The sequence below is a fragment of the Roseateles sp. GW821-FHT09H10 genome, from assembly GCF_059415865.1.
The window spans coordinates 227,860-284,352 of record NZ_JBWKOB010000001.1 but is presented as its reverse complement, the minus strand read 5'-3'; the positions used below and the strand labels follow the sequence as shown (position 1 = coordinate 284,352).

50 protein-coding genes and 1 other RNA gene (2 of these 51 cut by a window edge) are annotated in these 56,493 nt (G+C 68.5%); 17 read left to right on the top strand and 34 right to left on the bottom strand.

The genetic code is table 11. The features are described 5' to 3' along the window. On the bottom strand, positions 1 to 1,495 hold the 5' portion of the coding sequence (locus tag AC07OY_RS01170; RefSeq protein WP_495040698.1) for a sensor histidine kinase. 467 nt of this gene lie to the left of the window's left edge; the window shows 1,495 of its 1,962 coding nt (coding positions 1-1,495); its start codon is at positions 1,493 to 1,495; the stop codon falls past the left edge of the window. A gap of 101 nt (positions 1,496 to 1,596) precedes the next feature. Next, a complete protein-coding gene (locus AC07OY_RS01165; RefSeq protein WP_495040697.1) occupies positions 1,597 to 2,160 on the bottom strand; it encodes a TetR/AcrR family transcriptional regulator in 564 nt (187 codons plus the stop codon). Positions 2,161 to 2,270: 110 nt separating this feature from the next. Between AC07OY_RS01165 and AC07OY_RS01160 the strand changes: the two genes are divergently transcribed. Genes AC07OY_RS01160 through AC07OY_RS01150 form a run of 3 tightly spaced genes read left to right on the top strand, consistent with a single transcriptional unit; the run spans position 2,271 to position 4,995 of the window. Then, entirely contained in the window at positions 2,271 to 2,966 is a 696-nt protein-coding gene (locus tag AC07OY_RS01160; protein WP_495040696.1) for an SDR family oxidoreductase, read from the top strand. A 20-nt stretch (positions 2,967 to 2,986) separates the two neighbouring features. Continuing rightward, a complete protein-coding gene (locus AC07OY_RS01155) occupies positions 2,987 to 3,811 on the top strand; it encodes an alpha/beta hydrolase (protein ID WP_495040695.1) in 825 nt (274 codons plus the stop codon). Further along, entirely contained in the window at positions 3,808 to 4,995 is a 1,188-nt protein-coding gene (locus AC07OY_RS01150) for a Bcr/CflA family efflux MFS transporter (protein ID WP_495040694.1), read from the top strand. The genes AC07OY_RS01155 and AC07OY_RS01150 overlap by 4 nt, the downstream gene beginning before the upstream one ends. 54 nt (positions 4,996 to 5,049) lie before the next feature. Here AC07OY_RS01150 and ftsZ read toward each other — a convergent pair whose 3' ends face one another. From ftsZ to mraZ, 15 genes are all read right to left on the bottom strand, one after another. Further along, positions 5,050 to 6,294, bottom strand: a complete 1,245-nt coding sequence (gene ftsZ, locus AC07OY_RS01145; RefSeq protein WP_495040693.1) for a cell division protein FtsZ — start codon at positions 6,292 to 6,294, stop codon at positions 5,050 to 5,052. 92 nt (positions 6,295 to 6,386) lie between these two features. Beyond that, positions 6,387 to 7,616 carry a cell division protein FtsA gene (gene ftsA / locus AC07OY_RS01140; RefSeq protein WP_132570473.1) on the bottom strand — a complete coding sequence of 410 codons (1,230 nt, stop codon included), beginning with the start codon at positions 7,614 to 7,616 and terminating at the stop codon, positions 6,387 to 6,389. 8 nt (positions 7,617 to 7,624) lie between these two features. Then, positions 7,625 to 8,452: a cell division protein FtsQ/DivIB gene (locus AC07OY_RS01135; protein ID WP_495040692.1), complete on the bottom strand. Its 828-nt coding sequence runs from the start codon at positions 8,450 to 8,452 to the stop codon at positions 7,625 to 7,627. 4 nt (positions 8,453 to 8,456) lie between these two features. Next, a complete protein-coding gene (locus AC07OY_RS01130) occupies positions 8,457 to 9,431 on the bottom strand; it encodes a D-alanine--D-alanine ligase (RefSeq protein WP_495040691.1) in 975 nt (324 codons plus the stop codon). Beyond that, positions 9,428 to 10,819, bottom strand: coding sequence for a UDP-N-acetylmuramate--L-alanine ligase (gene murC, locus AC07OY_RS01125; protein WP_495040690.1), 1,392 nt, complete (start codon positions 10,817 to 10,819; stop codon positions 9,428 to 9,430). Before murC ends, AC07OY_RS01130 begins: the two co-directional genes overlap by 4 nt. A 106-nt stretch (positions 10,820 to 10,925) precedes the next feature. Continuing rightward, the gene (murG, locus tag AC07OY_RS01120; protein WP_495040689.1) at positions 10,926 to 12,002 is read right to left on the bottom strand and encodes an undecaprenyldiphospho-muramoylpentapeptide beta-N-acetylglucosaminyltransferase; all 1,077 of its coding nucleotides are present in this window, start codon (positions 12,000 to 12,002) and stop codon (positions 10,926 to 10,928) included. Next, complete coding sequence (ftsW, locus tag AC07OY_RS01115) at positions 11,999 to 13,213, bottom strand: putative lipid II flippase FtsW (protein WP_495041953.1); 1,215 nt, start codon at positions 13,211 to 13,213, stop codon at positions 11,999 to 12,001. The genes murG and ftsW overlap by 4 nt, the downstream gene beginning before the upstream one ends. Positions 13,214 to 13,251: 38 nt before the next feature. Beyond that, entirely contained in the window at positions 13,252 to 14,946 is a 1,695-nt protein-coding gene (gene murD / locus AC07OY_RS01110; protein WP_495040688.1) for a UDP-N-acetylmuramoyl-L-alanine--D-glutamate ligase, read from the bottom strand. 7 nt (positions 14,947 to 14,953) lie between these two features. Continuing rightward, positions 14,954 to 16,132: a phospho-N-acetylmuramoyl-pentapeptide-transferase gene (gene mraY / locus AC07OY_RS01105; RefSeq protein WP_495040687.1), complete on the bottom strand. Its 1,179-nt coding sequence runs from the start codon at positions 16,130 to 16,132 to the stop codon at positions 14,954 to 14,956. Further along, entirely contained in the window at positions 16,122 to 17,513 is a 1,392-nt protein-coding gene (locus tag AC07OY_RS01100; RefSeq protein WP_495040686.1) for a UDP-N-acetylmuramoyl-tripeptide--D-alanyl-D-alanine ligase, read from the bottom strand. The genes mraY and AC07OY_RS01100 overlap by 11 nt, the downstream gene beginning before the upstream one ends. Then, a complete protein-coding gene (locus AC07OY_RS01095) occupies positions 17,510 to 18,976 on the bottom strand; it encodes a UDP-N-acetylmuramoyl-L-alanyl-D-glutamate--2,6-diaminopimelate ligase (RefSeq protein ID WP_495040685.1) in 1,467 nt (488 codons plus the stop codon). Before AC07OY_RS01095 ends, AC07OY_RS01100 begins: the two co-directional genes overlap by 4 nt. 2 nt (positions 18,977 to 18,978) lie before the next feature. After that, positions 18,979 to 20,766: a peptidoglycan D,D-transpeptidase FtsI family protein gene (locus AC07OY_RS01090; protein ID WP_495040684.1), complete on the bottom strand. Its 1,788-nt coding sequence runs from the start codon at positions 20,764 to 20,766 to the stop codon at positions 18,979 to 18,981. Next, entirely contained in the window at positions 20,763 to 21,026 is a 264-nt protein-coding gene (gene ftsL / locus AC07OY_RS01085) for a cell division protein FtsL (protein ID WP_495040683.1), read from the bottom strand. The genes AC07OY_RS01090 and ftsL overlap by 4 nt, the downstream gene beginning before the upstream one ends. A 4-nt stretch (positions 21,027 to 21,030) precedes the next feature. Next, entirely contained in the window at positions 21,031 to 21,972 is a 942-nt protein-coding gene (gene rsmH, locus AC07OY_RS01080; RefSeq protein WP_495040682.1) for a 16S rRNA (cytosine(1402)-N(4))-methyltransferase RsmH, read from the bottom strand. A gap of 11 nt (positions 21,973 to 21,983) precedes the next feature. Next, a complete protein-coding gene (gene mraZ, locus AC07OY_RS01075; RefSeq protein WP_495041952.1) occupies positions 21,984 to 22,415 on the bottom strand; it encodes a division/cell wall cluster transcriptional repressor MraZ in 432 nt (143 codons plus the stop codon). Between the two features lie 433 nt (positions 22,416 to 22,848). Here mraZ and AC07OY_RS01070 point away from each other — a divergent pair, with 433 nt between their 5' ends. The 3 genes from AC07OY_RS01070 to AC07OY_RS01060 all read left to right on the top strand — a co-directional run bounded on the left by AC07OY_RS01070 (position 22,849) and on the right by AC07OY_RS01060 (position 27,466). Next, a complete protein-coding gene (locus tag AC07OY_RS01070) occupies positions 22,849 to 24,405 on the top strand; it encodes a methyl-accepting chemotaxis protein (protein WP_495040681.1) in 1,557 nt (518 codons plus the stop codon). A gap of 30 nt (positions 24,406 to 24,435) precedes the next feature. Then, positions 24,436 to 25,023 (top strand): chalcone isomerase family protein, encoded by a 588-nt coding sequence (locus tag AC07OY_RS01065; protein WP_495040680.1) that lies wholly within the window; start codon positions 24,436 to 24,438, stop codon positions 25,021 to 25,023. 91 nt (positions 25,024 to 25,114) lie between these two features. Next, a complete protein-coding gene (locus AC07OY_RS01060; RefSeq protein WP_495040679.1) occupies positions 25,115 to 27,466 on the top strand; it encodes an ATP-binding protein in 2,352 nt (783 codons plus the stop codon). On the opposite strand, the gene AC07OY_RS01055 is transcribed toward AC07OY_RS01060, so the two are convergent. The 4 genes from AC07OY_RS01055 to rnpB all read right to left on the bottom strand — a co-directional run bounded on the left by AC07OY_RS01055 (position 27,432) and on the right by rnpB (position 32,028). Next, entirely contained in the window at positions 27,432 to 28,325 is an 894-nt protein-coding gene (locus tag AC07OY_RS01055) for a carbonic anhydrase (RefSeq protein WP_495040678.1), read from the bottom strand. The two genes, AC07OY_RS01060 and AC07OY_RS01055, sit on opposite strands and share 35 nt — an antisense overlap. Positions 28,326 to 28,355: 30 nt before the next feature. Then, positions 28,356 to 29,564 carry a multidrug effflux MFS transporter gene (locus AC07OY_RS01050; protein WP_495040677.1) on the bottom strand — a complete coding sequence of 403 codons (1,209 nt, stop codon included), beginning with the start codon at positions 29,562 to 29,564 and terminating at the stop codon, positions 28,356 to 28,358. A 93-nt stretch (positions 29,565 to 29,657) separates the two neighbouring features. Next, on the bottom strand, positions 29,658 to 31,238 hold the full coding sequence (locus AC07OY_RS01045; protein ID WP_495040676.1) for a methyl-accepting chemotaxis protein: 1,581 nt from the start codon (positions 31,236 to 31,238) through the stop codon (positions 29,658 to 29,660). A gap of 342 nt (positions 31,239 to 31,580) precedes the next feature. Beyond that, positions 31,581 to 32,028: RNase P RNA component class A (gene rnpB / locus AC07OY_RS01040), an RNA gene on the bottom strand. 279 nt (positions 32,029 to 32,307) lie between these two features. On the opposite strand from rnpB, the gene cysK reads away from it, so the two are divergent. Beyond that, entirely contained in the window at positions 32,308 to 33,225 is a 918-nt protein-coding gene (cysK, locus tag AC07OY_RS01035) for a cysteine synthase A (protein WP_495040675.1), read from the top strand. Between the two features lie 13 nt (positions 33,226 to 33,238). Here the strand turns inward: cysK and AC07OY_RS01030 are convergent, their stop codons facing one another. From AC07OY_RS01030 to pyrC, 5 genes are read right to left on the bottom strand one after another with little or no spacing between them, the layout of a single operon-like run. Further along, positions 33,239 to 34,249, bottom strand: a complete 1,011-nt coding sequence (locus tag AC07OY_RS01030; protein ID WP_495040674.1) for an FHA domain-containing protein — start codon at positions 34,247 to 34,249, stop codon at positions 33,239 to 33,241. Next, on the bottom strand, positions 34,246 to 35,595 hold the full coding sequence (locus AC07OY_RS01025; RefSeq protein WP_495040673.1) for a S1 family peptidase: 1,350 nt from the start codon (positions 35,593 to 35,595) through the stop codon (positions 34,246 to 34,248). Before AC07OY_RS01025 ends, AC07OY_RS01030 begins: the two co-directional genes overlap by 4 nt. Positions 35,596 to 35,603: 8 nt before the next feature. Continuing rightward, the gene (locus AC07OY_RS01020) at positions 35,604 to 36,305 is read right to left on the bottom strand and encodes a DUF3025 domain-containing protein (protein WP_495040672.1); all 702 of its coding nucleotides are present in this window, start codon (positions 36,303 to 36,305) and stop codon (positions 35,604 to 35,606) included. Continuing rightward, the gene (locus AC07OY_RS01015) at positions 36,302 to 37,159 is read right to left on the bottom strand and encodes an NYN domain-containing protein (RefSeq protein WP_495040671.1); all 858 of its coding nucleotides are present in this window, start codon (positions 37,157 to 37,159) and stop codon (positions 36,302 to 36,304) included. Before AC07OY_RS01015 ends, AC07OY_RS01020 begins: the two co-directional genes overlap by 4 nt. Then, positions 37,156 to 38,199: a dihydroorotase gene (gene pyrC, locus AC07OY_RS01010; RefSeq protein ID WP_495040670.1), complete on the bottom strand. Its 1,044-nt coding sequence runs from the start codon at positions 38,197 to 38,199 to the stop codon at positions 37,156 to 37,158. The genes AC07OY_RS01015 and pyrC overlap by 4 nt, the downstream gene beginning before the upstream one ends. Positions 38,200 to 38,282: 83 nt before the next feature. Here pyrC and AC07OY_RS01005 point away from each other — a divergent pair, with 83 nt between their 5' ends. Genes AC07OY_RS01005 through AC07OY_RS00990 form a run of 4 tightly spaced genes read left to right on the top strand, consistent with a single transcriptional unit; the run spans position 38,283 to position 42,917 of the window. Beyond that, a complete protein-coding gene (locus AC07OY_RS01005; RefSeq protein ID WP_495040669.1) occupies positions 38,283 to 39,407 on the top strand; it encodes a hypothetical protein in 1,125 nt (374 codons plus the stop codon). Further along, entirely contained in the window at positions 39,407 to 41,068 is a 1,662-nt protein-coding gene (locus AC07OY_RS01000; RefSeq protein WP_495040668.1) for a vWA domain-containing protein, read from the top strand. The genes AC07OY_RS01005 and AC07OY_RS01000 overlap by 1 nt, the downstream gene beginning before the upstream one ends. Then, positions 41,065 to 41,718: a hypothetical protein gene (locus AC07OY_RS00995; protein ID WP_495040667.1), complete on the top strand. Its 654-nt coding sequence runs from the start codon at positions 41,065 to 41,067 to the stop codon at positions 41,716 to 41,718. Before AC07OY_RS01000 ends, AC07OY_RS00995 begins: the two co-directional genes overlap by 4 nt. Continuing rightward, complete coding sequence (locus AC07OY_RS00990; protein ID WP_495040666.1) at positions 41,715 to 42,917, top strand: toxic anion resistance protein; 1,203 nt, start codon at positions 41,715 to 41,717, stop codon at positions 42,915 to 42,917. The genes AC07OY_RS00995 and AC07OY_RS00990 overlap by 4 nt, the downstream gene beginning before the upstream one ends. A 1-nt stretch (position 42,918) precedes the next feature. Here the strand turns inward: AC07OY_RS00990 and AC07OY_RS00985 are convergent, their stop codons facing one another. Continuing rightward, positions 42,919 to 43,851, bottom strand: coding sequence for a LysR family transcriptional regulator (locus AC07OY_RS00985; protein WP_495040665.1), 933 nt, complete (start codon positions 43,849 to 43,851; stop codon positions 42,919 to 42,921). Between the two features lie 77 nt (positions 43,852 to 43,928). Between AC07OY_RS00985 and AC07OY_RS00980 the strand changes: the two genes are divergently transcribed. Both AC07OY_RS00980 and AC07OY_RS00975 read left to right on the top strand, forming a co-directional pair. Next, positions 43,929 to 44,681, top strand: coding sequence for an SDR family NAD(P)-dependent oxidoreductase (locus tag AC07OY_RS00980; RefSeq protein ID WP_495040664.1), 753 nt, complete (start codon positions 43,929 to 43,931; stop codon positions 44,679 to 44,681). A 101-nt stretch (positions 44,682 to 44,782) separates the two neighbouring features. Then, positions 44,783 to 45,658: a DUF4394 domain-containing protein gene (locus tag AC07OY_RS00975; RefSeq protein ID WP_495040663.1), complete on the top strand. Its 876-nt coding sequence runs from the start codon at positions 44,783 to 44,785 to the stop codon at positions 45,656 to 45,658. A gap of 43 nt (positions 45,659 to 45,701) precedes the next feature. Here AC07OY_RS00975 and AC07OY_RS00970 read toward each other — a convergent pair whose 3' ends face one another. From AC07OY_RS00970 to AC07OY_RS00945, 6 genes are all read right to left on the bottom strand, one after another. After that, positions 45,702 to 46,679: a catalase family protein gene (locus AC07OY_RS00970; RefSeq protein ID WP_495040662.1), complete on the bottom strand. Its 978-nt coding sequence runs from the start codon at positions 46,677 to 46,679 to the stop codon at positions 45,702 to 45,704. 15 nt (positions 46,680 to 46,694) lie between these two features. Continuing rightward, entirely contained in the window at positions 46,695 to 47,429 is a 735-nt protein-coding gene (locus AC07OY_RS00965) for an amino acid ABC transporter ATP-binding protein (protein ID WP_495040661.1), read from the bottom strand. Between the two features lie 12 nt (positions 47,430 to 47,441). Further along, complete coding sequence (locus tag AC07OY_RS00960) at positions 47,442 to 48,107, bottom strand: amino acid ABC transporter permease (protein ID WP_495040660.1); 666 nt, start codon at positions 48,105 to 48,107, stop codon at positions 47,442 to 47,444. Further along, positions 48,107 to 48,844, bottom strand: coding sequence for an amino acid ABC transporter permease (locus AC07OY_RS00955; RefSeq protein WP_495040659.1), 738 nt, complete (start codon positions 48,842 to 48,844; stop codon positions 48,107 to 48,109). The genes AC07OY_RS00960 and AC07OY_RS00955 overlap by 1 nt, the downstream gene beginning before the upstream one ends. Positions 48,845 to 48,923: 79 nt before the next feature. Next, on the bottom strand, positions 48,924 to 49,814 hold the full coding sequence (locus tag AC07OY_RS00950) for an amino acid ABC transporter substrate-binding protein (protein WP_495040658.1): 891 nt from the start codon (positions 49,812 to 49,814) through the stop codon (positions 48,924 to 48,926). 108 nt (positions 49,815 to 49,922) lie between these two features. Next, positions 49,923 to 50,840, bottom strand: coding sequence for a LysR substrate-binding domain-containing protein (locus AC07OY_RS00945; protein ID WP_495040657.1), 918 nt, complete (start codon positions 50,838 to 50,840; stop codon positions 49,923 to 49,925). A 214-nt stretch (positions 50,841 to 51,054) separates the two neighbouring features. Here AC07OY_RS00945 and AC07OY_RS00940 point away from each other — a divergent pair, with 214 nt between their 5' ends. From AC07OY_RS00940 to groL, 3 genes are all read left to right on the top strand, one after another. Continuing rightward, on the top strand, positions 51,055 to 51,705 hold the full coding sequence (locus tag AC07OY_RS00940; RefSeq protein ID WP_495040656.1) for a hypothetical protein: 651 nt from the start codon (positions 51,055 to 51,057) through the stop codon (positions 51,703 to 51,705). Between the two features lie 282 nt (positions 51,706 to 51,987). Continuing rightward, complete coding sequence (locus AC07OY_RS00935) at positions 51,988 to 52,278, top strand: co-chaperone GroES (protein WP_056202831.1); 291 nt, start codon at positions 51,988 to 51,990, stop codon at positions 52,276 to 52,278. 98 nt (positions 52,279 to 52,376) lie between these two features. Next, the gene (groL, locus tag AC07OY_RS00930; RefSeq protein ID WP_495040655.1) at positions 52,377 to 54,026 is read left to right on the top strand and encodes a chaperonin GroEL; all 1,650 of its coding nucleotides are present in this window, start codon (positions 52,377 to 52,379) and stop codon (positions 54,024 to 54,026) included. Between the two features lie 174 nt (positions 54,027 to 54,200). Here groL and AC07OY_RS00925 read toward each other — a convergent pair whose 3' ends face one another. Then, on the bottom strand, positions 54,201 to 55,028 hold the full coding sequence (locus AC07OY_RS00925) for a MipA/OmpV family protein (RefSeq protein WP_495040654.1): 828 nt from the start codon (positions 55,026 to 55,028) through the stop codon (positions 54,201 to 54,203). Between the two features lie 263 nt (positions 55,029 to 55,291). Between AC07OY_RS00925 and AC07OY_RS00920 the strand changes: the two genes are divergently transcribed. After that, positions 55,292 to 56,493, top strand: partial view of a DUF1631 family protein gene (locus AC07OY_RS00920; RefSeq protein WP_495040653.1) — the 5' portion only. The gene runs 850 nt beyond the window's last position; the window shows 1,202 of its 2,052 coding nt (coding positions 1-1,202); it begins with the start codon at positions 55,292 to 55,294; its stop codon lies off the right edge, out of view.

The following is a 56,493-nucleotide window of genomic DNA, read 5'->3' as shown; positions in this document are numbered from 1 at the left end:
GCAGCACCTCCACGCATTGCTCATGCGACATGCTGCCCTGCTCCATGGCCACCAGGGCCGACAGCAGCGAGGAGCCCAGGCCGTCGTGCATGTCGGCCATGATGCGCTGGCGCTCCAGCAGCAGGGCCTGCTGGCGCTCGGCCTCGCGCAGCTGGGCGTTCTGCGCCTGCAGCACCGAGACCTGCTCGTCCAGGTCTTCCTGCAGCTGGCTGTTCTCGGCCTGCACCTGCTCGACGGCACCGACATAGCGGCGCTGCACGGCGTGCAGGAAGCTGAGCATGACGGCCAGCGTCGCGAAGGGCATCAGGAAGAAATGCTCGGGCCAGGCCCAGCCGGCCAGCACGGCGAGATCGTGGCCGCCGATGACGACACCGATGATCAGGGCCACGGCCATGATGCGCAGTTCGGTGCGCTCCTCGCGCCAGGCCAGGAAGGCCACCCAGGCCGTGCCGATGGCGGCCACGGCCGCCGTCACCGTGTACTGCATGACGACCATGTCGAGCTGGCGCAGCCACAGCGGCATGCTGAGCAGGCTGACCAGGACCACGCTGGCGGTCAGCGCCCACTCCAGCCACGGGATGCGCCGGCTCGCGAAACGCAGTGCAAACAGCAGGGCTGTCAACATGACCCAGCCCATGGACGCATGCGTGGCCCACCAGAACCAGTCCTGGCCCGCGGGCGAGGCCGGCAGGCTGACGTAGTAGTGCAGATTGCGCACCATCCAGGCGGCGGCGCCCAGGGCGAAGAGGCCATAGATGGCTTCGGGGCGGCGTATCCACAGCGTCAGCGCGAACAGGCCGAGCACGGCCAGCGTCAGGCTGACGGCCTGGGGCAGGCCGGTCTGGGCACGCACCCGCCACAGCCAGCGCTTCTCGAGCTGGTCGCGCGGACCTATCCAGATGCGCGACACCGAGTGATAGCTGCCCGCCGGCACGGGCAGGGCGACGACCACATCCAGGCCTTGGGCACCGACGCCGGGCAGGGGCAGCCAGATGGGCTGCACCCATTGCTCGCGCTCGGCATGCTGGTTGTCCAGCAGGGCCTGCCAGCCCTTGTCGGTGCGGGCCAGCACGGCGGCCGACAGCGTGACCAGGCGCGGCAGGTACAGGGCCATGGCTTCGTCGTGCCCGGCTGGTATATGCAGCCGGTACCAGCGCATTTCATAACCCCGCGTGTCGCTGACCATGGCCGCACCTGGCCGGGCCTGAACATCCGGCATGGCCACGGGCTTCCAGGCCGCCGCGTTGTCGGGCGGGAGCAAGTCCGGGGGCAGCTCGAGGTGGTCGCCGCCGGCCACGGTGTGGCGGCGCAAGGCTGCCCACCAGGCGTCGAGCTGGTCGCGCGTCCAGGCCGTGGTGGCGAGTTCGGCGGGCGCCGCATCATCACCCGCGATGCGAGTGCTGGGCTGCGGCAAACGTTGTGCCTGCGCTGGCAGGCAGGCCAGCAGGGCGATCAGCAGCAGGCCGCGGCGCAGCAGGAGGCCCAACTCAAGCATCCCTGCGATTTCTTCTAGGCGTTGACATGGGGCGGGAGCATGCCACATGGGGTGGCGCGGTCCCACTGCGCCAGCGCCGCCCGGCGGCTCGCGACGACCGTTCAGCCGCCAGCGGGCAGGCTCTTGCGCGCCGCCTCGCGCAACTCGCGCGACAGCGGCACGTCGCCCCCGACCGCCCGCGACAGCAGCAAGGCCCCCACCAGCGTGGACAGCATGGCCAGGGCCTGCTCGCGCTGGCCGGCCGCATCGTCGGCGGGCATCTGCGTCTGCAGCGTCGCGATGAGGCTGGCGACGCCTTCAGCGAAGACCTCCTTCACGGCCGGCCCGCCGCGCGCCGCGTCACCCGCGAGAGCGACCAGGCCGCAACCGGCGCCGATGTGGTCACGGTGGGCGTCGGACAGATAGGTCCTGACCCAGGCCTGCAGGCTGCGATCGGTCTGCTTCTTCCATTGCTCGCGGTTGTCCTGCAGCGCCCGCCGCGTGGCCTGGGCGGCGAGGTCGTCCTTGGATTCGAAATGGCCGTAGAAGCCGCCGCGCGTCAGGCCGGCGGCCTGCATCAGGTCGTTCAGCCCGATGCCATCGAAGCCGCGCTCGCGGAACAGCTGGGCGGCGTTGTCGAGGATGCGTTCGCGGTTCTCTTCGGCCTGGGCGCGGCTGACCTTCATGGCGTCTCCTGAGGGCTTTCTGGATGGGGCTTGACGGATTTTATATGTTGAACGACATTTATATCAATCATGTCAGTCGACATGAATAAACAGGTTGCGAAGGAATTGCCATGAAGCTCAAGAACGCCGTCGTCTTCATCACCGGTGCCAACCGCGGCCTGGGCCGTGCCTTTGCCGAGGCCGCCCTGGCCGCCGGCGCCGCCAAGGTCTATGCCGCCGCGCGCGACCCCGCCACCATCGATCTGCCCGGCGCCATTCCCGTGGCGCTGGATGTGACCGACGCCGCCCAGGTGGCCGCCGCCGCCGCGCAATGCCAGGACGTGACGCTGCTGATCAACAACGCCGGCATCTCCCAGGGCTCGGGCGTTCTCGCTGACGACGCCATCGCCACAGCGCGCCGTCATCTGGACACCAACTTCTTCGGCGTCTGGGCCCTGACCCAGGCCTTTGCGCCGGTGCTGCAGACCAATGGCGGCGGCGCGGTGCTGAATGTGCTGTCGGTGCTGAGCTGGGTGACCCTGCCGGGCCTCACGCCCTACAGCGCCAGCAAGGCCGCCGCCTGGGCGCTGACCAACGGCCTGCGCCAGGAACTCAAGGCCCAGGGCACGCAGCTCACCAGCCTGCACGTCGGCTATATGGACACCGACATGACGCGCGGCCTCGAGGCGCCCAAGTCTGCTCCCGCCGACGTCGCCCGCCTGGCCCTGGCCGAACTGGAAGCCGGCGCCTTCGAGGTGCTGGCCGACGACATCAGCCGCCACGTCAAGCAAAGCCTGTCGACACCCACGCCCGCCTACGCCGGCTGACGCCCATCGAGGAGAACGCCATGCTTGCCTCCCCTGCCCTGGCAACGCCGTTCGCGGCCCATGACGACGGCCATCTCGCCGCCGCCCGCCACGCCTTCTCGGCACCCGAACGCGTGCCGCTGACGGCCGATGAGAGCGCCGCCCTGGCCGGCCATGCCGAGCCCCCGCTGCGCCATGAAGGCCACAAGCTGGCGCGCTGGACGCTCGGGGCCGGCCCGCGCGTGGTCCTCGTGCATGGCTGGAACAGCCGCGGCGCCCATCTGCTCGGCTTCGCCAGGGGCCTGGTCGACGCCGGCTTCTCGGTCACGCTGTTCGACCTGCCCGCCCATGGCGACTCGAGCGGCCATGCGGCCAGCGTCGTGCACGCCGGCCGGGCCCTGCGCGCCGTCATCGCCGACATCGGCGCAGAGGTGCATGGCGTCATCGGCCACTCGATGGGATCGGCGGCGGCCCTGCTGGCCTTTGCGCACGGCTGGCAGGTCAGGCGCAGCGTGCACCTGGCCGGCCCGTCTTCACTGACGCCCATGGTCAAGGGCCTGGCCACGGCCCATGGCCTGGGTCCGGCGGACGCTGCCGCCTTTGCCGGCTGGGTGGAGCGCTTCATCGGCACCCGCATCACCTATGTGGACCTGGAGCGGCTGCAGCATGGGCTGCGCCACCCCGGGCTGATCGTCCACGACCCCGCGGACCGCACCGTGCCCTTTGCCGCCTCCGAGGCCCTGCATGCGGCCTGGGCCGGCTCGCGCTTAGCGCCCGTCCAGGGCCTGGGCCATCGCCGCCTGCTGGTCGACGCCGACGTCATCGCGAGCAGCATTGCCTTCATCGCCGAAGGCCGCGTCTCATGAGCGCCGTGCCCCTGCGCTGGCTGTTGACGCTGGCTGCGCTGTCGGCGCTGGCGACGCTGTCCACCAACATCCTGCTGCCTTCGCTGCCGGTGATGGCGCAGGCCCTGGGCGGCGACGAGGCAGCGCTGACGGCGGCGGTGCTCGGCGTCTTCCTCGCCGTGTTCGCATTGGCCCAGCTCATCGTCGGGCCGCTGTCGGATCGCACCGGGCGTCGGCCGGTCGTGCTCGGCGGCCTGGCCGTCTTCGTGATCGGCAGCGCCGTTTGCGGCCTGGCGGGCACATTGCCGTGGCTGCTGGCGGGCCGAGCCTTGCAGGCCATCGGTGTCGCAGCCGCTTCGGTGCTGGCGCGGGCCGCCGCGCGCGATCGCTTCGAGGGCCCGCAGCTCGCCGCCCTGCTCGGCCGCATCATGGTCGTCATGGCCGCAGCGCCGGGTTTCTCGCCGCTGCTGGGTGGCCTCGTGCAGGCGGCCTGGGGCTGGCGGGCCCTGTTCGTCGTGCTGGTCCTGTCGGGGCTGACGCTGGCCGCGGCCTATGTCGTCATCGTCGGCGAGACCTTGCCCGTCGAGCGCCGCCGGCACCAGCCCGTCAGCGCGCTGGCGCGGGGCTATGTGCTGCTTCTCGGCGACGCACGCTTCGTGCGACCGGCACTGGCAACCGCCGCCATCCTTGGCGCGCTGTTCGCCTTCTTCGGCACCGCACCGCTGGTGCTGGCGCGCGACTTCGGCTTCAGCGCCCTGCAGGTCGGCCTGTTCTTCGCGACGTCGGTCTTTGTCGTCTTCGCCGCCGGGCAGACCGCACCACGCTGGGCGGCGCGCTGGGGCGGTGCTGCCGTGCTGCGTCTCGGCGCGGCGCTCGCCGCACTGGGCGGACTGACGATGCTGGTCGGCGGTGCAGCAGGTCTCGTCGGCTTTGCCGTCGCGGTGGGCATCTTCCTGTTCGGCATGGGCCTGGTGTCACCCACGGGAACCGCCCTGGCCTTGACGCCGTTTGCGTCCCAGGCCGGCCAGGCCTCCGCCTTGCTCGGCTTCCTACAGATGGCGGCTGCGGCCTGCCTGACGACGGCTGCGGCGACGTTGCCGGGTGCGCGCATCAGCTCGTTAGCTCTGGTGCTGGCGGGTGGTGGCTTGCTGGCACTTGTCGCGGGCGCAGCAAAACCATCCGCGGCGATAGCGTCCGCATCCTGACAAAGCAAAAGGGCGAGCCTCACGGCTCGCCCTTCTCAACAGAATGCTCTTCTCTCAGTCAGCTTGCTTGCGCAGGAAGGCCGGGATCTCGATCTCGTCCATGCCGTTGGACGACAGGGCCTCGACCTTGGCCGCGGCGCTGCCCGAACGGCCATGGCGCCAGACGCTGGGCACATTGGCGTTGGCGAAATCACCCAGGCCCAGCCCGACATTGGCCTGCTGCGCGGTCGGCGTGGTGGACTGCCCCATCGCCACGGCCTGCGTCAGCACGGGCATGCCGTCGGTGCCGTTGCGCACGACCTGCTGGGTCTGCACGACCTGCAGCGGGGCCTGCTGGCGGGCGCGGCCGGCCGTCAGGCCCGTCGCGATGACGGTCACGCGCAGTTGGTCGCCCAGGCTTTCGTCGTAGGCGGTGCCGTAGATGATGTGGGCTTCTTCCGACGCGTAACGCTTGATGGCGTTCATCGCATTGCGCGACTCGCTCAGCTTGAAGTTGGCGCGGCTCGCGGCGATCAGCACCAGCACGCCACGCGCGCCGGACAGATCGATGCCTTCGAGCAGCGGGCAGGCGACGGCGGCTTCCGCAGCCTTGGTGGCGCGGTCGGGGCCGCCGGCCTGGGCCGTACCCATCATGGCCTTGCCGGGCTCGCTCATCACCGTCTTGACGTCTTCGAAGTCGACGTTGACCAGGCCGGGGATGTGGATGATGTCCGAAATGCCGCCAACGGCGTTCTTCAGCACGTCATTGGCGTGCGCGAAGGCCTGATCCTGCGTGACGTCGTCGCCCAGCACGTCGAGCAGCTTGTCGTTCAGCACGACGATCAGCGAGTCGACATTGGCTTCGAGTTCCGCCAGACCGGAGTCGGCTGCCTTGGCGCGTCGGCCGCCTTCGAATTCGAAGGGTTTGGTGACGACGCCCACCGTCAGGATGCCCATTTCCTTGGCGACGCGGGCAATCACCGGCGCGGCACCCGTGCCGGTACCACCACCCATGCCGGCGGTGATGAACAGCATATTGGCGCCGGCGATGGATTCGCGAATGCGGTTTTCAGCCTCTTCGGCGGCGGCCTTGCCCATTTCGGGTTTGGCGCCAGCGCCGAGGCCGGAGGTGCCGAGTTGCAGCAACTGATCGGCCTTGGAGCGGTTCAGCGCCTGCGCGTCGGTATTCGCGCAGATGAATTCCACGCCTTGAACGCCCTGGGCGATCATGTGGTCCACGGCGTTGCCGCCGCCACCACCGACCCCGATCACCTTGATTTGGGTGCCTTGGTCAAACTCTTCGATCATCTCGATGGGCATATCAAACCTCCTACTGCAATTGTGCCTCGGGCACATGAATGTTGACTAGTTGCTGAAACACTTTTTTAGTGTTTCACCGTGGTTTTGGGGGGTCAAAAATTCCCCATGAACCAATCCTTGACCCGGCCGAGCAGGGTTTGCACCGAGCCGGCCTGCTGTGCGGCCTTGAAACCCCGGCTGCGCGACAGCCGCGCTTCTTCCAGAAGACCCATGACGGTGGCCGAACGGGGGTTGGCCACCATGTCGTAGAGAGCCCCCGAATAGGTGGGCAGGCCACGTCTGACGGGTTTCAGGAAAATGTCCTCGGCGAGTTCCACCATGCCCGGCATGACGGCCGACCCACCGGTCAGCACGATGCCGCTGGACAACAATTCCTCATACCCGCTCTCGCGAATGACCTGGTGCACCAGGGAAAAGATTTCCTCGACGCGCGGCTCGATGACGCCGGCCAGGGCCTGCTTGGACAGCATGCGGGGGCTGCGGTCGCCCAGGCCGGGCACTTCCACCTGGTCGGACGGGTCGGCGAGCAGCTGCTTGGCGACGCCATATTCGACCTTGATTTCCTCGGCATCCTTGGTCGGGGTGCGCAGGGCCATCGCGATATCGCTGGTGATCAGGTCGCCGGCTATTGGGATGACGGCGGTATGGCGGATGGAACCGCCGGTGAATATCGCGACATCGGTCGTGCCGGCGCCGATATCCACCAGCGCAACCCCCAGGTCGCGCTCGTCGGCGGTCAGGGCGGCATGGCTGGAGGCGCTCGGGTTCAAAACCAGCTGGTCGACTTCCAAACCGCAGCGACGCACGCACTTGACGATGTTTTCTGCCGCGCTCTGCGCGCCCGTGACGATATGGACCTTGACCTCGAGCCGGCCGCCGCTCATGCCGATGGGTTCCTTGACCTCATGGCCGTCGATGACGAATTCCTGCGGTTCGACCAGCAGCAGGCGCTGGTCATTTGGGATATTGATGGCCTTGGCGGTTTCGACAACGCGGGTCACATCGACCGGCGTGACCTCCTTGTCGCGCACGATGACCATGCCGGTGGAGTTCTGGCCGCGGATATGGCTGCCCGTGATCCCGGTATAAACCCGCGATATTTTGCAGTCGGCCATCATTTCGGCCTCTTTCAAGGCCTGCTGGATGGACTGCACGGTGGCGTCGATATTGACGACGACGCCGCGCTTCAGGCCATGCGAGGGCGCCACACCGAGGCCGGCAATGCGCAATTCGCCGCCCGGCAAAACCTCGGCCACGACGGCCATGATCTTGGCGGTCCCAATATCCAGCCCGACGACCAAATCCTTGTATTCCTTGGCCATGTCCGTCCTCAACGTTTTCTATTTGCGGGTTTACCCGGAGATTGGATCGTCACGCCGCGCAGCTTGACCGCGTAGCCGTCGGCGTGGCGCAGGTCGGCGGACAGCAGCGGGCTGCGGTAGGTGGCCGTGACCTGCGTGATGGAGTGGGCGAAGCGGCCGAAACGCTCGACGACGTCGGCCTCGCTGCCCCGGCCCAGTTCGATGACGGCGCCGCTGCCCAGCGTCGCACGCCAGGAGCCGCGGCCTGACAGATCCAGGCGGTCGATGCCTTCACCGAGCTTCTCGGCGGCGGGCGACAGCGCCCGCCACATCTGCAGCATGGCGCTCGCCGAAGCGGCCGGGCCGGCCAGCACCGGCAGGGCTTCGTCCTCGACATCGCCGAGATTGGCCTGGAAGACTTCGCCGAAGCTGTTGACGAGGGCGCGCTCGGCCGTCGCCTCGGTGGCCGAGTCGGCGCCCTCGGCGCGCGCTTCCCAGTAGGCCGCGGCGCGGTGCTCCTCGAGGTTGACCTTGAGGCGCATGGGCCAGATGCGCGTCAGCTGTGCATGCCTGACCCAAGGCACGGACTCGAAGGCGGCGCGGCCGTCCTTCAGGTTCATGCTGAGGAAGGAGCCGTGCAGACGCGGCAGTGCGTTGGCGCGCAGCGAGGCGACGCTGTTGCGGCTGACATCGCCCTCGACCTGGATGGCGCGGAAGTTGAACGCCGGCAGGCGCACCACCCAACGCAGCGCCGCCCACGCGGCCGTCACCACCAGCGCGGCGACGAGCAGCGCCGACACCGCATTCATCAGGCGGACGTCGGACGGCAGCGCAGCAGTGGCGGCGGCGGAATTCATGAAGTCAAGCGCGGTCAAGGCGTGCCTGCGACAGCAGCCAAAGGCAGAGGTGCGGGTAGTCGACCCCCACGGCCTGGGCCGCCTTGGGCACCAGCGAGTGCGAAGTCATGCCGGGGCTGGTGTTCATCTCCAGCAGGAAAGGCTTCATGTCGGACCTGCGCAGCATCAGGTCGGCGCGGCCCCAGCCGCGGCAGCCGAGCAGGCGATAGGCCTTGAGCACCATCTGCTGCACCTCGGCTTCGAGCTGGGCGGGCAGGGTGCCGAACAGATACTTGGTGTCGTTGGACACGTATTTGTTCTCGTAGCTGTAGTCGCCACCCTCGGCGCGGATCTCGACGACCGGCAGCGCGACGGCGTCGGCGCCCTGGCCCAGCACGGCGCAGGTGATCTCGGGGCCTTCGATGCACTGTTCAAACAGCAGTTCGTCGTCGAAGCCCAGGGCCAGCTCGACGGCGCCCTGCATGTCCGAGTAGCCCATGGCCTTGGTGATGCCGATGCTGGAGCCTTCGTGCGGCGGCTTGACGACGACGGGCAGGCCAAGCTCGTCGGGAATGGTGCGGATGCGTTCGCGCGTCAGCTCGGCGCGGCCGAGTGCCAGGTATTGCGGCGTCACCAGGCCCTCGGCGGACCAGACGCGCTTGGTCATGGTCTTGTCCATCGCCACGCCGGAGGCGGTCACGCCCGAGCCGGTGTAGGGGATGCCCAGCCATTCGAGGGCGCCCTGCAGCGTGCCGTCCTCGCCACCGCGGCCATGCAGGGCGATGAAGGCGCGCTCGAACCCTTCGTCCTTCAGCGCCTGCAGCGGACGCTCGGCCGGATCGAAAGCGTGGGCGTCAACACCGATGGACCGCAGGGCCGCCATCACGCCGTTGCCGCTCATCAGCGACACCGGCCTCTCGGCGCTGATGCCGCCGAACAGCACGGCCACCTTGCCGAGCGACTTGGCGTCGATGTTCAGATCGATAGGCGTCTTCGTCATGCCGACGCTCCTTCAGAGAAATGCCGGGCGACGAGACGCGGCAGCGCGCTCATCGAACCAGCGCCCATGCCGATGACGACATCGCCGTCGCGGGTCAGCTGCGCCAGCGCCGCGGGCATGTCGGTCACGCCGGCCACGAAGTTCGAGGTGCCGACGGCCTGCGCCAAGGCCATGCCGGTCGCCCCCTCGATGGGCGCTTCGCCGGCCGAATAGACCTCGGTCAGCAGCACCACGTCGGCGCCCTGCATGACCTTCACGAATTCGGCGAAGCAGTCCCGCGTACGCGTGTAGCGATGCGGCTGGAAGGCCAGCACCAGGCGATGCCCGGGATAGGCGCCGCGCGCGGCGGCGAGCACCGCCGCCATCTCGACGGGGTGATGGCCGTAGTCATCGACGAGGGCAAAGCGGCCGCCGTCGGCCGCCGGCCATTCGCCGTGCTTTTCGAAGCGGCGGCCGACGCCGGAGAAGTTGGCAAGGGCTTTCTGGATGGCCTCGTCCGGGCAGTCCAGCTCCATCGCGATGGCAATGGCCGCCAGCGCATTGCGCACGTTGTGCTCGCCGGCCAGGTTGAGCAGCACGTCCAGGTCGGCCGCTTCTTCGCGCTGGCAGGTGAAGCGCATCTGCGCGCCGGCTCCGGGCCGCACGTTGACGGCCCGCACGCTGACGCCTTCGGAGAGACCGTAGCTGACGACCGGCCTCTCGATGCGGCCGAGGATGGACTGCACGCCAGCGTCGTCCGCGCACACCACCGCGGCGCCGTAGAAGGGCATGCGGTGCAGGAACTCGACAAAGGCCGCGTGCAGCTTCTCGACCGAGTGGCCATAGGTGTCCATGTGGTCCTCGTCGATATTGGTGACGACGGACAGCACGGGGCTGAGCTTGAGGAAGGAGGCGTCGCTCTCGTCGGCTTCGACGACGATGAACTCGCCGCGGCCCAGGCGCGAGTTGGCGCCGGCGGCATTGAGCTTGCCGCCGATGACGAAGGTCGGGTCCAGGCCAGCCTCGACGAGGATGGCGGTGACGAGGGAGGTCGTCGTCGTCTTGCCATGCGTGCCGGCGATCGCGATGCCGCGGCGCAGCCGCATCAGCTCGGCCAGCATGACGGCGCGCGGCACCACCGGGATCTGGCGGCCGCGCGCGGCCTGCACCTCGGGGTTGTCGGCGGCAACGGCGGTGCTCGTGACCAGGGCCTGCGCGTCGCCGATATGCGGCGCGGAATGGCCGATCTCGACGCGCAGGCCGAGGGAGCGCAGGCGCTCCGTCGTCGCGCTCTCGGCCGCGTCCGAGCCGCTGACCGTGAATCCCAGGTTGTGCAGGATCTCGGCGATGCCGCTCATGCCGGCGCCGCCGATGCCCACGAAATGCAGTCGTTGAACCGCGTGTCTCATGTCAGCCTCTCGTCCGACGGGTACGTCGGCCGATCCCCCGAGGGGACGCGGGCCGGCTTGGGAGCGGCCCAGCGCTCGGCCCGCCATGCACTACGGCCATCACGGCTCATCTCAGCATCCCCTCAATCTCGTCGGCCACGCGCGCGGCGGCACGGGGCCGGGCCAGCGAGCGGGCCTTCTCGCCCATCGCGAGCAGCGCACCGCGGTCCATGCTGCCCAGCAGCTCGTGCAGCTTCGCGGGCGTCAGCTCGCTTTGCGGCAGGTGGATGGCCGCGCCGTGCTGGGCCATGAAGACGGCGTTGTCGCGCTGGTGCGAGGTCGTGCTGACGACCAGCGGCACCAGCACCGCGGCGCAACCGGCGGCGCAGAGTTCGCTGACCGTGATGGCGCCGGCTCGGCAGACCACGATGTCGGCCCAGCCGAGCGCTGCGGCCATGTCGTCGATGAAGGGCCGCACCTCGGCGGACAGGCCGGCGTCGGCGTAGGCCTGCCAGACGGCGCCGAGATGGTCCTGGCCCGACTGGTGCAGCACCTGGGGGCGCTGTTCCTCGGACCACAGCGCCAATGCCTGCGGCATGGCCTGGTTGATCGCGCGCGCGCCAAGCGAGCCGCCCAGCACCAGCACGCGCAGCGGCCCGATGCGTTCGGCCATGCGCTCGGCCGGCAGCGGCAGCGCCTCGATCTCGGCGCGCACCGGATTGCCACTGACGACGGCACCCGACGTGGAAGCCGCCGCCGCGCCGTCGAAACCAAAGGCGATGCGGCGTGCGAACGGCTTCAACGCGAGGTTGCTCTTCAGCATCGCCGCGTCGGCATTGACCAGCATCAGCGGCCGGCCCGTGAACGCAGCCGTCAGGCCGCCGGGCAGGCAGACATAGCCGCCCATGCCGAGCACGGCCGTCGCGCGGCGCTGGGCGTAGACCCGGCGCGCCTGGCCCAGCGACTTGAAGAAACCGGCGATGCCGCGCAGCGCATGCTTGAAGCCCTTGCCGCGCAGGCCGGCGAAGGGCAGCGTATCCAGCTCGATGCCGCGCGCCGGCACCAGGCGGTTCTCCATGCCGGTCGGCGTGCCTATCCACGACACCGTCCAGCCGCGACGCTGCATTTCCTCAGCGACCGCGAGGCCGGGAATGATGTGGCCGCCCGTGCCGGCGGCCATCACGACGAGGTGACGTCCACTCATGAACGCCCTCCTCTCATCATCTGGCGATTTTCCAAGTCGATCCGAAGAACGACCGCGAGAGCCACACAGTTCATCAGGATGGCCGAGCCGCCGAAGCTCAGCAGCGGCAGCGTCAGCCCCTTGGTCGGCAATGCGCCCAGGTTGACACCCATGTTGATGAAAGCCTGGCCGCCCATCCAGATGCCGATGCCTTGCGCATACAAGCCGGCGAACACGCGGTCCAGCGCGATGGCCTGGCGGCCGATCAGGAAGCAGCGGCGGGTCAGCCAGAAGAAGGCGAGGATCACCACGGCGACGCCGGCGAAGCCCAGTTCCTCGCCGATGACGGCCAACAGGAAGTCGGTGTGGGCCTCGGGCAGGTAGTGCAGCTTCTCGACGCTGCCGCCCAGGCCCTGGCCGAACCACTCGCCGCGGCCGAAGGCGATCAGGCTGTGGGTCAGCTGGTAGGCCTTGCCCTGGGCGTACTTCTCGTCCCAGGGATTCAGGTAGGCAAAGATGCGCTCCCGGCGGAACTCGCTGAAGGTGATCATCAGCGTGAAGGCGCCCACCAGCACCAGCGTGATCAGCAGGAACATGCGGCCGTTGACGCCGCCCAGGAAGAGGATGCCCATCGCGATGGCCGCGATGACCATGAAGGCGCCCATGTCGGGCTCGGCCAGCAGCAGCAGGCCGACAAAGGCCAGCGAGATGGCCATGGGCGTGACGGCCTGGAAGAAGTTCTCCCGGGCGTCCATCTTGCGCATCATGTAGTTGGCCGCGTAGAGCGCGATGCCGAACTTGGCCAGCTCCGACGGCTGGAAGTTCATGACGCCCAGCGGGATCCAGCGGCGCGCGCCGTAGACGACCTTGCCGATGCCCGGAATCAGCACCGCGACCAGCAGTACCAGCGAGACGACGAAAACCCAGGGCGCATAGCGTTCCCACAGCGCCACCGGGATCTGCACGGTGACAAGGCCGGCAATCAGCGCGAAGCCGATGGCCACCATGTGGCGGGTCAGGAAGTGGGTCGGCAGGTATTTGGCGAAGCGCGGGTTGTCCGGCAGCGCGATGGAGGCCGAATAGACCATCAGCAGGCCGAAGGCCATCAGCGCGAGCACGACCCAGACCATGGTGATGTCGAAGCCCTGCAGCTGGGTCGGACGGCCGGCCGAGGTCGAGACCCAGTCGCGCACCGGCACGCTGGCGTCCTCGGCGCCATCGCGCTTCCACAGCGATTGCAGCTTGGCGGTGAATCCTCCCAACACGGCGTTCACAGCGTGACACCTCGCTCATCGGCCAACTGCTGCACCTTGGCAACGAAGACCTCGGCGCGGTGGGCGTAGTTCTTGAACATGTCGAGGCTGGCGCAGGCCGGGCTCAGCAGCACGCTGTCACCGCTTTGCGCTTGCTCCAGGCACCAGGCGGTGGCGGCTTCGAGCGTGTCGTGGCGCTGCATCAGCACGCCGGTATTCAGCAGCACCGCCTCGATCTGCGGCGCATCGCGGCCGATCAGCGCGACGGCGCGCGCGTGGCGCGCCACGCCTTCGGCCAGCGGCGCGAAGTCCTGGCCCTTGCCATCGCCGCCGAGGATGAGGACCAGCTTCGCGGGCGCACGGTCGGCGCCCAGGCCCGAGATGGCGGCAACGGTGGCGCCGACATTGGTGCCCTTGCTGTCGTCGTAGAACTCGACGCCATCGATGCTGCCGACCGGCTCGACGCGATGCGGCTCGCCGCGGTACTCGCGCAGGCCGTGCAGCATGGGCGCCAGCTCGCAACCGGCCGCCGTCGCCAACGCCAGCGCGGCCAGCGCATTGGCCGCGTTGTGGCGGCCGCGCACGCGCAGCGCGTCGGCGGGCATCAGGCGCTGGATGAGCAGCGGCTCCTCTTCATCGCCCTTGCGCCTCTTGATCGTCGGGTCCAGCTCGCGGGCGCGCACCAGCCAGGCCAGACCGCCCTCTTCCGTCAGCCCGAAGTCGCCCGGGGCGCGCGGCGGGTTCAGGCCGAAGCGCACGACATGGCGCGACACCGTGCGGCCGGGCTTGCCGCGGCTGCCCTTCACGAACACGGGCGCGGGCACCAGGCCCTCGACCTCCGCGTCGTCGCGGTTGGCGACGATGACGGACTCGCGGCCGAAGATGCGTGCCTTGGCACGGCCGTAACCGGCCATGTCGCCATGCCAGTCGAGGTGATCCTGGGTCAGGTTCAGCACCGCGCCGGCGGTGGGCTCGAAGCCCGTCACGCCTTCGAGCTGGAAGCTGGACAGCTCCAGCACCCAGACCTCGGGCAGGGTCTCGAAGACCGGGCCTCGCGGCAGCGGCGGATCGATAGGCAGCGGCGTGTCTTCGTCGGGCAGCACCGAAGCGGCTTCTTCAGCAGCCGCATCTTGTTCGACCGGCACGTCCTCCATGGCTTCGGCGATCGCCTCGGCCGGCGTCGCTTCGATGACCGGCGCCGGATCAGGTTCCTTGGCCAGGGCCTCGGTCAGCGTGTCCAGCAGCGTCGGGCCGATATTGCCGGCGATGGCAACGCGCTTGCCGGCGCGCTCGACGAGCAGGCCGGTCATGCAGGTCGTCGTCGTCTTGCCATTGGTGCCGGTGATGGCCAGCACGGCCGGCGCATAGCCATGCTGGGCCTTCAGTGCCGCCAGCGCGTCGGCGAACAGGTCCAGCTCGCCGCGCACGGCCGGGCCGTGTTCGTAGACCGCCTTCAGGCGTGCATCCAGCGGCGACAGGCCGGGGCTCTTCAGCACCGCGTTGAAGCCGGCCGAGATCTCGGGCGTCAGCTCGCCGGTGATGAAGGCGGCCGTGTCGCCCAGGGCGCCCAGCTGCGGCGGCTGCGCGCGCGAATCCCACACCGTCACCTGCGCACCGAAGCGCGCACACCAGCGGGCCATCGCGAGACCGGAGTCCCCGAGGCCCAGCACGAGCACGCGCTGGTCTTGCAGTTGCGGCAGGTCGAGCTTCATCGTCGGCTTACCGCAGCTTCAGGCTGGCCAGGCCGACCAGGCACAGCAGCATGGTGATGATCCAGAAGCGGATGACGACTTGCGTCTCGTTCCAGCCGCTCTTCTCGAAGTGGTGGTGCAGCGGCGCCATCTTGAAGATGCGCCGGCCTTCGCCGAACTTCTTCTTCGTGAACTTGAACCAGCTGACCTGCAGCATCACGCTCAGCACTTCGGCCACGAAGATGCCGCCCATGATGCCGAGCACGATCTCCTGGCGCGTGATGACGGCCAGCGTGCCCAGGCCACCGCCCAGCGCCAGCGCGCCAACGTCGCCCATGAAGACCTGGGCCGGGTGCGCGTTGAACCACAGAAAGGCCAGGCCGGCCCCGGCCAGCGCGGCGCAGAAGATCAGCAGTTCGCCGGCGCCCGGGATGTAGGGCAGCAGCAGGTACTTGGAAAACACCGATGAACCGGTCAGGTAGGCGAACAGGCCCAGGGCCGAGCCGACCAGCACGACCGGCATGATGGCCAGGCCGTCCAGGCCGTCGGTGAAGTTGACGGCGTTGCTGGTGCCGACGATGACGAAATAGGCCAGGGCCACGAAGCCCCAGACGCCCAGCGGCATGCTGATGGTCTTGAAGAAGGGGATCAGCAGGTCGGCCTTGGGCGGCAGCTCGGTCGAGAAGCCGCTGGACACCCAGCGGAAGAACAGCTGCACGACGCCGAGGAAGCTCGTCTCCGACACGCTGAACGCGAGGTAGAGCGCGGCGAACAGACCGATCAGGCTTTGCCAGAAGAACTTCTCGCGGCTCCTCATGCCCTCGGGGTTCTTGTCGACGACCTTGCGCCAGTCGTCCACCCAGCCCACGGCGCCAAAGCCCATGGTGACCAGCATGACGACCCAGACGAAGCGGTTGCTCCAGTCGAACCACAGCAGCGTCGAGATGCCGATGCCGATCAGCACGAGGACGCCGCCCATGGTCGGCGTGCCGGCCTTGGCCAGGTGGGCCTGCACGCCATAGGCGCGCACGGGCTGGCCAATCTTCATCTCGGTCAGGCGGCGGATGACCCAGGGGCCGAAAGCCAGGCCGATCAGCAGGGCCGTCATGGCGGCCATCACGGCGCGGAAGGTGATGTACTGGAAGAGGCGCAGGAAGCCCAGGTCGGGGTAGATACCCTGCAGCCACTGGGCGAGGCTAAGCAGCATGCGGGTCTCCGGTGGTGGTGTCTTGCAGTGCAGCGACCACTTGTTCCATCTTCATGAAGCGCGAGCCCTTGACCAGGGTCTGGGCCGCGTCGGGTGGTTCGTTCAGGGCCGCGATCAGCGCGGCGGTGGTGTCGAAGGCACGGGCCTTCGGGCCATAGGCCGCGGCGGCGTCGCGGGCGGCACTGCCGGCCGTCCAGAAGTGGGCGATGCCGCGCTCGGCCGCATAGGCACCGACTTCGCGGTGGAAGGCCGGGCCTTCGTTGCCCACCTCGCCCATGTCGCCGAGGATGAGCCAGCTCTCGCCGGGCATGCCGGCCAGCACGTCGATGGCGGCGCGCACGCTGTCGGGGTTGGCGTTGTAGCTGTCGTCGATCAGCGTCCTGCCGCGCGCGTCGAGCTTGAGTTCGGAGCGGCCCTTGACGGCGCGGAAGGTCTCCAGGCCCTGGGCAATCGAGGCCAGCGGCGCACCGGCAGCCAGCGCACAGGCGGCGGCGGCGAGCGCGTTGCGCACGTTGTGTTCGCCGGCCATGTGCAGGGCGACGGGGGCGGTGCCGGCGGGCGTGTGCAGTTCCAGCGCCCAGTGCGTGCCCATCCAGGCGGCGTCGCCGGTCACATCGGCCTCGCCGCGCAGCGCAAAGCTCAGGTGGGGGCGCGAGCCGGCCAGCTCCAGCCAGATCGGCGCGCAGGCATCCTCGGCCGGGAAGACGGCGCAGCCGCTGCCCGACAAAGCCTCGATGACGGCGCCGTTCTCGCGCGCCACAGCCTCGACGGTGGCCATGAACTCCTGGTGCTCGCGCTGGGCGTTGTTGACCAGGGCGACCGTCGGCTGCGTCATCGCGGCCAGCGGTGCGATCTCGCCGGGGTGGTTCATGCCCAGCTCGACGACGGCGGCGCGGTGGCTCAGCTCGTCGTCATGGCGCAGGCGCAAGAGCGTCAGCGGCACGCCGATGTCGTTGTTGTAGTTGCCCTGCGTGGCCAGCGCGTCGTCGCCCACCCAGGCGCGCAGGATGCTGGCGATCATCTGGGTCGTCGTCGTCTTGCCGTTGCTGCCGGTGACGGCGATCACGGGGATCGCATGCTGGCGGCGCCAGGCAGCGGCCAGCTGGCCGAGGGCAGCCTTGGCATCGGGCACCAGCAAGCCAGGCAGACCGGCATCGGCAAGGCCGCGCTCGGCCAGCGCGGCGACGGCGCCCGAGGCCTGGGCTTCGCTGAGGAAGTCGTTGGCATCGAAGCGCTCGCCGCGCAGCGCGACAAAGAAGTCGCCGGCCTGCAGCGTGCGGGTGTCGCTGTGCACGCGGGCAAAACCGGTCGCGCCGTCGCCGACCAGCGTCGATCCCGGCAGCAGCGCCTGCGCTTCGGCCAGGGTGAGGAACAAGCTCACAGACCCGCCCTTTCCAGCAGCGCCGCACGCGCCTCGCCGACGTCCGAGAAGGGCCGACGCACGCCGTTCACTTCCTGGTAGTCCTCATGCCCCTTGCCGGCGACAAGCACGATGTCGCGTGCACCGGCGTTCATGACGGCCGCGCGGATGGCTTCCTCGCGCGCCTCGATGGCGATGGCCTCGGGCGCGGCCACGGCGATGTCGGCCATGATCTGCGCCGGGGCTTCCGTGCGCGGGTTGTCCGTCGTGACGACGACATGGCGCGCCAGGCGCGCCGCGATGGCGCCCATCTGCGGACGCTTGCCGCGGTCGCGGTCGCCGCCGCAGCCGAACACGCAGACCAGCTCGCCGCCGCGCGCCTGGGCGAGACCCTGCAGGGCCGACAGCGCCTTGTCCAGCGCATCCGGCGTGTGGGCATAGTCGACGACGACCTGGGGCAGCTCGCGGCCGTTGCCGACACGCTGCATGCGGCCGGGCACCGGCGTCACGCGGGCCAGCACGCGGGCCACGTCGGCCAGCGCATGGCCTTGAGCGCGCAGAGCGCCGGCCACGCCGAGCAGGTTGGCGGCGTTGTAGTCGCCGATCAGGCTGGTCTGCACGTCCGCCGACTCAGTGCCCTCGTGCAGCGTGAAGGCCAGGCCTTCGCCGGTGTAGTTCAGGCCGCGGGCCGTCAGGCGCGCGTCGGCGCGCTCGACGCCGGTGGTCCAGACGTCCAGCGCGGCCAGCTCGGCGGCCAGCGGTGCGCCTTGCGGATCGTCGAGATTGATGACGGCGGCGCGCAGGCCGGGGAAGCCGAACAGCGCCCGCTTGGCCGCCCAGTAGGCGTCCATGGTGCGGTGGTAGTCCAGGTGGTCCTGGGTGAAATTGGTGAACACGGCCACGCGCACGCTGCTGCCGGCCAGGCGGCCTTCGACGATGCCGATGCTGCTGGCCTCGATGGCGCAGGCCGAGAAGGCGTCGTCGCGCATGCGGGCGAAGGCGGCCTGCAGCAGCACCGGGTCGGGCGTGGTCAGGCCGTTGTAGTCCAGCTTGGGCGGCTCGCCGATGCCCAGGGTGCCGACGACGCCGCAGCGCTTGCCGAGCTGGGCCGAGGCCTGGGCGATCCACCAGGCCGACGAGGTCTTGCCATTGGTGCCGGTGACGGCGATGACGTCCAGCGTATCGGTCGGCTTGCCGAAGAAGGTGGCAGCGATCTCGCCGGTACGCGCCTTCAGGCCGGGCAGCGAGGCCACGCGGGCATCGACGAAGCCGAAGCGCTCGACATCGGCCTCCTCGACCAGGCAGGTCGAGGCGCCGGCTTCCAGGGCCGCGGCGACGAACTCGCGGCCGTCGCGCGCATAGCCGGGCCAGGCGATGAAGGCATCGCCGGGGCGGACCTGGCGGCTGTCGGTGCGCAGCGTGCCGGTGCACCATTCGGACAGCCAGCGGGCGGCGGCGTCGGGGGATTTGAGGCGAGTCAACATGATCAGAAGCTTTCTTCGACCGCGACGGCCTTCTGGTTGGCGACGATCTGGCTCTTCACGTCCAGGTCGGGCGGCACACCCAGCAAACGCAGCGTCTGGGCCGTGACCTGGCTGAACACCGGGCCGGCGACCTTGCCGCCGTAATAGACGCCGGCGGTCGGCTCGTCGACCATGACGGCGACGACGATGCGCGGGTTGCTGATGGGCGCCACGCCGACGAACCACGAGCGGTATTTGTGGGCCGCGTAGCCGCGCCCTTCCTGCTTGTGGGCCGTGCCGCTCTTGCCGCCGATGCTGTAGCCGGGCACCTGGGCATCGGGCGCCGTGCCGCCGGGGCCGGCGGCGGCCTGCAGCATGCTGCGCAGCTCGCGCGCGACCTCGGGGCTGAAGACGCGGATGCCGGCGACCGCATGGTCATGCGGCTGGCGCAGCATGCTGACGGGGATGATCTCGCCGTCGCGCGCAAACACCGTGTAGGCCCGCGCCAGCTGGAACAGCGAGGCCGACAGGCCGTAGCCATAGCTCATCGTCGCCTGCTCGATGGGCCGCCAGCTCTTGTAGGGCCGCAGCTTGCCGGTCACGGCGCCGGGGAAGCTGATCTGCGGCCGCTGGCCCAGGCCGATGGCCGTGAACATCTCGTGCATCTCGCGCGGCTGCATCTGCATGGCCAGCTTGGTCGTGCCGATGTTGCTGGACATCTGGATGACCTGGCGCACGCTGATGACGCCATGCGGCTTGGTGTCGCTGATGACGGCGCCCTGGAAGGGGTATTTGCCATTGCCGGTGTCCACCAGGCTCTCGGGCGACACGCGGTGGGTCTCCATGGCCAGGCCGGCGATGAAGGGCTTCATCGTCGAGCCGGGTTCGAAGACGTCGGTCAGCGCACGGTTGCGCAGCTGCTCGCCGGACAGGTTCTGGCGCTTGCCGGGGTCATAGCTCGGGAAGTTGGCCAGGGCCAGCACCTCGCCGCTCTGCACGTCCAGCACGACGACGGAGCCGGCCTTGGCCTTGTTCTCGGCCACCGCGTCGCGGATGCGCTGGTAGGCGAAGAACTGCACCTTGGAGTCGACAGCCAGGTCCACGTCGCGGCCATTGGCGGCGGGCACGATGTCGCCGATGTCCTCGACGACACGGCCCAGGCGGTCGCGCACGACGGAGCGCGAGCCGTCGCGCCCCTGCAGCTCCTTCTGGAAGGCCAGCTCGATGCCTTCCTGACCCTTGTCCTCGACATTGGTGAAGCCGACCACATGGGCCGCCGCCTCGCCCTCGGGGTATTTGCGGCGGTATTCGCGGTCCTGGAACACGCCCTTGAGGCCGATGGCCTTCACGCGCGCGGCGGTCTCGTCGTCGGCCAGGCGCTTCAGCCAGACGAAGCGGGTCTCGGGATTGAGCTTGGCCTCCAGCTCCTTGTTCGACAGCCCCAGCGCCTGGGCCAGCGCGCGGCGCTTGGTCGCATCGGCGTCGACTTCCTTGGGGATGGCCCAGATCGACGGCACGGCGACGCTGGCGGCCAGCACCTGGCCGCTGCGGTCGTTGATGCGGCCACGGCTGGCCGGCAGCTCCAGCGTGTGGGCGTAGCGGGCCTCGCCCTGCTTCTGGAAGAAGTCGGTGTTCAGCACCTGCACATAGACGGCGCGCGCCAGCAGGCCGAGAAAGGCCAGGCCGACCAGGGCGACCAGGAAGCGCGAACGCCACGGCGGCGTCTTGGACGCGAGCAGCGGGCTGGTGGAATAGCTGACCGAGCGGGCGCCGGCCTGGTTGGCCTTGTTCACCTTGCTGGCTTTGCTCATGGCGTCACCCCCGAGGCGACGACGGCCGGGCTGATGACGCGCATGCCCAGGCGCTCGCGGGCGACCTGCTCGACGCGCAGGTTGGTGGCCTGCGCATGGCGCTCGGCGGCCAGGCGCTCGGCATCGGCAGCCAGACGCTGGCCCTCGGCCTTGGCCTTGTCGCGCTCGGCGAACAGGCGGCGCGACTCGTAGGCGCTGTGCACGAGGACAAGGCCGCTGGCGAGCACGGCGACGATGAGGAGGAAGTTGAGCTTGGCCATGCGCCTAGTCCCGCAGCGGCGCATCGGTGCGCTCGGCGACGCGCAGCACGGCGGAGCGGGCGCGGGGGTTGGCGGCCACCTCTTCAGCGCTGGGCTTGATGCGGCCCAGCGAGTTCAGGATCAGCGGCGCCGGCTCGGCAAAGGGCGCGCGGCGGTCGAACACGGCCTTGCTGTAGTCGGCGATGAAGGTCTTGACGCGGCGGTCTTCCAGCGAGTGGAAGCTGATGATGGACAGCCGGCCACCCGGCGCCAACAGCCGCAGCGCGGCCTTCAGCCCCTGCTCAAGCTCTTCAAGCTCGCCATTGACATGAATCCGAAGGGCTTGAAAGGTGCGGGTTGCCGGGTCCTGGCCGGGCTCACGGGTCTTGACCGTGCGAGCCACGAGTTCGCGCAGCTCGTCGGTGCGCGTGAGCGGCGCACCGGTTTCTCGGCGAGCAACAACCGCCTTTGCAATCTGGCCAGCAAACCGTTCTTCGCCATAGTCTCGGATCACTCTTGCAATCTCGCGCTCTTCGGCCCGAGCGAGGAAGTCGGCCACGCTCTCGCCGCGCGTGGTGTCCATGCGCATGTCCAGCGGCCCGTCGAAGCGAAAGCTGAAGCCGCGCTCGGGGTTGTCGATCTGCGGGCTGGACACACCCAGGTCCAGCAGCACACCATCCACCTGATGAACACCCAGCGCTGCCAGTTGATCGGCCATGTCCGCAAAGGCGCTGTGGACGATGGAAAAGCGCGGGTCGGTGATGGCGGCTGCCGCAGCGACGGCCTCGGGATCGCGGTCGATGCCGATCAGGCGGCCTTGGGACCCCAGCTTGCTCAGCAGCAGGCGCGAATGGCCGCCACGGCCGAAGGTGCCATCCACATAGACGCCGTCCGGCCGCGCAAGCACACCTTCCACCGCCTCGTTCAGCAGCACGGTGGTGTGGCGGAACGTGGCGCTCTCACTCATCTCGGCGCCCATCAGAAGCTGAAGTCCTTGAGGGCGTCGGGCAGCGGGCCGGCCATCACTTCGGCCTCGTGGGCGGCATGGGCTTCGGCATCCCAGAGCTCGAAGTGGCTGCCCATGCCCAGCAGCATCACGTCGTTCTTGAGCCCGGCACTCTTGCGCAGCTCGGGCGAGATCAGCACGCGCGCCGCCGAATCGATGTCGACGTCCATCGCGTTACCGAGAAAAACACGCTTCCAGCCGGCTGCCGACATCGGCAGGGCGGCGACCTTGTCGCGGAAGGCCTCCCAGGTCGGGCGCGGGAACAGCATCAGGCAGCCGTCCGGGTGCTTGGTGACGGTCAGGCGGCCCTGGCAGATCAGCTGCAGCACCTCACGGTGTCGGCTGGGCACGCTCAGGCGTCCCTTGGCATCTAAAGCCAAGTTGGAGGCACCCTGAAAGACGATTTCCGACACTTTTCACCACGAAACGACACTTCCTCCCACTTTAAGGGCCGCACCCCCTCGGGTCAAGTTTCGGCACAAGTTTTTTCAATGAAATCAAGCACTTAGCCACAGCTGTCAATTTATACAGTTGGCAGACAAAATACCTTTAATAAATAAGGACTTGCCAGGATATTGCGAAGTGGTGCTTGAAGTTCTGTCCACATCGGCATCGCGTTTGCCCCCATGCTTGAAGGCGTTCAGCCACAGGCGTCGCCAACGTGACACCACGTCTGAAAGGGTTTTGCCGCACAAATCACGGCAAGCCTTGCCGGCCAGCCACTCAGAATGCATGGGCCCCCATGATTTCTGCTGAAATTTCGTGCTGTTTCAGCCCCCTCCGCCAAGAACTCCAACCGGGGGCTCCCATCGAATATCAAAAGCGAGGCAGCCCCCCATGAATTTCTTGTCCCATATGCGCATCGGACAACGCCTCACGGCCGGCTTTGCGGTCGTGATCGCCTGCCTGATGGCCATGGCCGGTCTGGGCTATTTCGGCATCCAGACCCTGAGCGGCGAGATCACCCAGCTGCTCAGCAGCGACTACAAGGCCGTGGCGCTGGCCAACAAGGCCAAGGCCGAACTGGGCGACGCCTCGCGCAGCATGATGACCACCCTCATCATGACGGGGGAGGAACAGATCAAGAAGGAGCTGGACACCGTCGCCAGCCTGATGGCGGCCCATGAGAAGACCATGGCCGAGCTCAAGCCCATGCTGACCGACGAGGCCAGCCAGGAGCAGCTCAAGGCGGTGGAGGAAGCGCGCGCCAAGTTCATGACCGGCCAGGCGGCCTTCGTGAAGACCGTGGCCTCCGGCGACACCGAAGGCGCCCCGCTGAAGTACCAGTTCTCGGTGCGCGCCGCCCAGGGCAAGTACATGGCGGCCCTGGACAAGCTGGTCCAGACCCGCAACGCCGCCATGGAGGAAGCCGGCCTGAAGTCCAACGGCGTGGCCCGCAAGACGGCCCTGCTGCTGCTGGGCCTGGCCGTGGCCGCCATCCTCGCCAGCGTGCTGACCGGCGTGCTGATCACGCGCGGCATCGTCAATCCGCTGCGCGGCGCCGTCGCCGTGGCACGCAAGGTCGCTTCGGGCAACCTGACCAGCGAGATCGAGGTGCGCAGCCGCGACGAGACCGGCGAGCTGCTGCAGGCCCTGCATGACATGAACGAGAGCCTGAAGGGCATCGTCGGCCGCGTGCGCGAAGGCACGGAGTCCATCTCGTCGGCCTCCAGCGAGATCGCCAGCGGCAACCTGGACCTGTCGGTGCGCACCGAGGCCCAGGCGGCATCGCTGGAGCAGACCCTGTCGGCCATGAAGACCCTGACCGACGCCGTGCAGCAGAACGCCCAGAACGCCCAGCAGGCCAACCAGCTGGCCCAGGCCGCCTCCCAGGTGGCCGGCGAAGGCGGCGCGGTGGTGGCCAAGGTCGTGACGACCATGGGCAGCATCGACGCCTCCAGCAAGAAGATCGTCGACATCATCAGCGTCATCGACGGCATCGCCTTCCAGACCAACATCCTGGCCCTGAACGCCGCGGTGGAAGCCGCGCGCGCCGGCGAGCAGGGCCGCGGCTTCGCGGTCGTGGCCGGCGAAGTGCGCTCCCTCGCCGGCCGCAGCGCCGACGCCGCCAAGGAGATCAAGCGCCTCATCAGCGACTCGGTCGAGAAGGTCGCCCTGGGCAGCCAACTCGTCAACCAGGCCGGCAACACCATGCAGGGCGTGGTGGCGAGCGTGCAACGCATGACCGACATCATGGGGGAGATCACCCACGCCAGCGCCGAACAGAGCTCCGGCATCGAGCGCGTCACGCATACCATCCATGACATGGACAAGAGCACGCAACAGAACGCCGCGCTGGTGGAAGAAGCCGCCGCCGCCGCCGACTCGCTGCGCGCCCAGGCCCATGGTCTCGAAGAAGTCGTCAGCCTCTTCAAGCTCGAAGCGGCGCACTGATCCCCTCCCCCCAAAGATCCAGGAGACTCCATGAAGACGCACAAAGCCATCCGCTGGATTGCAGGCCTCGGTCTGGCTCTCGGCATGGCCAGCACGGCAATGGCCATCGAAGTCGGTGGCATCAAGTTCGACGACACCGTCAAGGTCGCCGGCAAGGAACTGAAGGTCAACGGTGCCGGCGTGCGCGTGCGCATCGTCGTCAAGGTCTATTCCCTGGTGCTCTATCTGCCCGAGAAGAAGGACACCACGGCCGGCGTGCTGGAAAGCACCGGCCCGCGCCGCTTCAGCCTCGGCCTGCTGCGCGAGGTGACCGGTGACGAGCTGGGCCAGGCCTTCATGGCCGGCATCACGGCCAACACCGACAAGGCCGAGCGCTCCAAGTTCGTCAACCAGCTCGCCCAGTTCGGCGAGACCTTCGTCAACATCCCCCAGGGCAAGAAGGGCGACGTCATCACGGTGGACTGGGTGCCGGACACCGGCACGGTCATGTTCCTGAACGGCAAGCCCATCGGCGAGCCCATGAAGGACATCGCCTTCTACAACGCGGTGCTGAAGATCTGGCTGGGCGACAAGCCCGTCGACTCTTCGCTGAAGCCGCAACTGCTGGGCAAGGGCTGACGCTCATGAGCCACGAAACACGCCACGCCGCCACCGCGACGTGGCGTGTTTCGCTTTCAGCAGGCCGAACTCATGGCAGCATGACCCTACTTTGAGCCGCAAGCCCTCGTCCTCGCTCTTCGCCGCCCTGGCCCTCGGCGCCAGCATCGGCCTGCTGCTCCCGGCCCTGATCGTCGGCGGCCTCTTCATTGGCCTGCGCGAATCCAAGGTCGCCGAGCAGGCCCTGCAGCGCGACCTCGACGCCAAGCTCGACGTGCTGGCCAGCAGCCTGCCCGAGCTGCTGTGGAACCTGGATGCCGTGGCGGCGCGCGAGGTCGTGTCGGCCATCGTCAAGTCGCCCGAGGTCGTGCGCGTCAGCGTCAGCGACGCCTCGCAAGGCCTGCCCTTCATCGAGAACCACCTGCCCGAGCGCCGCCTGGGCCAGACCCTGACCGGCGAGCGCGACATCCTGCGCGGCGCCACGCGCATCGGCCACATCCAGATCGAGATCGACGACCACCTCAGCACGACGGCAGTGCTGCGCCAGCGCTGGCTGTATGGCGCAACGGTGGGCGGCCAGCTGCTGGCCTCGCTGGCCCTGGTGCTGTGGCTGCTCAATTCCCGCCTGTTCCGGCCGCTGCGCGAGCTCGGCGACTTCGCCAACGACCTCGCCGAGGGCCGCTTCAACGCCAAGCTGGAGCACACCCGCCAGGACGAGATCGGCCTGCTCGGCGGCCACCTCGAGCACATGCGCGACGCGCTGCAGCAGCAGTTCGATGCCCAGCGCAATCTCATCGAGCGCCTGCGCGGCATGGCCGAGACAGTGCCCGGCGTCGTCTACCAGCTGCGCCTGGCCGTCAACGGCGAGTTCTCCTTCGCCTATGTCAGCGAGGCGGTGCGCGAATACTTCCTGCTCGGCAGCGCCGAGCTCGGCCGCAGCGCGGCGCCCTGGTTCGAGCGCGTCCACCCCGACGACCGCGCCGCCGTGCGCGAGAGCCTGCTGGCCTCGGCCCGCAACCTCAGCCCCTGGCAGCAGGAGTTCCGCACGCCCCAGGCCGATGGCAGCGAGCGCTGGATCTACGGCAATGCCATCGCCCAGCGCGAGGCCGACGGCAGCGTGCTGTGGCACGGCTTCCTGACCGACATCTCGCGCCAGCGCCGCGACGCGCTGGAGCTGGAGCGCTACCGCCACCATCTCGAGGAGCTGGTCGAGGCCCGCACCGCCGAGCTGGCCGAGGCCACCCAGGCCGCCCAGGCCGCCAGCCTGGCCAAGAGCGCTTTCCTGGCCAATATGAGCCACGAGATCCGCACGCCGATGAATGCCATCATCGGCCTGACCTATCTGGCCCAGAGCGACACCATCGAGCCCGAGCAGCAGCAGCGCCTGCAGAAGGTGGCCAATGCCGCCGAGCACCTGCTCAGCGTCATCAACAACGTGCTGGACTTCTCCAAGATCGAGGCCGGCAAGGTCAGGCTGGAGCAGCGCGAGTTCAGCGTCGGCGAGGTGCTGGACAACATCGCCAACATGACGACGCAGACCGCCGCCGCCAAGCGCCTGCGCGTCGAGACCGATGTCGCGCCGGCCCTGCGCAGCCGCGTGCTGGTCGGCGACCCGCAGCGCATCTCCGAGGTGCTGCTCAACTTTGCCGGCAATGCGGTCAAGTTCACCGAGCGGGGCTTCGTGCGCCTGGCCGCGCGCCTGGACGAAACTCCGGCCGGCCTGAGCCTGCGCTTCGAGGTGCAGGACAGCGGCATCGGCATCGCGCCCGACGCGCAGGCGCGCCTGTTCCGCGACTTCGAACAGGCCGACAGCTCCACCACCCGGCGCTATGGCGGCACCGGCCTGGGCCTGGCCATCTGCCGGCGCCTCGCCGAGCTGATGGGCGGCCATGTCGGCGTCGACAGCGCCCTGGGCCGCGGCAGCAGCTTCTGGTTCACGCTGCCCGTCGAGGCCGCCGCCCAGGCGCCGGCGGCTCCCGTCGCGGCACCGCGGCCGCATTCGGCACGCGAACGCCTGGCCGAGCTGGCCCGGGCCCAGCCGCGCCGCATCCTGCTGGCCGAGGACAACCCGGTCAACCAGGAGGTTGCCGTGGCCCTGATCGGCAGCGCCGGCCTGACGGTGGATGTCGCCGCCGACGGCCAGCAGGCCGTCGACATGGTCAAGGCCGGCGACTACGCCCTGGTGCTGATGGACGTGCAGATGCCGGTCATGGACGGCCTGGATGCGACGCGCGCCATCCGCGACCTGCCCCAGGGCGCCGAACTGCCCATCCTCGCGATGACGGCCAATGCCTTCGACGACGAGCGCCAGCGCTGCCTGGACGCCGGCATGGACGACCACGTCGCCAAGCCCGTCGTCGCCGAGCAGCTGTTCGCGACGCTGCACGACTGGCTGTCGGGCGTGCGCACGACCAGCAAGGGCAGCACGCTCAGGGGCCGGTTGACGGGCTCAGCGACTCTTTGATGAGCCGCCCCGAGCCGGCCTGCAGCGGCCGCGCATTCATCGGGTAGAGCTTGCCGAAGATGCCGATCTGCTGGGCCGAGGCCGCGACTGGCTGGCGCATGACCATCCACAGCACGCCCTCGCTGCAGGGCGGCGTCGTGAGAGACCCCATATAGGTGTAGTAGCCGCGCTCCACGGGCAGCAGCTGGTTCAGGTCGAGCTGCACCTGGGCCGCCAGGGGCTCGCCCTTTTCCAGCGGCAGATTGGCCCAGACGGTCTGGATCAGCGGCTGGGGCTTGTTGTCAGGCCCGCGTTCCAGCAGCACGGCGACGACGGCGAGCCGGCCCTGGGCGTCCTTGTGCACCAGGTGAGCCACCATGTCGAACTGCTTGCCGTTGACGCGCTCCTCGCTGGGCCGGTGGAAGTGGAACTGCACGAGCTCGTAGCGCCGGCCCATGATGGTCAGGCCGTTGCCCGCCGCGACATTGACCTGGATGGTGTGGCCGTTGTCCTGCACCGAGAAGTTGCTGGCGCGGTAGTCGAAGGCGATCTTCTCCTGGTCGACGGCGATGCCCTCGCGGATGTCGATGGGGCTCTGGCGCGTGCCGACGGCGCAGAGCTTGTTGTCCGGCGACAGCTCGGCCCAACGGTCCGGCCCGATGTCGCCGGCATAGCCCCAGTGCACCGGCTTGTGCGCCTCGGCCTTGCCTGGCCTGGCCGGCTTGGCCGCTGACTTGGCCGTCGCCGTGCCTTCAGCCTTGGTGGACAGACGGTCCGCCAGGCGCTGGCGCAGCACCTCCACGGCCTCCTTGGGTTCCTCGGCCTGCACGGCCGCGCAGGCGGCCAGCAGCGCAGTGATCAGCCAGCGCTTTTTCATCATGTCGGTGATTTCGGCAGACCGCCGCCCGGCTTAAGCGGGGATGGAACGGCGCACGCCGTACCAGGCCACCAGGCCGATCAGCATCAGGCCGGCCGACGTGAGGGCCAGGGCCACGGTCGAGTGCATGACCAAGGGCACCAGGAGACCCGCCACCAGGCCATTGGCCGCCGAGCCGATGCTGGCCTGCAGCGACGAGGCCATGCCGCGGCGCTCGGGCACCTGGTCCAGCACCAGCAGCGTGACGACCGGCACCATCAGGGCCCAGCCGAAAGCGAACAGCCCGACCATGGGCAAGGCCCAGAAGGCACTCAGCGGGACGAACAGGTTGAGCAGCACATTGCTGATCGACACGGCCACCATGATGCGGAAGCCCCGCATGATCTGGCGCTTGGCGCTCATCTTGCCGGCCAGCCGGCCGCTGATCGCCGCGCCGGCCATGATGCCGCCAATGGAGCACAGGAAGAGCCAGAAGAACTCCGTCTCCTCAAAATGCAGGTGCTGCCCAAGGAAGGCGGGTGACGCCAGCACATAGAGAAACATGCCGTTGAACGGAATGCCGCTGGCCAGCACCAGCATCATGAACTTGCGGCTGCTGCACAAGCGCCGGTACTCGCGCATCAACGTGCCGACATGGAAGGGCTGCCTCATGCTCGCGTGCAGCGTCTCGGGCAGCAGGCGCCAGTTGGAGACCAGCAGGGCCGCACCGACGGCGGCCAGGAACCAGAAGATGGAATGCCAGTCGGCATGCTTGAAGAGGAAGCCGCCGACCATCGGCGCGATGGCCGGCGCCACGCCAAAGAAGAGGGTCACCTGGGACATCACGCGCTGCGCGTCCGCCGGCGGGAACATGTCGCGGATGATGGCCCGCGACACGACGATGCCGGCTCCGGCGGACATGCCCTGCACGGTGCGCCAGAACACCAGCTGGCCGATGGAGCCCGCCACCGCACAGCCGATGCTGGACACCGTGAACGCCGCCAGGCCGATCAGCACGACGGGCCGCCGGCCAAAGCAGTCCGACAGCGCACCGTGGAACAGGTTCATGAAGGCGAACCCGAACAGGTAGGCGGACAGCGTCTGCTGCATCTCCACCGGGGTCGCGTTCAGCGCAGCCCCAATGCCCTTGAAGGCCGGCAGATAGGTGTCGATGGAGAAGGGGCCGACCATGGCCAAACAGGCCAACAGCACGGACAGGGCCCAGCGGGGCGCGCGCCAGAGGCGGCTGGCGTCAGGATTCATCGGGGGGTGCTTGGATGAAGTCGGCAGCCGCGGGTTGCGGCTGCCGGCCAGTGTATCGACCCCTCTTCACCCGCGCCGTCGCGGGGATGACGCTCAGGCGAAGCCGGAGCGCTTCTGAGCGGTCTTGAACTGGGAGATCACTTCCAGCAGGCCGGCCGCCTGCTGCTGCAGGCTTTCGGCCGCGGCGGCGCTCTGCTCGACAAGGGCGGCGTTCTGCTGGGTGCCCTGGTCGATGGAGGCGACCGACTGGTTGACCTGGCCGATGCCGCTGCTCTGCTCGGTGGCCGAGGCATTGATCTCGGCCATCAGGTCCGTCATGCGGCGCACCTGGCTGACGATGTCGCCCATGGTCGTGCCGGCCTCGCCGACCAGCTGGCTGCCGGCCTCGACCTTCTCGACGCTGGCCCCGATCAGGCCCTTGATCTCGCGTGCCGCCTGGGCGCTGCGCTGGGCCAGGGCCCGCACCTCGCCGGCCACGACGGCAAAGCCCCGGCCCTGCTCGCCGGCGCGCGCGGCTTCCACCGCGGCGTTCAGCGCCAGGATATTGGTCTGGAAGGCGATGCCGTCGATGGTGCCGATGATGTCGGCGATCTTGCGGCTGGAGTCGCTGATCTCGCCCATGGTCATGACGACGCGCTGCACGACGTCGCCACCGCGCCCAGCCACCTCCGTCGCGGCGCTGGCCAGCTGGCTGGCCTGGCGCGAGCTCTCGGCCGTCTGCTGCACGGTGGAGGTCATCTGCTGCATGGACGCCGCCGTCTGCTGCAGGGCGCTGGCCTGCTGCTCGGTGCGGCTGGAAAGGTCATGGTTGCCGCTGGCGATCTCCTGCGAGGCCGTGGCGATGCTGTCGGCCGACTGGCGCACCCGGCCGACCATGTCGACCAGGCCGTCGTTCATGCGCTTGAGCGCGGCCAGCAGCTGGCCGGTTTCATCGTGGCGGTCGACGACGATGTCGGAGCTCAGATCGCCCGAAGCCACCGCTTCGGCCAGACGTACCGCGCGCTCCAGCGGCCGCGTGACGGCATTGCTCAGCGCCCAGCCCAGCACCACCGCGGCGGCCACCGCGGCCAGGCTGACGCCCACCATCAGCAGGCGGTCATTGCCATAGGAGCCTTCGGCCTGCTGCACCCGCACGACCGACTGCTGGCTCTCGTAGGCCAAGTAGTCGTCGGTCGCCTTCAGCAGGGCCGCCAGCAGCGGCCGGCATTCGGCATTCATCTTGGTGACGGCTTCGTCGCGCTTGCCGTCCAGGGCCATGCCGACGATGGACAGCGCCACCGGGCCGTATTGCGCCTCGACGCGCTCCATCTCGGCCACCAGGGCCTTGTCGCGCTCGCCCAGGTCGCTGGCCTTGGCCAGGGCCTGCTTGAGCCGGGCCATGGCTTGCTGCATGTCCTCATGCGCTTTGGTGACGCCGGCCTTCTCGACATCGCGATCGGCCGGCACCGTCACCAGCACCAGGTTGCGCGCCGTGATGGCCCGCCGCGACGCGGCGTCGCGCACGTCGTTGACGAGGCGCTCGCGCTCGCCCACGCCCTCCAGATAGCCGGTGAACCGGCCGTTGGAACGGCTCAATGAATTCAGCGCCAGGCCCGACACCAGCAGCACGACGGCCGCCAGCAGGGCAAACCCAAGCATCAGCTTGGAGCGCAGACGCAGATGGTTCAGCTTCATTTCAGTACCCCCTGTGGTCACGGAATGACCGTTGGCGGCACACCGACAGTTGTGCCGCGATTCGAAACAGAAATGGCTGGAGGCCGCGAATGGGGAGTATTTGTGGGCGCGACCACCGCGCGGGCAGGAGGTCGCTCGGCACCGTCGTTGGCACCGGCCCTGACCTGAGCCCGGACTTCGATCCTCATCGGGATCATGTTTTCTCCCCGTCGGGGCTGGCGCCCGCGACTCACCTGAGTGTTCGGCACAAAGGCCTCGCGCTGGAGGACCTAACGCCGAGACAACGTGAAATCTAGCCGTTGCCGCAGGCCTTGGCGAGGGGGAAGAAAGCTTGGTGAAAAAGAGTGAAGCAAGCCGATAGGCCGGATTCTGTGCACCGCCCTCCCCTTGCGGTTCGGACGGCGTGACCGCCATTCCTCTGGGCCGGACATCACTGCCCGGCTCGGTGCCACCTACCCGCCAGCTCTGCGAGCCGCATCAACGCTGGCCTACTTGGTGTTGCTGCGCGTAGAGATTGCCCGTTTCACCCAAGGCGGGCCCTGGCCCGCCTTGGGTGCTACGCGGTTCGCGCTTGCGCGCGATGGTGCGAGGCTTGCGCCTCACCCCAAGCCAGCTTGCGCCGGCTCCGCATAGACCACCTCCTGACGGGGGCCTGCCTTGACTCGTCTCTGTTGCTCTGATCCTCGGCTTTCGCCGGGCAGCCGTTAGCTGCTACGCCGCTCTATGCAGTCCGGACCTTCCTCCAGGGCCTCGTTTCCGAGATTGCCCCAGCGGCGGTCTGGCTTGCTTCACACTAGCGATTATCCTGAATTCGGTAGTTGGGCGCGCCCGAGGGGCTGGCGAGGCGGGTCGCAGGCAAGGCGCAAACCTATGGCGGGCTCAATGCCCGCCTTAGGTTTGCAACGCAGCATGCGGCCCGAAGCGCCAGACCAGCGGGGGTGCAGCGCTCCCCAACGGAGTGATGCTCGTCGACAGCCAATCAGGACATCGACGACCCGGTGTTGGCACACTGGCAAGCGGCCAACTGCCGGATTCAGGATCAACCCCGCACCTTCACCCAGGACACCGCATGAAGGCCCAAAGCATCCTCGACACCATCGGCAACACCCCTCACATCCGGCTGCAGCGCCTGTTCAGCGGCGCCGAGGTCTGGGTCAAGTCCGAGCGCAGCAACCCGGGTGGCTCCATCAAGGACCGCATCGCGCTGTCCATGATCGAGGACGCCGAGGCGCAGGGCCTGCTGAAGCCGGGCGGCACCATCATCGAGCCGACCTCGGGCAACACCGGCGTCGGCCTGGCCATGGTGGCGGCCGTCAAGGGCTACAAGCTCATCCTCGTCATGCCCGACAGCATGAGCATCGAGCGCCGCCGCCTGATGCTGGCCTACGGCGCCAGCTTTGACCTGACGCCGCGCGAAAAGGGCATGAAGGGCGCCATCGCCCGCGCCCGCGAGCTGCTGGAACAGCACCCGGGCTCCTGGATGCCGCAGCAGTTCGAGAACGCCGCCAACCCCGCCATCCATGTGAAGGCGACGGCCCAGGAGATCCTGAAGGATTTCCCCGACGGCCTGGACGCGCTGATCACCGGCGTCGGCACCGGCGGCCACATCACCGGCTGTGCCCAGGTGCTGAAGGCGGCCTGGCCGCGGCTCTTGGTCTATGCCGTCGAGCCCAGCGCCTCGCCCGTCATCAGCGGCGGCCAGCCCAGCCCCCATCCCATCCAGGGCATCGGCGCGGGCTTCATCCCGGCGGTGCTGGACACGGCCCTGCTGGACGGCGTCATCCAGGTCGAGGCCGAGGCCGCGCGCGAATACGCCCGCCGCTGCGCCCGCGAGGAAGGCCTGCTGGTCGGCATCTCCAGCGGCGCCACGCTGGCCGCCATCGCCCAGAAGCTGCCCGAGCTGCCCGCGGGAGCGCGGGTGCTGGGCTTCAACTACGACACCGGCGAGCGCTATCTGTCGGTCGACGGCTTCCTGCCCCAGACCTGAGCGCGGCGGCGCGTCACTCGCCGCCGCCCGCGTCGTCGTCGACGGCGCCCTCGTTGTCCTTGCGCGCCTGCCTGGCCAGTTCGGCCTTCAGCGGCTTCAGGGACTCGATGAGGTCTTCCGGCGGCCGCGGCGACACCAGGCGCAGGGCCGGCGGCGGCAGGCTGGCCAGATAGGGCGCACCGAAGACATATTGCTGCTCCTGGCGGTTGCCGACCTGCAGGCCCAGGCCCAGCAGCAGCAGGGCCGCGATGCCGCCGTTCAGGATCCGCCGCGCGCCGGGCCAGACCAGGCGGGCATGCCAGGCGATCAGGAAGGCGCCGGCGACCGGTGTCGACAGCGACTCGATCACCATCAGCCGCGGCCAGGAGAAGGCATAGGCGATGGCCGGCAGCACCCATTCCAGCACCTGCAGCGCGACGATGACGAGCAGGGCGCGGCGCAGATGCGTCGTGAACGGGAAGCGGTGCTGGAAGAGCTGGCTGGCCAGCGACCACAGGCCGGCCCAGGCCAGCACGAAGGCCATGGGCGCCAGCAGCGGCGAGGCGTAGTCGACCCAGCGCGAATCGGGGTCCACGGCGCTCCAGCGGTCCAGCCACTGGAAGAACATCATGGACAGCAGCAGCAGCGGCAGCAGGGCCCAATGCCGCACCGGGTGCACGATCATCAGCTGCTCTGGCGCGGGCGCATCCGCGCTGGTGCGCAGGCGCAGCGAGCAGGTCGCGAGCTGGAAGGCGCCGCCCTCGGGCAGCACGGCCTCTTCGCCCGCGGCCAGGCGCTTGCCGGCCACGGCACCGCCATTGCGGCTGTCCAGCAGCCGCAGGCGCACGCCGCCCTCGGGCGTCAGCTGCAGCTCGGCATGCTCGGCGGCGAGGTGGCCGTCGTCCAGCACGATGTCGCAGGCCGGCGAGCGGCCGATGCGCACCGGCCAGTGCGTGACGCGCTGCACCAGGGCGGCACGGCCATCGCGGCCCAGCAGCTCGACGACGGCAGCGGCGGGCGCGGCCGCGGGGGCCGTCGGCGTCACTTGGTCTTGCTGCTCTTGGTCCACGCGAAGCCTTCCAGGTAGTGCGCTGCGAGCTTGAGCGCGTTGTCGAAGCTGACGCCTCGGGCGTCGAAGCGGCCCAGGGCGCCCTCGGTGGACGAGTCCACCGTCGTCACGAGGATGCTGAGGTCGTGCAGGCCGTCCAGCTTGCGGTAGGCGCGCAGGCAGACGACGGCGCGCAGCGGCAATCCATCCCGGTCGACGAACTGCTCCTTGCAATAGGGCGCCGTGCGCGACTTGTCGGCAGCGCCCAGGCGTTCGTTGCGAAAGCTCCCCGAGTACTGGCGCGCAAAGCGCAGCGCACCGAGCTTGGCGCCGTCATAGGCTTCGTGGGACATGTCCAGCCAGCCGGTCTGCAGATTGCCGCTGACGAAGAGGGCATGGTCCATGCGGCATTGCGAGCGCTCGAAGTCCAGGCCCTTGGTGTCGGCCGAGGTCCCGCGCCCCCAGCAGCGCATGAAGTCCTGCTTGGGCACCGGCAGGCGGTAGCGGTCGTGGTTGGCGCTCTCCCAAGGCAGGGCCAGGAAGCGGGTGACCATCTCGTCCTGGTATCTGGTGAGCTGGTCGCGCAGGCGGCCCCAGGCCGCACTGCGGATGGGCTTGGCGGCCAGGCTGCGCTGGACCAGGGCCGAAGCGAACTCGCCCGGCACCAGGAAGCTGACCTGCTGGGCGAACAGCAGCGTCGACACATTGACGCCGACGACCAGGCCGTCCTCGTCCAGCACGGGGCCGCCGCTCATGCCGGGGTTGATGCCGCCGGCGTAATAGATCAGCGGGTCGAAGCTGCGCTCCACCAGGCCGTTGTAATTGCCCTCGACGACGGCGAAGGCCACGTCATGCGGGTTGCCCATGGAATAGATGCGCTCGCCCTTGGCCAGCGGCTGGTTCTGCGGACGGAAGCCCAGGGCGCCACGGCCCTTGAGCCCATCGCCGACGGCGCGCAAAAGGGCCAGGTCGCGGCGGGCGTCGAAGTCCAGCAGTTCCAGCGCCCCGCCCTGGCCGTCGGTCGTCGCATAGCGCAGGCGGTAGCTGTCGGGCTCCAGCGCGAACTGGCTGATGACGTGGTAGTTGGTGACGATGTGGCCGTCATTGCTGACCAGGAATCCCGAGCCGACCGAGGCCTGGCTGTCCTGGGTCTTGAGCAGCGTGCGGATCTGCAGCAGCTGGCCCTTGCTGCGCTCGTACAGGCGCCGGGCGCTGGCCGACACCGTGGGCGGCTGCTGGGCCTGGGGCTGCTGCGGATTGGGCGGCGCAGCGGGTGGCGGCGGCGACTGCGCGCCGGCGGCTAGGGCGAGGCCGACAAGCGCCGCGCCCAGCAGGGACTTCAAACAGGACTTCAGCAAACAAGACCTCCCGTGGAGGCTGCCGATACTAGCCGCTTCGGCCGGAAGACCTGCTCGTCACTGTAGAAGTCCGCCACCTCATTCGGGGGCCACCAGCCGGGAATGCCGAGCAGGGGCAGGGGCGGCAGGTCGGCCGGGGCCAGGCTGGCAGCCAGGGTGGGCGCCTCCAGGCTGTCGACGAAAAGCACCCTCGCGCACAGGTTGCGGCGCGGCGCCAGCAGCTTCTCCAGCAGGGCATGGCCGACGACCAGGGCTTGCGCCTGTTGCCAAAGCTCACGCCGCGTGACGAAAAGCGCCACCCAGTCGCGCGCTCGCAAGGCGGCCCTCAGCTCAGGTGGCGCGACGAGCAGCAGGCCGCTTTCGTCCAGCAGCGTCAGCGCATCGCGCAGCGGGCCGCGGCGGCCGGGAGGGGCCGGCGGGGCGTCGAGATGGGCGCGGTTCAGCGCCGCCTTGAAGCCGGGATGGCGCAGCCAGACCAGGCCGTTGAAGAGGTCATGGGCGTTGTCGCGCGTCGGCACGCGGCCGGTGGCGGCAATGTGCTGCTCATAGCCGACTGAAAGCGGCCCGGCGGGCTCGAAGCGCGCGTGGCCCAGGGCCCGGTGCACCGGCTCGCCGCCCGACAGGCGGGCGAGCACGGGCGCGGCCGCGTCGCGGTAGGGCGCAAACCAGGGCCTCGCCCAATCGGGCGAGATCATCCGTGGCCGAAACGCACCTGGTTGGGCTGCTTCTCCGGCTGCAGCTGGAAGGCCTGCGGATGCTTGCGGAACAGCTTGGTGGCCGGCGCCGACTTCGGCAGCAGGCCGGCATCCTTCAGGATCTTGGCCGCCGCGCCCAGGTCATGCCACTGGCCGTCGGCCAGCTTGGGCAGCAGGGCCAGCACGGCATTGATCTCCTTGGCGGCCGCGACATGGGCATCCACAGGCGCAGGGGCCGCCTTGGGTGCAGGCTTGGCAGCCGCAGCGACCGGCTTCGCGGCAGCCACGGGTGCCGGTGCTGGCTTGGGTGCCGGAGCGTCGGCCTTGGCCGGGGCCGGGGCTGCTTTCTTCGCGGCCGGCTTGGTGGCGGCGGCCTTGCGGGCCGGCCTCTCGCGCTTGGCCGCGGGCTTGGGCGCCTGTTTGGACGTGGAGCGGCCGCTGTCATGGGCCAGCTCGTTGAACTGGTCGTAGATCTGGATGACGCCGTCGCCGGTCTTGCCGTACTGGCCGAAGCCGCGCAGCCAGGCGCCCTTCTCGCGCAGGCGCAGCACCAGCGGCGCGAAGTCGCTGTCGGAGGAGACCAGCACGATGACGTCCGGCTGCTCGGTGATGGCGATGTCCATCGCATCCACCGCCAGCGCGATGTCGGTCGAGTTCTTGCCGATGGCCAGGTTGACGATGGCGCGCAGGCCCAGGCGCTTCATGAAGGCCTGTTGGTGGTGGGCCTGCTCGGCATTGCAATAGGCGCGGCGGATGTGGACGGCTTCATAGTCCCTGAAACACATCTGCAGCGCCTGTTCGATGACGTCGGTGGCGACGTTGTCGAAGTCGACGAGGAAAGCAACCTTCTTCATGCGATGAGTTTCCAGTTCAGCGTTTCGCCGCCGCGCAGCGGCTTGAGTTGGGCTTCGCCGAAGGGCACGGCGGACGGCAGCGTCCAGGGCTCGCGCTTCAGCGTGACGGTGGTGGTGTTGCGCGGCAGGCCGTAGAAGTCGGGGCCATGGTGGCCGGCGAAGGCGTCCAGCTTGTCCAGGGCGCCTATGCCTTCGAAAGCCTCGGCATACAGCTCCAGCGCCGAGATGGCCGTGAAGCAGCCGGCGCCGCAGACCGAGTTCTCCTTCAGCTGGGCGGCGTGCGGCGCACTGTCGGTGCCAAGGAAGAACTTGGGCAGGCCGGAGCCGGCCGCCTTCAGCAGGGCCTGGCGATGCTCCTCGCGCTTGAGCACGGGCAGGCAGTAGTAGTGGGGGCGCAGGCCGCCGGTGAAGAGGGCGTTGCGGTTGTAGAGCAGATGCTGGGGCGTGATGGTGGCGGCCGTGAAGCGGTCGCTGTCCGTCACGTACTGGGCCGCTTCCTTGGTCGTGATGTGCTCGAACACCACCTTGAGCTCGGGCATGGCGGCGCGCAGCGGCGTCATGACGCGGTCGACGAACACCGCCTCGCGGTCGAAGACATCGATGTCGGCGTCCGTCACCTCGCCGTGCACCAGGAAGAGCAGGCCTTCGCGCTGCATGGCTTCCAGCGTCTTGTAGGTCTTGCGCAGGTCGGTCACGCCGGCGTCGCTGTTGGTCGTGGCGCCGGCCGGGTAGAGCTTGAGCGCGACGACGCCCGCCTCCTTGGCGCGCTTGATTTCGTCCGGCGCCGTGTTGTCCGTCAGATACATCGTCATCAGCGGCTGGAAGTCCAGGCCCTCGGGCAGGGCCGCCAGGATGCGCTCCCGGTAAGCCACGGCCTGGGCGGCCGTCGTGACCGGCGGGCGCAGATTGGGCATGACGATGGCCCGGGCGAACTGGCGCGCCGTGTAGGGCAGCACGCTGGCGAGCGCCGCCTCGTCACGCAGATGCAAGTGCCAGTCGTCAGGCCGGGTGAGGATGAGCTGGGTGGGAGCTTGGGTCATAAAACCGGATTGTCGCCGCCGAGCCGCGTCCGGCTTCAGTCACACTCCGCACCTGATAGCAAAGGAGACTGTTTCCTCACATCATGAATAACGCGAAACGCTTGGTCGGCACCCTGGTCCTGTTGGCAGCCTTTGGCGGCGCCCTCTTCTTTGCGCTGCGCAGCAACGAGGAGCACAAGCAGATCGCGCAGGAACAGGCGGCTGTCGCGAGCGCCGAGCCGCTCAAGGGGCTGATCGCCGTCGATGTGGAGGCCTTCTTCAAGGACGAGCGCGTCAGCAGGATCCTGGGCGGCGCCAAGCTGCCCGTGCAGGTGGCCCGCGTCGGCAGCCGCGACATGGCGGCCAAGATCGGCGCGGCCGACCAGCCCGACTTCTTCATCGCCAGCGGCGTCGTCGCCGCCAACATGATTGCCGATGCCGCCCGCAAGGCCGGCAAGACGGCCACCCAGACCTCGCCCTTCCACACGCCGCTGGTGGTCGCGTCCTGGGAGCCGGTCGCCAAGATCCTGGCCGCCAACGGCATGGCCAAGGCCCAGGCACCCAAGGTCTACAGCCTGGACATGGAGAAGCTGACCCAGGCCATGCTCGCCAAGCAGCGCTGGCGCGACCTGAAGAGCAGTGGCGACTACGCCGTGTCGCGCAGCGTGCTGGTCAGCACCACCGACATCCGCCGCAGCAACTCGGCGGCCATGTATCTGGCCCTGACCTCGGCAGCCCTGAACGGCGACGTGGTGTCCGACCGCACGGCGGCGCAGAAGTACGCGACGCAGCTGGCCGAACTCTTCAAGCGCCAGGGCTTCCAGGAGAACTACGTCAACGGCGCCTTCGACGACTACCTCGCCATCGGCATGGGCAAGACGCCGCTGACCTTCATCTACGAGGCGCAGATGGTGGCCCAGGCGCTGAAGGGCGGCGTGCGGCCGGAAATGGTGCTGATGTACCCCCAGCCCACCATCGTCAACAAATGGGTGCTGGTGGCGCTGAACGAGCGCGGCAAGCAGCTGGCCGAACTGCTGGCGACGAACAAGACGCTGCAGGCGGTGGCGCTGGAACAAGGCTTTCGCACCGGCGACACGGCCGCTTTCGCCGAGGCCGCGCAGAAGTCCGGCCTCGCCGTGGACGTGAAGCTCAACCAGGTCATCGACCCGCCGGGCTTCGATCTGATGTTTGAAATGATCGACATCGTCAGCCGGGAGATGAACCAGTGATGCGCCGTGCCCTGTTGCTGTTGAGCTTCACACTGCTGGCCGCTTGCGGCAAGAAGCCCGACGAATCCCCCGCTCCTGCCGCGGCGCCGCCCGCTGCCGCCACCGGCGCGACGCTGCAGGTGCTGGCCACCAGCGACCTCAAGGACATCGAGCCCCTGGCGGCCCAGATCCGCCAGGCCACCGGCGTGGACGTGCAGTTCCGCTTCGGCGGCACCATGGAGAGCACCCAGGAGGTGCTCAGCGGCGACAACGGCGGCAAGCCGGCGCCCGACGCGGCCTGGTTCGCCAATGCCAAATACCTGCTCAGCGATGCGACCGGCCAGCGCAAGGTCAAGCTGCAGGAAAAGATCATGCTGTCGCCCATCGCCGTGGGCGTCAGCAAGAGCGACGCCGCGAGGAACGGCTGGGACCGGCCCGATGCCAAGCTGACTTGGGCCGACATCGCCCGCGCCGCCAAGGCCGGCAAGCTGCAGTACGCCCTGTCCAACCCGGCGACGAGCAACCAGGGCTTCATGGCCCTGCTGGGCGTCGTCGCGGCGGCCGGTGGCAAGGGCGAGGCGCTCTCCGCGGCCGACGTGGACCGCGGCGCCATTGCCGACTTCCTGAAGGGCTACAAGATCGTCGGCGACAACTCGACCTACCTGGCCGAGCAGTTCACCAAGCAGCAGGGCACGCGGGCCAATGCCTTCATCAACTACGAGAGCTGGCTGCTGACGCTGAACGCCAGCGGCAAGCTGCGCGAGCCCCTGCACCTGATCTACCCCTTCGAGGGCGTGTCGACGGCCGACTATCCGCTGATGCTGCTCAACGACGCCCGCCGCGCCGACTACCAGAAGGTGGTGGACTATCTGAAGAGCGACAGCGCCCAGCTGTGGCTGGCCAAACAGACGCTGCGCCGTCCCATCAAGCCCGAACTGGCCGCCCGGGTGGCCGACATCCTGCCGGCGCGCGGCTTCCAGGTCGAGCTGCCCTTCTCGCCCGACCGCCAGCTCGCCGACGGCCTCATCGACGCCTACCTCAACGAGTTCCGCAAGCCCATCGCCAGCACCTTCGTGCTGGACACCAGCGGCAGCATGCAGGGCAAGCGCCGCGAGCAGCTCGTCGAGGCCATCCACTACCTGGCCGGCGCCGACGCGACGCTGACCGGCCGCGTCGCCAAGCTGACCAACCGCGAGCGGCTGTGGTTCCTGCCCTTCAGCGACCGCCCGCGCGAGGCCGTGCCCTTCCAGATCCCGGCCGGCAGCAAGGTGGCCAAGGGCGTGCTGCCGCAGGCCGACACCGAAGCCAAGCTGAACGAGCTCCGGCGCGTGCGCGACGCCGCCGACGGCCTGCAGATGGCCGGCGGCACGGCCCTCTACGACGCCGTGCTGGCCGGCCTGCAGAACATGCTGGAGGAGCGCAAGCGCAACCCCGACTACCAGTACTCCGTCGTCGCCTTCACCGACGGCAAGAGCAATATGGGCCGGCGCCTGGACGACTTCAAGCGCGCCTACGAGCAGCTGCCCGAGGACGTGCGCGGCATTCCCGTCTTCATGGTGCTGTTCGGCGAGGCCGCCGAGGGCGACCTGAAGGCCCTGGTGGAGATCACCGGCGGCAAGGTCTTCGACGCGCGCAAGATGCCGCTGTACGCGGTGTTCAAGGACATCCGGGCCTACCAATGAGGGGTCTCTTTCGATGGCTGAACGCGCCGGCCAACTGGTGCGGCCTGCTGGCGGCGACCGGCGTGCTGGTGCTCAAGGCCCTGGGCCTGCTCGGCGGCTGGGGCCTGGGCGTGGCGGCCCTGGGCTATGTCGTCGGCCTCGTCGGCGGCGCGCTGTGGTGGGGCTGGCCCAGCACCCAGGAAGACGCCTGGGAGGCCCTGAAATTCGAAGACGAGGGCGATGCCCGCGAGGCCATGGGCCGGGCCCTGGCCGGCGTGCGCGGCCTGACCGAGCACAACCCCGGCGGCCGCATCCCGGCGCCGCTGGCCCAGCGCATCATGCAGCTCTGCCGCCGCCTGGAGAGCCTGCTCGACCAGTGGGAGCGCAGCAAGGGCAACTTGAGCCTGCAGGAAACCTTCCATGCCCGCCACATCGCCATCAGCTATCTGCCGCAGGCGCTGAACACCTATCTCAGCATCCCGGCCCAGTTCGCCACCACCAAGCTGCTGGCCAATGGCAAGACGGCGCAAACGACTTTCGAGGGCGTGCTGGCCGAGCTGGAGACCAAGGTCGAGCAGCTCGGCGACGACCTCGCCTCGCAGGACGCCCAGGCCTTCCTGCGCCACAGTGAATTCCTGAACCAGAAGTTCGGCAACAAGGACATCGCATGAACACGACCACGACCACTGCTGCCCCCAGCTTCACGCTGACCCCGCCCGAGGTCATCACGCCGGTGCAGCCGGTGCAGGCCGTCGAGGCCGTGCCGCTGAAGGCCGAGGTGGCCGACAAGGTCGACGAGCAGGTCCAGCGCTTCATCGAGGCGCTGGAGAAGGAAGACCTGCACAGCGAGCCCTTCAAGGCCAAGCTCGACAGCGCCTTCCAGCTCGGCCGCCAGGAGATCAGCGTCGCCGCAGGCCTGATGCAGGGTAGCCTGATGCAGCGCAACTTCGTCGGCGCGACCGACACGCCGGCCTACAAGGCCATCGCCGCCATCCGCGGCCAGCTCGACGAGCTCAACCCCGGCAAGGACGGCGACCTGCTGCAGCCGCGCAAGCTGCTGGGCATCATCCCCTTCGGCAACAAGCTGGAGGCCTACTTCCGCCGCTTCCAGTCCGCCAGCTCGCAGCTGCAGACGGCCATGACCCAGCTCTACGCCGCCAAGGACGACATCCAGAAGGACGTCATCGACATCGAAGGCACGCGCGCCAAGCTCTGGGAGGCGATGCAGAAGCTCGCCGGCGCGGCCCGCTTCGCCCGCGTGCTGGACGAGCGCCTGGCCACGCGCGTGCAGCAGCTGCAGGCAAGCGACCCGATGAAGGCCAAGGCCCTCGAGCAAGAGGTGCTGTTCTATGCCCGCCAGAACCTGGCCGACATCCAGACCCAGCAGGCCGTCTGCGTGAACGGCTATCTGGCCCTGGACGTGCTGAAGAAGACCGGCCGCGAAATGATGATCGGCTGCGACCGCGTCGCCACCACCGGCATGAGCGCGCTCGCGGTGGCCCAGACCGTGGCCCGCGCCACCGGCAACCAGATCGAGGTCATGCAGATGCTGCAGGGTGTCAACAAGACCATCGGCGACCTCATCAACCAGACCGGCACGGCCCTGAACCAGCATGTCGACGCGACGGCCGAGTTCTCGTCCAACCCCATGCTGGGCATCCAGCAGATCCAGTCCATGTTCGACCAGACCTTCCAGGCCATGGACGCGATGGACAACTTCCGCAGCAAGGCCATAGAGACCATGGGCACCAACAACAAGCTCATCCAGGAGCAGCTTCAGCGCTCCGAGGGCTATCTGGACCGCGTGCGCCAGCAGCAGGCCAAGGAAGCGGTGGGCGGCACGGCCATCGACGGGCCGGTCAAGCTCTGAGCTAGCCGGCGAGATAGCCGGCCAGCAGGCCGGTCAACCAGTCCATGAACACCCGCACCCTTCGCGGCGTGTGGCGGCGCTGGCTCATGACGAGCTGCACCGGCATGGGCGCGGGCTCGTAGCCCTGCAGCAGGCGCACCAGCCGCCCGTCCGCCACGGCCGCGCGCATGCCGACGCAGGGCGCCTGCACGATGCCCATGCCGTTCAGCGCCGCGACCTCGTAGGCATCGGTGTGGTTGACCGTGACCCGCGCCGGCAGGGCCAGGCTGTGCGGCCGACCCTCGTCGTCCACCCAGTCGAATCGCGGCCGACGGTCGGTCCAGCTCTGGCTGTAGTGCACCAGCTCATGGCCCTGGGCCAGCAGATCCTCCGGCGTCGACGGCGTGCCGCGCCGCGCCAGATAGGCGGGGCTGGCCACATTCATCATCGCCAGTTGACCCACGGGCCTGGCGACCAGCATGGGGTCGTGCACGGCGCCCACGCGCAGCACGCAGTCGAAGCCCTCCTCCACCAGGTCCACGCGCCGGTCCGTGCAGCTCAGCTCCACCTGCAGCCCCGGATGCTCGGCCAGGAAGGCCGGCAGGGCCGGCAGCACGAGGTCCAGGGCCAGCCGCACCGGCAGGTCCACGCGCAGCCGGCCGCCGAGCTGCTGGTCCTGCTGGAACAGGGCTTCGATCTCGCTGGCATCGCCCAGCAGCAGGCGGGCGCGCTCGGCCAGCAGCTCGCCGTCCGAAGTCAGGCTGACGCGCCGCGTCGTGCGCTGGAACAGCCGCGTGCCAAGCCGGGCCTCCAGGTCGCGCACGACCTGGCTGACCCGGCCCTTGGGCAGGCCGAGCTCATCGGCCGCACGGCTGAAATGGGCCAGCTCGGCCACCTGCAGGAAGACACGCAGCGCGGCCAGCTCGACATTGGATGACATTCTGAGCACAGTCATTTCAATTTCCCTGACTTTATCCATTTCGCGGCGAACAATAAATTTCCCTCCGTCCCCACACACCTGACGGAGCTGCAATGAATCCCATCACCCTGATCACCGGCGGCAGCCGCGGCCTCGGCGCAGCCATGGCCCTGGCCCTGGCCCGCGACGGCCACGACATCCTGCTGACCTACCGTGACGCTGCCACCAAGGCCCAAGCCGTCGTCGACCAGATCCAGGCCCTGGGCCGGCGCGCCCTGGCCCTGCCGCTGGACGTGGCCGATGCCGCGAGCTTCCCGGCCTTCGCCGGGCGCGTGCAGGCGGGCCTGGCGGCCTGGGGCGCGAGCCGCCTCGACGGCCTCATCAACAACGCCGGCGCCGGCGCCCATGCCAGCTTTGCCGAGACCACGCCGGCCCAGTTCGACAGCATGCTGGCCATCCACCTCAAGGGGCCCTTCTTCCTGACCCAGGCCCTGCTGGCGCTGCTGGGCGACGGCGCCAGTGTCCTCAACATCTCCAGCGGCCTGGCCCGTTTCGCCATTCCCGGCTATGCCGCCTACGCGGCGATGAAGGGCGCCGTCGAGGTGCTGAGCCGCTACCAGGCCAAGGAGCTGGCCGCCCGCGGCATCCGCGTCAACACGCTGGCCCCCGGCGCCATCGCCACCGATTTCGGCGGCGGCGCCGTGCGTGACAACGCCGAGCTGAACCGCTTCGTCGCCTCGGTCACGGCCATGGGCCGGGCCGGCGAGGCCGAGGACATCGGCGGCGCCGCAGCGGCCCTGATGCGCCCGGGCGCCGGCTGGATCACCGGCCAGCGCATCGAGGCATCGGGCGGCATGTTCCTCTGACACCTCCAGCCCCTCTAACCCCCGCTCCCAGCGGGGCTGAGGCATCCACGGCGGGAGTGGCGCACGTATAAAGCGTGCGCCCCCAACACTTTGGAGATGCCATGCCCCGTCACGTCCTCCCGCTGGCCGCCACCGCCGCGCTGCTTTGCGCCTGCGCCACCGCGCCGATGGAACCCCTGGGCCCGCCGGCCAAGGAGACGATCTACGCCGTGACGGCGGCCAGCCAGCTGCTGGTGCAGTTCAATGCCGGCCAGCCGCAGAAGACCCTGTCCAGCAAGCCGCTGACCGGCCTCAATGCGGGTGACAAGCTCGTGGGCATCGACTACCGCGTCGCCAAGGGCCAGCTCTTCGGCCTGGGCGCCAGCGGCCAGCTCTACCGTATCGACACCAAGACCGGCGCCCTCACGGCTGTCGGCACGCCCAACGCCCTGCCCAGCGAGGGCGCCACCGAGTGGGGCTTCGACTTCAACCCCACGGTGGACCGCATCCGCGTCGTCAACGACGCCGGCTTCAATCTGCGCCTGCATCCCGACACCGGCGCCGTCGTCGACGGCAATGCCAACGAGCCGGGCGTGCAGTTCGATGGCCGCCTGGCCTATGACGCCGCCGACGCGAATGCCGGCAAGTCGCCCGCCATCGTCGCGGCCGGCTACACCTACAACAAGGACAACGACAAGATCACCACCAACTACGCGTTGGACGGCCGCCAGGGCGTGCTGGCACACCAGGGCACGAAGGAAGGCGTGCAGCCCCTCGTCTCGCCCAACACCGGCAAGCTCTACACCGTCGGCTCGCTGGGCATCGGCCCCTTCCAGCGCGCGACGCTGGACATCTCCGACGTGTCCAACGCGGCCTATGCGGCCGTCACGGCGGACGGCAAGTCGAGCTGGTACCGCATCGATCTGGCCACCGGCAAGGCGACACGCATCGGCACGGTCGACGCCGGCGCGGTGGTGGGCGCCGCGATCGAGCCCTGAGCATCCGCGGCGCGGCGGCCGCTGAGGCCGCCCAGCGCCAAGGCTAGGCCACGCCGCGGCCCTGCTGGCTGACGAAATAGGCCACCTTGCGGGCGCGCATGACCTCGCCCAGCGGGCGGTGCGCGGCCAGGGCCTGCCAGGGATCGAAGACGCCGGCCTCGACGCGGGAGACGAAGTCGACGTCGGTCGCCGGGGCTTCGAGCGTGAGTTCGGCCACATCGACAAAGGGCGCGACGGACTCTGGCCATTCGACCGAAGCGTCCTCCAGCGGCGTGCGCGCCTCGTCGACAAAGAACTGCAGCTGCAGGCGGTACTTCAGCGGCCCGGCAGCGGCCTGGGCGGCGAGGTCGCCGGCCCAGTCGCCATTGACTTCAGCGCGCGGCTTGAGCCCGGCCGGCGGCAGCAGCCGCACCTTGACGGCGGCCGGGCCGCAGCTGATGGGCAGGGTGCTGGCAAAGGCCTCGGTCGCGAAGCCCGTGAAGGGCTTGCCGGCCGTGGCGGCCAGCCTCTTGAGCTGCTTGAAGCCGCCGATGAGGCCGAAGGTCTTGAACATCCAGCCGATGACGGCGCCGGGGCTGCGGCCGGCCGCCTCCACCAGGCCGAAGAAATGCCGGCTGTCGGGAAAGGCAAAGGCCACCTGGTTGATCAGGGAGATGTCCTGGTGGTCGGTGCGGCCGCCCAGGGCCGCTTCGCCGTCGACGCCGAAGACCCGCATCGCGAACCCGCGGATGTCGGGCCGGCGGTTGCTCTGCTTGTCCATGGCGCCGTTGGACAGGCGCACCCACACCTCATGCTCGCCCGGCGTGGCGAAAAGGCCTTGGCGGGCCTGCTCGGGCAGGCCGTCCAGCACGCGCAGCCGGCCGCGCACGGCGGCCAGGGCCTTGCGGTGCAGGGCCCGGCCGGCGCCGTAGCGCTCGTCCTTGCGCTTCTGCATCGCGGCCATCATCTGGGCCGCCTCGGCATGGCGCGCGGCCTCGTCGGATGAAATGACTTCCTTCCAACCGGTGCCGATCGCAGCCATGGCGAGCTCCTGGGATCAGTGTTGGAGGATCTTGGCCAGGAAGTCCTTGGCGCGCGGCGAGCGCTCCTCGGGCTTGTTGAAGAAGTCGCTGCTGCTGCAGTCCTCGATGATCTTGCCGGCGTCCATGAAGATGACGCGGTTGCTGACCTTCTTGGCGAAGCCCATCTCGTGGGTCACGCACATCATGGTCATGCCCTCATGGGCCAGCTGCACCATCACGTCCAGCACTTCGCCGACCATTTCCGGGTCCAGGGCCGAGGTGGGCTCGTCGAACAGCATGACGATGGGGTCCATGGACAGCGCGCGGGCGATGGCCACGCGCTGCTGCTGGCCGCCGGAGAGCTGGCCGGGGAACTTGTCCTTGTGGGCGGAGAGGCCCACGCGGTCCAGCATCTTCAGGCCGCGCGTCTTGGCGTCGTCGGCCGAGCGGCCCAGCACCTTGATCTGCGCGATGGTCAGGTTCTCGGTCACCGACAGATGGGGAAACAGCTCGAAGTGCTGGAACACCATGCCGACGCGCGAGCGCAGCTTGGGAAGGTTGGTCTTGGGATCAGCGATGGAGATGCCGTCGACGACGATGTCGCCCTTCTGGAAGGGCTCCAGCGCATTGACGGTCTTGATCAGCGTCGACTTGCCCGAGCCCGACGGCCCGCAGACGACCACGACCTCGCCCTTCTGGATGTTCGTCGTGCAGTCGGTCAGCACCTGGAAGCTGCCGTACCACTTGGAAACGTTCTTGATGTCGATCATGGCGGACTCTTCTTATCGAATGATCTGGATCTTGGCCTGCAGCCGGCGGACCAGCATGGACAGGCCGAAGCAGATGACGAAATAGATGACGGCGGCGGTGAGGTAGGTCTCGACCGGACGGTTGAAGTTCTTGCCCGCGACCTCGAAGCCCTTCAGCAGGTCATAGGCACCGATGGCGTAGACCAGGGACGTGTCCTGGAACAGGATGATGGTCTGGGTCATCAGCACCGGCAGCATGTTGCGGAAGGCCTGGGGCAGCACGACGAGCTGCATGGTCTGGCGGTAGTTCATGCCGACCGCATAGCCCGCGAACACCTGGCCCTTGGGCACGCTCTGGATGCCCGCCCGCATGATCTCGGAGTAGTAGGCCGCCTCGAACAGCGTGAAGGTGATGATGGCCGACAGCTCCGCGCCGAGCGCCTTGCCGGTCAGCAGCGGGATCAGCAGGAAGAACCACAGGATCACCATCACCAGCGGGATGGAGCGCAGCGTGTTGACGTAGGCCGCCGCGGGCATCTCCAGCCAGGGCTTGCCGGACAGGCGCATCAGCGCCAGCAGCGTGCCCAGCACGATGCCGCCGATCATGGCGATCAGCGTCAGCTGGATGGAGAAGATGAAGCCCTTGGCAACGAAGCTGGAAATGACGTTCCAGGTGAGGAAGCTGAAGTCGAGATTCATCACTTGCCCCCCATCATGCCCGGCACGCGCAGCCGGTTTTCGATGACGAGGGCCACCCGGTTGATCGCGAAGGCGGAGATGAAGTACAGGCCGGTGACGGCGAGATAGATCTCGATGTTGCGCGAGGTTTCCTCGCTGGCCTGGATGGAGAACATCGTCAGCTCGGCGATGCTGACCGCGAAGGCCACCGACGAGTTCTTGACGATGTTCATGCTTTCGCTGGTCAGCGGCGGGATGACGATGCGAAAGGCCATCGGCAGCAGCACGTAGCGGTAGGTCTGCGGCAGGGTCAAGCCCATCGCCAGGCCCGCATAGCGCTGGCCCTTGGGCAGGCTCTGGATGCCGGCGCGCACCTGCTCGGCCACGCGCGCCGACGTGAAGAAGCCGAGCGCGAACACCACCAGGACGAAGCTCGGCACGGCACGCAGCGGCGTGAAGATCTCGGGCAGCACGTAATACCAGAGGAAGATCTGCACCAGCAGCGGGACGTTGCGGAACAGCTCCGTCCACGCATTGCCGATGAACACCAGCCCGCGATTCGGCGCGGTGCGCAGGATGCCCATCAGCGAGCCGACGCTCAAGGCCAGCACCAGCGCCAGCGCGGCGACGCTCACCGTCCAGCCCCAGGCCGACAACATCCATTGCAGATATGTGATGTCACCGTTGCTGCCAAAGCAACTGCCGATGACCTCCTGATCCAGGGTGTTCTTGCAGAACACCTGCCAGTCCCAACTCATCGCCCTCTCCTCAGCCTTCTATCTAAAGCAAAGCGGGTGCCAGGCACCCGCTTTGCGGTCTTTCAGATCAACGCGCGAATCACTTCTTCGCGGCGTAGTCTTCGGCGGGCTTGTCGTTGGGGTTGGCCCAGGCGTCCTTGGTCGCGGCGGACAGCGGCAGGCCGATCTTGGCGTTGGTCGGCGGGATGGGCTGCAGGAACCACTTGTCATAGAGCTTGGCCAGCTCGCCCGACTTCATCATGCCCTTGATGCTGTTGTCGACCGCGGTCTTGAAGGCCGGATCGTCCTTGCGCATCATGATGGCGATCGGCTCGACCGACAGCACTTCGCCGACGATCTTGAAGTCGTTCGGCGCCTTGGACGTCGCGATGTTCTTGGCCAGGATGGAGCCGTCCATGACGAAGGCGTCGGCGCGGCCGGAGTCCAGCAGCAGGAAGCTGTCGGCGTGGTCCTTGCCGAACACTTCCTTGAAGTCCACGCCCGTGGCGCGCTCATGCTTGCGCAGGGTCTGCACCGAAGTCGTGCCCGTGGTGGTCGCGACGGTCTTGCCGTTGAGCTGGCCGATGTTGGTGATGCCGGAGGCGGCCTTCACGGCGATGCGCACTTCCTCGACATAGGTCGTCACGGCGAAGGCGACATCCTTCTGGCGCGCTGCGGTGTTGGTGGTCGAGCCGCATTCCAGGTCGACGGTGCCGTTGACGGTCAAGGGGATGCGGTTGGCGGACGTGACCGGCTGGAGCTTGACCTCCAGCTTGCCGCCCACTTGCTTGCGCAGGTCAGCCACGATGTGATCGCAGACGTCGATGTGGAAGCCGACGAACTTGCCATCGCCGATGGTGTAGGACAGGCCGGACGACTCGCGCACGCCCAGGGTGATCGCGCCGTTGTCCTTGATCTTCTTCAGCGTGTCTTGTGCATGCACAGCCGAAGCGCCGGCGACCAGGGCCGCGACGAGCAGAACTTTCTTCATGGAGACTCCAACAACAGGAAGTGGATATCGATAACAGGCGTGAGCAGACCACGCCGTGCACTCAGCCCGAATACGGGTTTACACGATGCATGCGCATGCGGGATGAGGTCATGCCGCGGACGACAGGTAATCCCACAAAGCCAAGGAGGCAGGTTTCTGCCGGCGCGAAAGCTCGGGCTTTTCGCGGTAGATGCGCAGCTCCATGCTGACGCTGAAAGTCCCCGGCGCGGCGGCCGGCACGAGGCGCCCGCTGGCGATCTCCTTCTGCACCGAGCTGGCCGGCAGGAAGGCGAAGCCGTGGCCCTCGAGGGCCATGGCCTTCAGGCCTTCGGCCATGTCGGTCTCGTAGATGGCGTCCAGGTTCAGCGCGCAGTCGGCCTCTTTCACGATGAGCTCGACGAGACGGCCCAGATAGGCGCCCGAGGCATAGCTCAGGAAGGGGATCTTCTGCCCGGGCCGGCCCGGCAGGCGGAACATCGGCTCGCCCTGGCTGTCCGCCTTGGCATAGGGCGACAGCGTCTCGTGGCCCAGCGACACCATCTGGTAGCGCTCGGGATCCAGCTGCAGCGGCTGGCTGGCGTGGTGATAGACCAGCAGCAGATCGCAATTGCCTTCGCTGAGCTGCAGCATGGCGTCGTGCACATTGGCCGCGTTGAGCCTGCACTTGATCGCGCCGAAGCCGCGGCGCAGGCTCATCAGCCAGTGCGGGAAAAAGGAGAAGGCCAGCGAGTGCGGCACGGCGAACTCGATCATGTCCTGGTCGGCCGCCTGGTGGCTGCGCAGCATATTGCGCGTCGCCTGCAGATTGCCGAGCAGCTCGACCGCCTGCGCCAGCAGCGTGGCGCCGGCCGCCGTCAGCCGGGTCGGGTAGGACGATCGGTCCACGAGGTCGACCCCGGCCCAGGCCTCCAGGGCCTGGATGCGGCGCGAGAACGCCGGCTGGGTCACGTGGCGCAGCTGGGCGGAGCGGGAAAAGCTGCGCGTCTCGGCCAGGCTGACGAAGTCTTCAAGCCATTTGGTTTCCACCCGCGGCAGTGTAGCCAAGGCATTTGCCCGCCCTGCCCGAGCCGCCAAGCTCAGATATGCGCGCACGCCTAGCGCCATCCCCCCTAAGCGCGGCCCCTAGGACCCGCACTCCCCCTCAACTGAAGGGGCGGCGGCCGGCCCGGGATGAGGACCCTTGTTTACAGTCCGCCCACAACCCAACTCGAACAAACCTGCGGAGAACGCCATGCGCGCGATGAGCAAACTTCTGGCACTCGCCTTGACGGCCACCATGCAAACGGCCATGGCCGGTACCGTGACGCTGGACTTCGAGGATGTCCAGGCCATGGAGAAGCTGACCAACCGCTACGCCTCCAAGGGCGTCGTGGCCAGCGGTTCAGCGTTTGCCGCCACCTCCGAAGCCTGCAGCTACGGCCCGAACGGCGAACCCGGCACCATCAGCTTCGTGCGCAGCGGCAGCTGTGGCGCCCTCTACCTGGCTGAAGACTGGACCAAGCCCGCGGCCGCCGGCACCCGCAGCGTGACGATGGAACTGGCCGAAGGCTTCGACGCCCTGTCCTTCATCTACTCGGGCAGCACCCTGGGCATCAACCTGTCGGTCCATGTGTTTGACGCCGCCGGCAAGGAACTCGGCCTGGGCCTGACCGGCCTCACCGGCGCCAGCTGCTCCAACTTCGTGTTCTGCAACTGGTCCGGCCTGGTCAACCTGCCCTTCCAGGGCATCGCCCGCAGCGTCACCTTCTCGGCCAACGACCAGACCGTGCTGCTCGACAACATCAGCTTCCGCACCGCAGAGCCCGGCCGCCTGCCCGAGCCGGCCAGCGTGGCACTGGCCCTGGGCGCGCTCGCCGGCCTGGGCTGGACGCGCCGCCGCGCCGCTCGCTGAGCCTGCCTCTCCCGCAAGAACGACCGCCTCGGCGGTCGTTTTTCATTGGGCCGCCGCTATTCAGGCGGACATCCGCCGGGATGGCGGGAGCCGTCCCATGGACAAGAGATGCAGAGCCGGGCGGCGGGAGGCTTGAATCGCCATCCTCCGTCCCTATAATGCCTTTCTGCTAGCACTCAGTACATTCGAGTGCTAACGAAATCGGGCCGATTCCAAGGCCCCATTTTTTCGGCGCGCCGCAAAGTCCGCGGCCGCTCCAGTTCCAACTCTCAAGGAGATTCCATGAAGCTGCGCCCCCTGCACGATCGCGTGATCGTTCGCCGTCTGGAGCAAGAAACCAAGACCGCCTCGGGCATCGTCATCCCCGACAACGCCGCCGAGAAGCCCGATCAAGGTGAAGTCCTGGCCGTCGGCCCGGGCAAGCGCAACGACAAGGGTGAGTTCGTGGCCCTGAACGTGGTCGTCGGCGACCGCGTCCTGTTCGGCAAGTACTCCGGCCAGACCGTCAAGGTCGACGGCGACGAACTGCTGGTCATGCGCGAAGAAGACCTCTTCGCCGTCGTGCAGAAGTAATGGCTTGCGGGACAGACCGAAGCGCGCAGCGCGAGCTCTGTCCCCAACTGACTCAGAGAAATCGACTCTGACCCCAATTTAAGTACCCGGAGAATCAAATGGCAGCAAAAGACGTGATCTTTGGCGGCGAGGCTCGTGCCCGCATGGTTGAAGGCGTGAACATCCTGGCCAACGCGGTCAAGGTGACCCTGGGCCCCAAGGGCCGCAATGTGGTGCTCGAGCGCTCCTTCGGCGCCCCCACCGTGACCAAGGACGGCGTGTCCGTGGCCAAGGAAATCGAGCTCAAGGACAAGCTGCAGAACATGGGCGCCCAGATGGTCAAGGAAGTCGCTTCCAAGACCAGCGACAACGCCGGTGACGGCACCACCACCGCCACGGTCCTGGCCCAGGCCATCGTCCGCGAAGGCATGAAGTACGTGGCCGCCGGCATGAACCCGATGGACCTGAAGCGCGGCATCGACAAGGCTGTTCAAGCCCTGGTCGCCGAGCTGAAGAAGGCCTCCAAGGCCACCACGACCTCCAAGGAAATCGCGCAAGTCGGCACGATCTCGGCCAACAGCGACTCCGAAGTCGGCCGCATCATTGCCGAAGCGATGGACAAGGTCGGCAAGGAAGGCGTCATCACCGTCGAAGACGGCAAGAGCCTGGACAGCGAGCTCGACGTCGTCGAAGGCATGCAGTTCGACCGCGGCTACCTGTCGCCCTACTTCATCAACAACCCCGAGAAGCAAGCCGCGCTGCTGGACAACCCCTTCGTCCTGCTGTTCGACAAGAAGATCTCGAACATCCGCGACCTGCTGCCCACGCTGGAGCAAGTGGCCAAGGCCGGCCGCCCGCTGCTGATCATTGCTGAAGAAGTCGACGGCGAAGCGCTGGCGACGCTGGTGGTCAACACCATCCGCGGCATCCTGAAGGTCGTCGCCGTCAAGGCTCCTGGCTTCGGCGACCGCCGCAAGGCCATGCTGGAAGACATCGCCATCCTGACCGGCGGCAAGGTCATCGCCGAAGAAGTCGGCCTGACGCTCGAGAAGGTCACGCTGGCCGACCTGGGCCAGGCCAAGCGCGTCGAAGTGGGCAAGGAAAACACCACCATCATCGACGGCGCCGGTGCCGCTGGCGACATCGAAGCCCGCGTCAAGCAAGTGCGCATCCAGATCGAGGAAGCCACCAGCGACTACGACCGCGAGAAGCTGCAAGAGCGCGTGGCCAAGCTGGCCGGCGGCGTGGCCGTCATCAAGGTCGGTGCTGCCACCGAAGTCGAGATGAAGGAAAAGAAGGCCCGCGTCGAAGACGCGCTGCACGCCACGCGTGCCGCCGTTGAAGAAGGCATCGTCGCCGGTGGCGGCGTGGCCCTGCTGCGTGCCAAGCAATCCGCTGGCGAGATCAAGGGCGACAACGCCGACCAGGACGCCGGCATCAAGCTGGTCCTGAAGGCCATCGAAGCCCCGCTGCGCGAGATCGTCTACAACGCCGGTGGCGAAGCCTCCGTCGTCGTCAACGCCGTGCTGGCCGGCAAGGGCAACTACGGCTTCAACGCCGCCAACGACACCTATGGCGACATGATCGAGATGGGCATCCTGGACCCGACCAAGGTGACGCGCACTGCCCTGCAGAACGCCGCTTCGGTCTCGTCGCTGATGCTGACGACCGAGTGCATGGTCGCCGAGTCCCCCAAGGACGAAGCCGCCGGCGGCGGCATGCCTGGTGGCATGGGCGGCATGGGTGGCATGGGCGGTATGGACATGTAAGACCTCGCGTGCCAGACCTGACCGGGTACTCCCGGGCTGCTCTGGCACCGACTGGTTTTGTCCTTGCGGGACAGAACTGACGGGCGTACTCGCCCGGCTGCTCTGTCCCCAACTGGTCAAGCATTCAAAAGGGGGCTGCGCGAGCGGCCCCCTTTTCTTTTGTCCTTGCCCAGCTCAGTCGTCGGCCCGCGCCGCCGAGCGCTTGAAGGTGTAGGTCAGGCCAATGCCGACGCTGGCGCCGGTGGTCTGGCGCACCAGCGGGCTGGCGCGGTTGGCCGCGCCGGCCACGCTGTCGACGCGGCCGAAGGCGAAGGCGCGCAGGTCTGGCGTCAGCTGGTGGGACACGCCGCCCTTGAGCCGCCAGGCGATCAGCCCGGCCCGGGCCGCGTAGGCCGGCCGCTCGGGCAGAGCATCGCCCGGCTCGACGGTGTAGTAAGTCGCGCCCAGGCGCCGGTCGCCGAACAGCAGGCCCGCGCTGAGCCCATAGCTCCAGCCGGTGCGGGAGCGGCTCTCCAGCCCCAGTTCAGGCTCCAGCGTCATGCCGCGGTGGCGGCGCAGATCGCCGGCCTCGAACACACCTCGCAAAGGCAGCTCGAAGGTCAGGCGCTGGGCGGCATCGCGGCCGTTCAGATACCAGCGTCCCACCGGCCCGAACTCCACCAGCGAGCGCAGCCGCGGCATGCCCTCGCGAGCTTTCAAAGCCTTGCCACCGGAGCTCAGCGAGCCCGCGAAGGACACGTCCAGCTCGAAGCCCTCGGTGCGGATCGCGCGCAGGCCGGCGCCGTCGTCGTCGGCCCTCAGCACCTTGCCGCGGTAGATGAAGTAGGGCAGCAGCGGCGTGCGCGTGACCTGCTCGTCGGCGCCCGGATAGGCCTGCTGGGAGAGAGCGCCGGCCGCCACACCCACTTCCCAGAGCGGCAACTCGGTGCGCCGGGGCGCGGCTTCGTCGGCATGGACAAGGGTGGCGGCACAGGCCAGGCTGAATCCGAGAAGGCGCTTCATGGCGGGATCAGGTGTGGAGACGCGCGCATCATGCCTGCGCCGCCGGGTTGCACTCGAGCGGCGAGGGGGCCGGCCCGGCCGGACGGCGGCTGTTGTGGGCAACCGACAGCCGGCCCCGAGACACGCGTACGGCACGCAAAAGCGTGAAAAGCTGCTGAAGAGACTCGTTTGCCCTGTGGTTGGGGGGTCAGTAAGCGAGGGCAACACCCCGGGACGCACCGGCGCTGCGCCGGATAATCCCGTCACGCCCCTCGATAGCGTCCATGCCTTTCAGCCCGCATCCTCACCACCTGCTCGACCACGCGCTGACCGAAGCCGGCCCGATGGCCCGCGACCTGCTCAACAGCGTGCAGGACGAACTCGACGCCCAGCCCCAGCACTTTCCGCTGCGTGAGGCCTGGCGCAAGGTGCGCGCGCATTTCTCCAGCGATTTCGAGGGCAAGCTGATCGAGCTGCTGCAGGCCGGCCGGCGCGGCGACGATCCCCTGCACCGTGCACCCGCCCAGCTGGGCGGCCTGGAGAGCCTCAGCCTCGTCGACGAGCATCAGGCCCTGCAGGACGTGGCCATCGCCCATGTGGCCCATGCCGCCGAGGAGATGAGCCGGGCCGAGCTGCACCAGATCGGCAACTTCTTTGCCGCCCTGCGCGGCACCGCGCGCGCCCGCGAACGCGACAACCCGCTGCGTCCGGCCCTCTATGCCCATGCACTGCACCACGCGCTGGCCTCCAGCCCCCTCGGCGCCCAGGTCCAGTACGAGCTGATGCGCGTGGCGGCCGCGCCGCTGGCGCGCTCGCTGAACCGCCTCTATGTGCAGGCCTGCGCCACCCTGCACGCCGCGGACATCAGCGACATGGTGGCTTCCCACGGCCATGCCAGCACCGACCCGCTGGCCCACCAGCGCCTGGCGGCCGCCCGCGGCGTCGGCACCCGTCCGCCCGCCCATGGCACGCTGGACGGCCTGTCGCGCCGCGTCGACGCCGTCAATTCCAGGCCCCAGGGCCTGACGCCGCACGGCCCCGTCACCCAGCGCGACCCGCTGGCCCCCGCCCCCTTCGTGCGCTCGACCGGCCCGGACATGCTGAGCCGGCTCTACGACCAGATTCTGGCCGATCCGCGCCTGCTGCCGCCGCTGAAGGCGCTGCTGGCGCGGCTGCAGATCGCCGTCGTGCGCCTGGCGCGCAGCGACTCCATGCTGCTGCGCCGCCAGGACCACCCCACCTGGGCGCTGCTGAACCGCGTCGCCGCCCATGGCATGGCCTTCGAGCGCGCCGACGACCCGCGCCTGGTCGACTTCCTGCGCTTCATGGAAGCTGAGTCCCAGCTGCTGGTCGACGCGCCGACGCCCACCGCCCTGCTCTTCCAGCAGGTGCTGGCGCGCGTGGACACCCATATCGACCACCAGGCACGCCAGAGCAGCGAGCGCAATGCCGTCGCGCTGGCGGCCCTGGAGCGCGAGCAGCAGCG

Coding starts and splice junctions, on each gene's coding strand:
- AC07OY_RS01165 (WP_495040697.1), bottom strand. CDS start 2,160: ATGAAGGTCAGCCGCGCCCAGGCCGAAGAGAACCGCGAACGCATCCTC.
- AC07OY_RS01160 (WP_495040696.1), top strand. CDS start 2,271: ATGAAGCTCAAGAACGCCGTCGTCTTCATCACCGGTGCCAACCGCGGC.
- AC07OY_RS01155 (WP_495040695.1), top strand. CDS start 2,987: ATGCTTGCCTCCCCTGCCCTGGCAACGCCGTTCGCGGCCCATGACGAC.
- AC07OY_RS01150 (WP_495040694.1), top strand. CDS start 3,808: ATGAGCGCCGTGCCCCTGCGCTGGCTGTTGACGCTGGCTGCGCTGTCG.
- ftsZ (WP_495040693.1), bottom strand. CDS start 6,294: ATGCCCATCGAGATGATCGAAGAGTTTGACCAAGGCACCCAAATCAAG.
- ftsA (WP_132570473.1), bottom strand. CDS start 7,616: ATGGCCAAGGAATACAAGGATTTGGTCGTCGGGCTGGATATTGGGACC.
- AC07OY_RS01135 (WP_495040692.1), bottom strand. CDS start 8,452: ATGAATTCCGCCGCCGCCACTGCTGCGCTGCCGTCCGACGTCCGCCTG.
- AC07OY_RS01130 (WP_495040691.1), bottom strand. CDS start 9,431: ATGACGAAGACGCCTATCGATCTGAACATCGACGCCAAGTCGCTCGGC.
- murC (WP_495040690.1), bottom strand. CDS start 10,819: ATGAGACACGCGGTTCAACGACTGCATTTCGTGGGCATCGGCGGCGCC.
- murG (WP_495040689.1), bottom strand. CDS start 12,002: ATGAGTGGACGTCACCTCGTCGTGATGGCCGCCGGCACGGGCGGCCAC.
- murD (WP_495040688.1), bottom strand. CDS start 14,946: ATGAAGCTCGACCTGCCGCAACTGCAAGACCAGCGCGTGCTCGTGCTG.
- mraY (WP_495040687.1), bottom strand. CDS start 16,132: ATGCTGCTTAGCCTCGCCCAGTGGCTGCAGGGTATCTACCCCGACCTG.
- AC07OY_RS01095 (WP_495040685.1), bottom strand. CDS start 18,976: ATGTTGACTCGCCTCAAATCCCCCGACGCCGCCGCCCGCTGGCTGTCC.
- AC07OY_RS01090 (WP_495040684.1), bottom strand. CDS start 20,766: ATGAGCAAAGCCAGCAAGGTGAACAAGGCCAACCAGGCCGGCGCCCGC.
- ftsL (WP_495040683.1), bottom strand. CDS start 21,026: ATGGCCAAGCTCAACTTCCTCCTCATCGTCGCCGTGCTCGCCAGCGGC.
- rsmH (WP_495040682.1), bottom strand. CDS start 21,972: ATGAGTGAGAGCGCCACGTTCCGCCACACCACCGTGCTGCTGAACGAG.
- AC07OY_RS01070 (WP_495040681.1), top strand. CDS start 22,849: ATGAATTTCTTGTCCCATATGCGCATCGGACAACGCCTCACGGCCGGC.
- AC07OY_RS01065 (WP_495040680.1), top strand. CDS start 24,436: ATGAAGACGCACAAAGCCATCCGCTGGATTGCAGGCCTCGGTCTGGCT.
- AC07OY_RS01055 (WP_495040678.1), bottom strand. CDS start 28,325: ATGATGAAAAAGCGCTGGCTGATCACTGCGCTGCTGGCCGCCTGCGCG.
- AC07OY_RS01050 (WP_495040677.1), bottom strand. CDS start 29,564: ATGAATCCTGACGCCAGCCGCCTCTGGCGCGCGCCCCGCTGGGCCCTG.
- AC07OY_RS01045 (WP_495040676.1), bottom strand. CDS start 31,238: ATGAAGCTGAACCATCTGCGTCTGCGCTCCAAGCTGATGCTTGGGTTT.
- cysK (WP_495040675.1), top strand. CDS start 32,308: ATGAAGGCCCAAAGCATCCTCGACACCATCGGCAACACCCCTCACATC.
- AC07OY_RS01020 (WP_495040672.1), bottom strand. CDS start 36,305: ATGATCTCGCCCGATTGGGCGAGGCCCTGGTTTGCGCCCTACCGCGAC.
- AC07OY_RS01015 (WP_495040671.1), bottom strand. CDS start 37,159: ATGAAGAAGGTTGCTTTCCTCGTCGACTTCGACAACGTCGCCACCGAC.
- pyrC (WP_495040670.1), bottom strand. CDS start 38,199: ATGACCCAAGCTCCCACCCAGCTCATCCTCACCCGGCCTGACGACTGG.
- AC07OY_RS01005 (WP_495040669.1), top strand. CDS start 38,283: ATGAATAACGCGAAACGCTTGGTCGGCACCCTGGTCCTGTTGGCAGCC.
- AC07OY_RS01000 (WP_495040668.1), top strand. CDS start 39,407: ATGCGCCGTGCCCTGTTGCTGTTGAGCTTCACACTGCTGGCCGCTTGC.
- AC07OY_RS00995 (WP_495040667.1), top strand. CDS start 41,065: ATGAGGGGTCTCTTTCGATGGCTGAACGCGCCGGCCAACTGGTGCGGC.
- AC07OY_RS00990 (WP_495040666.1), top strand. CDS start 41,715: ATGAACACGACCACGACCACTGCTGCCCCCAGCTTCACGCTGACCCCG.
- AC07OY_RS00985 (WP_495040665.1), bottom strand. CDS start 43,851: ATGACTGTGCTCAGAATGTCATCCAATGTCGAGCTGGCCGCGCTGCGT.
- AC07OY_RS00980 (WP_495040664.1), top strand. CDS start 43,929: ATGAATCCCATCACCCTGATCACCGGCGGCAGCCGCGGCCTCGGCGCA.
- AC07OY_RS00975 (WP_495040663.1), top strand. CDS start 44,783: ATGCCCCGTCACGTCCTCCCGCTGGCCGCCACCGCCGCGCTGCTTTGC.
- AC07OY_RS00970 (WP_495040662.1), bottom strand. CDS start 46,679: ATGGCTGCGATCGGCACCGGTTGGAAGGAAGTCATTTCATCCGACGAG.
- AC07OY_RS00965 (WP_495040661.1), bottom strand. CDS start 47,429: ATGATCGACATCAAGAACGTTTCCAAGTGGTACGGCAGCTTCCAGGTG.
- AC07OY_RS00960 (WP_495040660.1), bottom strand. CDS start 48,107: ATGAATCTCGACTTCAGCTTCCTCACCTGGAACGTCATTTCCAGCTTC.
- AC07OY_RS00955 (WP_495040659.1), bottom strand. CDS start 48,844: ATGAGTTGGGACTGGCAGGTGTTCTGCAAGAACACCCTGGATCAGGAG.
- AC07OY_RS00950 (WP_495040658.1), bottom strand. CDS start 49,814: ATGAAGAAAGTTCTGCTCGTCGCGGCCCTGGTCGCCGGCGCTTCGGCT.
- AC07OY_RS00940 (WP_495040656.1), top strand. CDS start 51,055: ATGAGCAAACTTCTGGCACTCGCCTTGACGGCCACCATGCAAACGGCC.
- AC07OY_RS00935 (WP_056202831.1), top strand. CDS start 51,988: ATGAAGCTGCGCCCCCTGCACGATCGCGTGATCGTTCGCCGTCTGGAG.
- groL (WP_495040655.1), top strand. CDS start 52,377: ATGGCAGCAAAAGACGTGATCTTTGGCGGCGAGGCTCGTGCCCGCATG.
- AC07OY_RS00925 (WP_495040654.1), bottom strand. CDS start 55,028: ATGAAGCGCCTTCTCGGATTCAGCCTGGCCTGTGCCGCCACCCTTGTC.